This window comes from Microbacterium esteraromaticum (assembly GCF_028747645.1).
Classification (GTDB): Bacteria; Actinomycetota; Actinomycetes; order Actinomycetales; family Microbacteriaceae; genus Microbacterium; species Microbacterium esteraromaticum_C.
In genome coordinates this window covers 2,717,222-2,772,592 of record NZ_CP118100.1, presented here as the reverse complement: position 1 = coordinate 2,772,592, position 55,371 = coordinate 2,717,222, and the positions used below count along the sequence as shown (strand labels likewise).

Here is a 55,371-nt window from a genome sequence, read left to right as displayed (position 1 = left end):
TATACGGACTGACGCCTGCCCGGTGCTGGAAGGTTAAGAGGACCGGTTAGCCGCAAGGCGAAGCTGAGAATTTAAGCCCCAGTAAACGGCGGTGGTAACTATAACCATCCTAAGGTAGCGAAATTCCTTGTCGGGTAAGTTCCGACCTGCACGAATGGCGTAACGACTTCCCAACTGTCTCAACCGCGAACTCGGCGAAATTGCATTACGAGTAAAGATGCTCGTTACGCGCAGCAGGACGGAAAGACCCCGTGACCTTTACTACAGCTTGGTATTGGTGTTCGGTGTGGCTTGTGTAGGATAGGTGGGAGACTGTGAAGCCATGACGCCAGTTATGGTGGAGTCATTGTTGAAATACCACTCTGGTCATATTGGATATCTAACTTCGAACCGTGATCCGGTTCAGGGACAGTGCCTGGTGGGTAGTTTAACTGGGGCGGTTGCCTCCCAAAAAGTAACGGAGGCGCCCAAAGGTTCCCTCAACCTGGTTGGCAATCAGGTGGCGAGTGTAAGTGCACAAGGGAGCTTGACTGTGAGACTGACAGGTCGAGCAGGGACGAAAGTCGGGACTAGTGATCCGGCAGTGGCTTGTGGAAGCGCTGTCGCTCAACGGATAAAAGGTACCTCGGGGATAACAGGCTGATCTTGCCCAAGAGTCCATATCGACGGCATGGTTTGGCACCTCGATGTCGGCTCGTCGCATCCTGGGGCTGGAGTAGGTCCCAAGGGTTGGGCTGTTCGCCCATTAAAGCGGTACGCGAGCTGGGTTTAGAACGTCGTGAGACAGTTCGGTCCCTATCCGCTGCGCGCGTAGGAAGTTTGAGAGGATCTGACCCTAGTACGAGAGGACCGGGTTGGACGAACCTCTGGTGTGCCAGTTGTTCCGCCAGGAGCACCGCTGGTTAGCTACGTTCGGGATGGATAACCGCTGAAAGCATCTAAGCGGGAAGCCGGCCTCAAGATGAGACTTCCATCACCTTCGGGTGGAGAGGCTCCCAGCCAGACTACTGGGTTGATAGGCCAGATGTGGAAGCACGGCAACGTGTGCAGCTGACTGGTACTAATAAGCCGATGACTTGATAACACCAATTCTTTCCAAAGATGAACGCGTCCACTTTGTGGTTCTCGACGTACGGTCGGAACCAAACAACACACCCACGAGTGTGTTGCCGACACATGTCAATAGTGTTACGGCGGCCATAGCGTGAGGGAAACGCCCGGTCACATTCCGAACCCGGAAGCTAAGCCTCACAGCGCCGATGGTACTGCAGGGGGGACCCTGTGGGAGAGTAGGACACCGCCGGACTCCTTTTAAACGAAAGAGCCACCCAACGCTGGGTGGCTCTTTCGCGTTAACACGACAGTTTCGGGCGACGCAGCGCCCGCGATACGGGGTTGACGAACGCCGCGACAACGCGTATCCCGAGAGTATGCGCATCTTCGCGGACCGGCAGGACGCTGGGCGGCAGCTCGCATCCGCGCTCAGCCAAGACGATGCGGTCCTCGGCGGGCGCGTGGCTGCGGACGGTACAGCCGTCGTAGGCCTTCCTCGCGGAGGCGTGCCCGTCGCCGCTGAGGTTGCGCGGCAACTCGATGCGCCGCTCGACGTGCTCATCGTGCGCAAGATCGGGGCGCCAGGGCACGAAGAACTCGCGCTCGGCGCTGTCGGTGAAGAGAACGCGGTCGCGCGCAATGACGATCTCATTCGGGCATCGGGTATCTCGGAGTCGGATCTCGCTCGGCGCGAGCAGACGCAACGCGACGAGGTGCGCCGCCGCGCCGCGATGTTCCGACCCGGCCGCCAGCCTGTCGGGCTTTCTGGGCGCACCGTGATCATTGTCGACGACGGCATCGCCACGGGAGCGACGATGCGCGCGGCCTGTGCTGTTGCGCGGGCGAGAGCGGCAGCGCGAATCGTCGTCGCTGTTCCCGTCGCCGCTCCTGACGTCCTCGACCGCCTGGATGCCGATGCGGTTGTCTGTCTGCACGCACCGCGTGACTTCATGGCGGTGGGCATGCACTACGTCGACTTCCGACAGACCTCGGATGCGGAGGTCATATCGTTGCTGGCGTGATCGCTGCGGGGCCATCACGGACGCCGCAAGGCGGGTACAGGTCATCATGACCCGTACCCGCCTCTCTGTATTCAGGAGTTGGCGTGATTCGATGGCTTATGCATCGATCGCCTCGCGCTGGTCGGCGGACTCGACCGTGATCTTGCGGGGCTTTGCCCGCTCACTGACGGGAATCACCACAGACAGCACGCCGCTGTCGTAGGTCGCGCTGATGCGATCGAGATCGACGCCCTCGCCCAGGGTGAACTGTCGGAAGTAGCTGCCGGATCCTCGTTCCCGGGCGATCCAACGGAGGCCTTCCCCGTTTCCCGCAGTGCGCTGCGCGCGGATGGACAGCTGTGATCCGTCGAGATCGATATCGATGGATCCGGGGTCCGCGCCCGGAATATCGGCGTGCAGCACGTAGCGGTCACCGTCGCGGTAAAGGTCGACGGGCATCGTGCGCGGTGCCGGTGCGGAGTCCAGCACACTCGCAACGAGACGATCCAGCTGACTGATCGGGTCGAGGGTCATGGTCATGATGTTCTCCTTTCGGTCTCGCAGTGCAGATTATCTACACCTTGTGATGTAGATCTATACCGCTGTTGGAAGAAGATTTCAACCCGTGGAGGCAGAGCAATGAACGAACGCGACACGTCCACGCCGTTGTACGGCATCGCCGTGGCGGCTGAGCTGGCGGACCTGGCGGGACCGACATTGCGGCTGTACGAGAAGCACGGCTTGCTGCATCCGTTGCGCAGTGACGGCGGCACGCGGCGCTACAGCGAGGACGACCTGACCCGGTTGCGGCGAGTGACGGCCCTGCGCGAGGCGGGGGTCAATCTCGCCGGGATAGGCAAGGTGCTCGATCTTCAGGACCAAAATGTCGGTCTGCAGGTCGAGAATGACGCACTCAGGGACGAGAATGCGGAGCTGCGGCGCGCGCTGGAAGACGGATCGGTCTGACACAACCGATACCGGGCTGAAGAACGATAAGACGCCCCGTCCAGGCTGCGGTAAACGGGGCGCCTCGTCGTCTCGTGCTGTTAGCCAGCGGTAGCCGGCTGCGTCGTACTCGTGTGATCGTCGGCATCCGATGCCTCGTCGTCTTCGTCGTCGAGGTCCTCGGCGAAGGGGAGGCCGTTGCGCGGTGCGTTGTACAGCTCTTCGTCGAGGATTCCCTCGCGCTTGGCGACGATCGTCGGCACCAGGGCCTGACCGGCGACGTTCGTCGCGGTGCGTCCCATGTCGAGGATCGGGTCGATCGCGAGCAGGAGTCCAACGCCCTCGAGTGGCAGACCCAGGGTCGACAGGGTCAGGGTCAGCATCACGACGGCGCCGGTGGTGCCCGCGGTCGCGGCCGAGCCGAACACCGACACGACCACGATCAGGAGGTACTGCATGATGCTGAGTTCGATGTCGAAGAACTGCGCGACGAAGATCGCGGCGATCGCCGGGTAGATGGCGGCGCAGCCGTCCATCTTGGTCGTCGCGCCCAGCGGCACGGCGAACGACGCGTAGCCGCGGGGCACGCCGAGGTTGCGCTCGGTGACGCGCTCGGTGAGCGGCAGCGTTCCGATCGACGAGCGGCTCACGAAAGCGAGCTGGATCGCCGGCCAGGCTCCCGAGAAGTACTGCTTGATCGAGAGGCCGTGCGCCTTCACCAGGATCGGGTAGACGACGAAGAGGACGATCGCCAGCCCCAGGTAGATGGCGCCGGCGAACCAGGCGAGCGAGGTGAGCTTGTCCCAGCCGTACTTGACCACCGCGGCGCCGATGAGGCCGAAGGTGCCGATCGGAGCGATGCGGATGATCCACCACAGCACGCGCTGGATCACCTTCAGCAGCGACTCGGTGAACGCCAGGAAGGGCTCGGCCTTCTTGCCGGCCTTGAGCGCGGCGATACCGATCACGACGGCGACGACGATCACCTGCAGGATGTTGAAGCTCACGTTCGAGGTGACGATCTGGGCATCGGCGTCGAACGAGCTGCCCACCGACAGGCCGAGGAAGTTCTGCGGGATCAGCCCGAGCAGGAAGTTCCACCAGGTACCGACGGTGTAGGGGTCGCCGGTCTCGAGCCCTTCGCCCGCGCGTGCGCCGGGCTGGATCACGAGCCCGAGCACGATGCCGATCGTCACCGAGATGAAGGCGGTGATCGCGAACCACAGCAGGGTCTGACCCGCCAGTCGCGCCGCGTTCTGCACGCGGCGCAGGTTCGAGATGCTCGCGACGATCGCGGTGAAGATCAGCGGCACGACGGCGGCGCGCAGGATCGTCACGTACGAGCTGCCGATGGTGTCGAGCGTCGTGAACAGGGGCGTCTTGTTCTCGGCGCTGGCACCAGTGGCGACGGCGATGAGCCCGACGGCGATGCCGAGCACGAGTGCGGCGATGATCTGGAACCCGAACGAGGTCAGAAGCTTGCGGACCGGTCCTCGGGTGTCTGGCGCCTTCTGGGCGCGAGTAGTGCTGCTCACGGGGATCTCCATGTCTACGCGCGCACGGTGCGCGCCACGTGGGTTCAACGTTAGAAGCCGATGCATATTCCGAGCGGGGAGATGACGCCAGATGACAACGAGCTGCTGGAATGAATGAAACACTCTTGGCCGCGGTCTCCCAGCTGTGTAATATCTGTTTCAGAATCCGCTCGAACCGTCAGCCGCCGTGCGATCCGGTTCGCCACCCTGGGCGTCAGAGCTGACGTCGGATGAAAGGCCCGAAATGACTTCGACGACGAAGACCCTGGACGACGGTGCGACCCGTGCCGCGTCCTCTCCGCGAAAGACCCTGCGCCTGTGGGAGGTAGTGGCGATATCGGTGGGCTTTATGGGCCCGGTGATGGCGATGTCGCTCAACGGCATCGGCGTAGCGGGCCTCGTCGGCTCCGGTGTGCCGTTCACCTTCCTGGTGTCGTTCGCGGGCACCATGCTCGTGGCGTACGCCTTCATCCGCCTCACCCGCTACATCACCCATGCCGGTTCGGTGTACGCGCTCGCCGGCTCCACGCTCGGCCCACGTGCCGGGTTCTTCGGCGGGTTCGCACTGCTGGGCACCTACCTCTTCTTCGCCGTGTGCATCGCTGGGGCCTGCGCGGTCTTCTTCGAGGCCATGATGGCCGAGCTCGGCATCACGCTGCCCGCTTGGGCGTGGGTGCTGGTCCCGATCGTCGTCTCGGTGTTCGTGCTCGTCCTGAACCTGCGTGAATCGACCGTCACGGCCCGTACGTTGCTCGGCATCGGCTTCGTCGGTATCGCAGCGATGGTCGTGCTGTCGGTCGTGATCATCGCCCGCGTCGCCTCGGGTACCGCGCCCGTGTCGACGGGCGTCGACTTCTCGGTGCTCCTGCCCGGCGAAGCGCCGATCAGTGCGGTGATGACCGCCGCGGTGTTCGGTTTCCTCTCGTGGGCCGGTTTCGAGTCGGGCACCTCGCTCGGTGAGGAGACCCGCAACCCGAAGCGGGTGGTCCCGAAGGCGCTGCTGCTGGCCGTGGTCGTGGCCGGAGCGATCTACGTGCTCGTCATGTTCGCGCAGACGATCGGGTTCGGTACGGATGCCGAGGGCGTCGCGGCGTTCGCCGGGGCGTCGTCGACGCTGACCACGCTCGCCTCGATCTACATCGGGCAATGGTTCGCCGTGCTCATCGCCATCTTCGCCTTCCTTGTCGCCTTCGCGTCGTTGCTCAGCTCGACCGCCGCCGCGGCACGACTGCTGTTCGCCCTCGCCCGCGACGGCTTCGGTCCGCGGGCGTTCGCCGCGACGAACCCGAAGACCGGTGTGCCCGTGCACGCGACGGTGTCCGTGATCGCGTTCACCGTGGTGCTCGCGGTCGGCTTCGGCCTGTTCGGTGCGAGCTCGGTGGACGTCTACTACTGGTTCGCGACCATCGCCACGCTCTGCATGGTCGTCGCCTACGGCATGACCTCGGTCGGCGTCATCAAGCACACCTTCTCGCGGGGGTCGAAGATCCCGAAGTGGGAGGTCATCATCCCCGTGCTCGGAATCGGCTTCCTCGCCTACGTGTACTTCATCCAGATCTCGGGTCAGGTGGCACCGTACTCGTACTTCCCGTGGATCGCGGGAGCATGGTGCGTGATCGGTCTCATCATCGTGCTGGTGCGCCCGTCGCTCGCGGCCCGCATCGGCTCGCGCATCAGCACCGAGGACCTGGACTGATGGCCGCACCTCCTCGCAGCCCCGCCGACCTCCCCAGCCGAACGGAAGACATGCACACCACACCCCAGAGCGATGAACTCATCTTCATCGCGACCACCGATATCGCCGCTCGTACCAAGGGCCGTTCCATGCGGCTCGCGGACTTCGACGAGCGCACCTCTCTGGGCTGGGTCCCCGCGAACCTGGGCATTGGATCGCTCGGGCACATCGTCGATGACATCCCGTACGGATCCAGCGGCGACTTGAGGCTGAAGCCCGATCAGTCATCGCACGCGCGCGTCGACGGCATCCCGGGGCGTCCGCCGCTGAACGTCGTCTTCGCCGATCTGGTGAACACCGACGGCTCGCCGTGGGAGAGCTGCCCTCGGACGTTCCTACGCGACACGGTCGACGAGCTGCGCGAGGTTTTCGGCATCACGACCCGGTGCTCGTTCGAGCACGAGTTCATGGACGTCAGTGCGTCCGGCGACCACCATCCGTTCTCGTTGCAGGCCTTCCGCCGCGCGGAGCCACTCGGATCCGAGCTCATGTCGGTGCTGCACCGCGCCGGACTGGAGCCCGAGACCTGGCTTCCCGAGTACGGTCGCCACCAGTACGAGATCACGGTCGCGCCGACCGACCCTGTGGGTGCGGCCGATCGTGCGATCCTCGTGCGCGACATCGTGTACGACCTGTTCGAGGCGCACGGGCGCGAGGCATCGTTCGCCCCGGTCGTCGCCCCCGGCGAGAGCGGCAACGGCGTGCACGTGCACTTCGGTCTGGACGACGCCGACGGCAACACGCTCGTCTACGACCCGTCGCGCCCGGGCCGGCTCTCGGAGCTCGCCGGCAGCTTCGCTGCCGGGATCATCAAGTACGGCCCCGCGATGGCAGCGCTGTTCGCCCCGCTCGCGACCAGCTATTTGCGACTTGCACCGCACCACTGGTCGACGGCACGCGCGTTCCTGGGCCTGCAGAACCGCGAGGCGCTGCTGCGCATCTGCCCGACGAACGAGATCGACGGCAAGGACCCCAGTCGTCAGCTGCACTTCGAGTTCCGGGGCGGCGACATCGGGGCGAACCCGTGGATCCTGCTCGGCATGATCCTGCGCGCCGGCATGCAGGGACTGCGCGAACGACTTGAGGCGCCCGAGGTCGTCGAGGGCGAGCTGGATCTCGACGGACGTCACGCGCACCTCGCGAAACTGCCCCGCGACCTTGAACAGGCGCTCGAGATGCTGAAGGCCGACGAGGTCGTGTCCGGATGGTTCTCGCCGGCATTCCTCGCCACCTTCGATGCGATCAAACGCGATGAGTTCGCCTCGGTGCAGGCACGCTCGCTCGCCGAACAGTGCGAGGTGTACACCCGTGTCTACTGAGAACACGCCCGCCACCGTCCCACTCCTGGACCACCACTGCCACGGCGTCACCCTGCACAATCTCGACGACTCCGCATTCGAGTCGTTGATCACCGAGTCGGATTGGGACGCCCCGGAGGGGACGACCCACTTCGACACGCAGGTGGGCTTCGCCATCCGCCGCCACTGCGCACCCGTGCTCGGGCTGGACCCGTTCGTGTCGGCCGAGGCGTACCTGGCGCGGCGACGCGAGCTCGGCGGCGATGAGGTGAGCCGCCGGTTGCTGCGCGCCACAGGCATCAGCGACTACTTCATCGAGATCGGGCATCGTGCCGACGAGATCCTCGATCCGACGGAGATGGCGGATGCTGCGGGCGCACGCGCCTTCGAGGTTGTGCGTCTGGAGCGTCTCGCGGAGGAGCTGGTGATCGCCGGCTGTGACGCCGCCGGCTTCCGAGAGGCGTACGACGGCGTTCTCGACGAACGGCTGCGGTCGGCGATCGGCGTGAAGTCGATCGCCGCGTATCGCATCGGTCTCGACTTCGCCCCGGAGCGTCCTTCCTCCGAGGAGGTGGATGAGGCGCTGGCTCGCTGGATCGACACGACGGGTGACGTCGTCCGCCTGGATGACCCGGTGATCATCCGGCACCTGCTGTGGGCCGCGGTCGACAGGGCATGCGCGATCCAGTTCCACATCGGCTACGGCGATGCCGACGTCGACTTGCACCGCTGCGATCCGCTGCTGCTGACCGAGTTCCTCCGCCTCACCCGCCCGACCGGTACGCGGGTGATGCTGCTGCACTGCTATCCGTTCCACCGTGAGGCCGGGTACCTGGCCCAGGTGTTCCCGCATGTCTACTTCGACGTCGGGTTGGCGATCAACTACACCGGATCCCGGTCCGACGAGATCATCGCCGAGACGCTCGAGCTCGCACCGTTCCACAAGATCCTGTTCTCATCCGACGCCTTCGGTGTCGCCGAGCTGTACTACCTCGGGGCTCTGCTGTTCCGTCGGGGCCTGCAGCGCGCGCTCGACGTGTTCGTCGAGCGCGACCAGTGGCCGGCCGGTGAGTGCGCGCGCATAACCGAGCTCGTCGCCTGGCGAAACGCGCGGCGCGCGTACCGGCTCGATGATCGCCTGTTCGCGGTCGAGACCGGCCTGGTCGGGGCGGAGGGCCCGTGAGCCCGAACCGTACGCCCCTGAGCGAGCTGGCGACGCGCTGGGGCGACGCGCTCGATGAGGAACTCCCGGCCGCGCGGGAACTGCGCCGAGAGCTGCACGCGGCACCGTGCGTCTCAGGACAGGAGCACCCCGCGCGGGCACGTCTGCTCGCGGCACTCGACACCAGCATCCCGTTCGAGGAGATCGCGGATGCCGGCGCGGTGGGCCGCGTCGGACCCGTCGAGGGCCCGAGCATCGCGGTGCGGGCGGAGCTCGATGCGCTGCCGGTGACAGAGCAGACCGGGGCGCCGTTCGCAGCATCCGATGGTGCCATGCACGCCTGCGGTCACGACGTCCACCAGGCGGCGGTCGTGGCGCTGTTACGCGCCGCCGCCAGGGTCGAGCTGCCCCTGGGGCTGGTCGGTCTGCTTCAGCCCCGTGAGGAGAGCTACCCCTCGGGTGCGTTGGAGATGGTCGAAGCGGGTGTCATCGACCGGTTCGGGATCGCGCACGTCATCGGTGCGCATGTGCACCCCGGGGTCCGTCGCGGCGCGGTCGCCTCGGGAGGCGGCTTCATCAACGCCGCAGCCGACGAGATCGAGATCCTCGTCAGCGGACGTGGCGGACACGGGGCATACCCGCACGACGCCAACGACGTGGTCGCCGCCGTCGCCCACATCGCGATCGGCATCCCCGAGGTGGTGCGGCGCAGCGTCAGCCCGCTGCGCCCGGCGCTGATCAGCATCGGAACACTCACCGCGGGAGAGGGAGCGGCGAACGTGCTGCCCGCAGAGGCGCGCATCTTCGCGACGATGCGCACGACCGACCCGGAGGACCGCGTCACCCTTTTCGAAGCCGTCCGCGAGATGGCGGAGCGTACGGCGCAGGCCTACGGGACCACCGCGCAGGTGACTCGGATCGACGGCGAGCCCGCCCTGATCAACGACATCTCGCTCGCGTCGGGCACAGATGACTGGCTGGCGCTGCTCGGCGTCGACGGGGCCGAGCCGATGCGTTCCCTCGGCGCGGACGACTTCTCGTACTTCTGCGACGCGGTGCCGTCGCTCATGCTGTTCGTCGGTGTCGAGACAGCCGGGCGCGACCCTCAGCCCGCGCTTCACCACCCCCGCTTCCTGCCCGACGACGACGCGGTCGACCTGGTCGCGCGCGCTCTGATGGCCGGCTATCTCGCCGCAGCCGAGCGCGTGCTCGGCATCGAGCACCACCGCGGCGACCAGGGGGCGCTCGGGTGAGCACAACGGATGCTGCGCGGCTGGCCGCCCGCGATGAATCGGTGATCGCAGGAGTCCAGCGCCTGCGGTTCTTCCCGCTGGTGGCCGAGACGGGCCGTGGATCGGTGCTCGTCGAGCCGGGAGGGCGGGAGCTGATCGACCTCAGCGCGAGCTGGACGGCATCCGGTTTCGGTCATGGTGAGGCGAGCATCGCCGCCGCCATCGCCCACGCCGCGATCGCCCCACCCGGTTCCTCGGTTCTCTCCGGCTCACATCCCGACGCCGTCGCGCTCGCCGAGGAGCTGCTGGACCTCATACCGAGCAGGCTCGGGGCGGCCGACCGGCGGGTCTATCTCGGGCACGCGGGCACGGATGCGAACGACGTCGCCATCCGCGGATGCCGAGCAGCCACGGGGCGGCCGCGCATCCTCGCGTTCGAGAACGGGTATCACGGCGGGCTCGGGACCGCTCAGCGCGTCTCGGGGGTGCACGTATCGGCGGGGGTCGCCGCGGATGCGGCGGTGACATTCCTGCCCTACCCGGATCCGCATCGACCACACACGGGGGATCCGTCGACCGTTCTCGGCGACGTGCTCGACCGCGCGGATCGGGAGCTCGCGCGCGGGGAGACGGCCGCCGTCATCGTCGAGCCGCTGCAGTCCGACGGGGGTCTCATCGTGCCGCCGAAGGGATTTCTCGCCGGCCTCCGGGCGCTGTGCGATCGCCATGGCACGCTGCTGACCGTCGACGAGGTGAAGGTGGGGCTCGGCCGTACCGGCCGCACCCATGCGTTCGAGCATGATGAGGTGGTTCCCGACGTGGTCACCCTCGGAAAGGCACTGGGCGGCGGCCTGCCGCTGTCGGCGACGATCGGCCCCGCTGACGTCCTCGATCATCCGGTCGCCTCGGCGTTGATGACGACGACCGGCAACCCGATCTCATGCGCCGCCGGGCGAGCCGTGCTGCGGATCGTGCGCGAAGGTGCCGCGACGACGAATGCGGCCCAGCGCGGGGCTCAGCTGGCGGGTCTCCTCTCGGACTACGCGCGCAGTCGTCGCCCGGGTGCGGGGCTCATCGATGACGTGCGCGGACGGGGACTCTCTGTGGGAGTCGAGCTCGTGAGCGGCGACCGTGCCGACAGCGATGCCCTCACCGCCAAGACCGTCTACCGTGCCTGGCAACTGGGTGTGATCGCCTACCCGGTGCGTGGCAACGTGATCGAACTGACACCGCCGCTCACCATCTCCGCCGACTCGATCGAGAGGGCCGTCGCGATCCTCACGACGGCGATCGACGATGCAGCGCAGGGCGTCGTCTCCGACCACGAGATCGCGCCCTATCAGGGCTGGTGACCGTCATCACACGGGGTGATCCGTGGTGCCGCTCCGCAGGTCTTCCATCGTCTCCAGCCGTCGCCGGCCGTCTTCCCCGAGACGGTCGGTGACACCCGCGATCACGGTCTCGATCACCGCCATTGCCGGCACGAGTGAGTCAAAAGGTGAGGGGGCCTCGACACCGGCCGGAAGCACAGCGCACGCGACGTCGGCGGCCGGAGAGAGCCAGCGGTCCGTGAACAGCACCACGTCGGCACCGCGCTCGGCGCAACGACGGGCGAACCGCACGATCTCGGCATCGTAGCGCCGGTAGTCGAACACGACGAGCACATCATCGCGGCGCGTGTCGGTGATGGCGGTGAGACGGGTGAACTCGTCGGCTCCGATCGTCTGGGCTCCCGGACGCAACAGGGTCAGGTGCGCGCCCAGATAGTCGGCGAGCAGATGGCTGAAGCGCCCGCCGATGAGGCGCACCCGACGCCGCGGGTCGGAGAGCAGCGCGACGACGCGGTCGAACTCGCTCTCGGGCAGATCGGCGATCGTCGCGGCGATGCTCCCCGAGAACACCCGCGAGGCTCGGGCGAGCTCACCGTCGTCGGAGTTGAGGTCGGCGCGGTCGTACTGTTCGAGCGGGGAGCCCAGGCGTTCTTGGAGCTCTCGCACCAGACGCTTCTGGAACGCGGGAAAGCCACTGAACCCGAGCCGCGTCACGAAGCGCACCACCGTGGGCGGGCTGACGCCTGCGCGCTGGGCGAGTTCTGCGACCGTACCGAGTCCGGCGATCGGATAGTTGGCGAGGATCGCTCTGCCGACCTTGCGCTCGCCCGAACTGAGCACGTCGAGGGATTGACGGATCAGCGTGCCGACCGGGTCGACGCCGGTGTCCTGTACAGCATCCGCCATGGTTGCAGCCCCCCTTTGTGAAACATACGTTACACGTGGGTGCCCACTGGCTCGGGACGCAGGGGGATGCACACGTTCTGGGTGCCGAGTTCGGGGTCGCCCACGCTGATCGCGGCATGCAGCGCGATTGGCCACCCGGTCTCGTCGAACAGCAGTTGGGGCCGTTCGAGCCGTTCGACGTCGATGTTGTCACCGGTGGTCGTGCGCAGGCGACGTAACGAGACGACCGGATGCTCAGCAGGGCGCCAGGTGCGTGCGTCGTCGGACTCGACGAGGGCGAGCGCGCCGAACTGCGGGGTGAGACAGCCGGTACGATCGTCGCCGGGTTGGAAGTCCTTCACGATCGCGTAGAAGCGCTGCCGGTTGGGATCGAAGAAGAGGTACGGGTCTTCGGCCTGCTGCGCGCCCTGCAGAGCGGTGCCCTGCAGGGCGTAGGGGCCGTCGGGCTGCGGGGCGGTCGCGATGACGTTGATGTAGTGCTGCTCGGCATCCCACGTCTTGTACATCATCACGAAGTCGCCGTGCGGTGTCTGCGCGACCGAGGGATTGACGGCCATTTGAAAAGTGCGGATGCCATCGGGGGCGATCAGCGGTGCATCGGGCGCCGCGGCGCGGCCGCTGACCAGCTCTTCGAGAGTGTCGGCGACGATCACGCCGATGCGCTGACCGCTGTGGTATCGCAGCCAGGAGCTGGGCTGGCGCGACAGGGTGGGCTCAGGTGTGTTGCCCGGATTCGTGGCGACGTAGAAGAGGTAGTAGCGGTTACCGAACCGGCGCACATGCGGGTTGTGGGCGGTGAAGCGGTCCCAACGGGTGGGGTCGCCGCTGCCCGTGAGGATCGTGCGCAGCTGCGTGTAGGGGCCGTGCGGGTCGGATGCCCGGGCAACGGCGATCTCGGAGTGCTTCAACCATCCGTCGAAGCCGTCGAAGAGACCCTCGTCGTCGGGGTCGCGCCCGGCAGAGCCATGGGGCCACCGTGAATAGAACAGGTAGTACCCATCGTCGGCCGCGACCGGCGTGCCGCACCAGACGTAGTAGCCGTCGACGGCGAACACACCCCGGACGGCGTCGACAGGGGCGAGGGCGGTCGAGAGATCGAGGGCATCGTTGCTCACAGCCCGAGCGTAGCTGTCACGCCAGCACGAGCAGCTCACCCACCTCGCAGTCGAGCGCATCGCAGATCGCCCGCAACGTCGAATAGCGGATCGCGCGGGCGCGATCGTTCTTGAGCACCGACAGGTTCACCACGCTGACGCCGACGCGAGCGCTCAGCTCGGTCAGCGTCATGCCCCGGGCGGCGAGGAGCTCATCGAGACGGCAGTGGATGCCCGTGGCATCCGCATCTGCCTCGGCGGGGCTCATATCAGCCCGTCCGTCTCATGCCGCAACTGCTCGGCCTCCTGCTGCAGCCGCGCCCCGTATCGGAAGATCGCAGACAGAGCGAAGAGGCCGACGGCGACGGCGAACGGCCAGAGAGGGAGCTGGAACATGAATGGCGGCGTGACATCAGGCATCCACACGAGGGAGCGCGCGGCGGTCGTCGTCCCGATGGTCGTGGTGGTGCTTGCGGCGATTGTCGCCACCAGAGTGATGTTCGCCGCGAGCGCGAAGGTGCGGTGGACCGATGGATGGAAGGGTTCACGCCGGCTGGCGAGCAGAGCGGCCGTGTAGGTGGACCATGCGATCGCAATCGCTGCGACGAATGTGAACAATGTCGCGATAAACAGAGCCAGCCGTGGGGCGAACGGGAGATGAGTGATCGCACCCCTGCAGTAGGAGAGCGCATCGTCGCCGCCCGGTGACCCGTCCGGCAGGAGACCGTCCGCATCACAGGCCGGGCTCAGCAGGGAACTCTGGTGAAGATCCACCCACATGCGCATGTGGTCGCTGAGCCACGTTTGTGGCGCGATGAACTGGTTGATACCACCGAAGATCAGGCCGATCAACGACAACCCGATCGCGATACCGGCGAGGCTACGGGTGATGGTCAGTGCGAGTGTGTCGCTCCCGCGCCGTCTTGCCCACCAGATCCCGATCCCGGCTACGAGGCCAAGGGCGGCGAGCCAGGCTGCCAGCTGCAGCATGCCAGGTAGTAGTTCATCCGATTCCCACATCACACGAGCCCTTCCGTGTCGCTTTGCAGGCGGTGGCCCACCTCGAAGGCGGTCGCCACTAGCGCGAGAGCGAAGGCCCACCCGAGTGGGGCGAGGTTCAGATCGATCGCGAACGCAGGGAAGACGTCGTAGACACCGGGATCTGTGCCCGCCAGGTGGTCGACGATCATCCCGCGACCGATCCCGCCGCACAACTGACCGAACATGCCTCCGGCGGCAACCAGGCACGCGGCGAGTCCGATCGTGGTCGACATTGTCCGGCGGAACGGGCGTGCGCGAACCAGCGAGACGCCGAGCCACCAGGCCACGGCGCACACCCCGATGATCGCCAGCGCGGGAAGAGCCCCCTCGAGCAGTAGCATCCACCGCGCCGCCGCAGGCAACGTCGCGAAGGCGACATCCGCCTGAATGTACTCCGCCGAGCGGATGCCGTCGATGCCCGACAGCGTCGGCGCGGCAGCGTCGTGCACGGGCATCCGCACTGTGACTTCAGCGCCGAACACGTCGAGCGCGCCGCGGATCACCGCGAAGACCGAAACCGCGGCGATGAGCACGGCGCCCGAGGCGACCACGCGCGCGCCGATTCTGTCAGCTGGTGACACCGGTGAATCCACTGTTCGAGTCATGAGCACCCTCCGTGCATAACGCTATTCGTTGTTATCGACTGTCGTTAACATAACGACAGTCGATATGTGCGTCAAGCGTGCGCCCCAGGAGCCTGCGCCGACACCCCCTGTTGTTGCCCACACCCCCACCTGGCGGCGTCGATAGGGCGGGGTGTCGACGGCAACTGGGGGTCTCCGCGGTGAGGGCGGGGTGGGAAGCACGCGGGGTGATATGCCGACGGCGAACACGGGCATACAGCACGCGCGCGCTCGTTACTCTCGATGTACAAGGCCTCAAGCCGCTTCGCCGACGCGCGAAAAGGAGTCACAGCATGTTCGAGAGATTCACCGACCGAGCCCGTCGGGTCGTCGTCCTCGCCCAAGAAGAGGCGAAGATGCTCAACCACAACTACATCGGCACCGAGCACATTCTGCTCGGCCTCATCCACGAGGGTGAGGGCGTCGCGGCAAAGGCACTCGAGAGCCTCGGCATCTCGCTCGACGCCGTGCGCGAGCAGGTGCAAGACATCATCGGCCAGGGCCAGCAGCAGCCGTCCGGCCACATCCCCTTCACGCCGCGCGCCAAGAAGGTGCTCGAGCTGAGCCTGCGCGAAGCGCTGCAGCTCGGCCACAACTACATCGGCACCGAGCACATCCTGCTCGGTCTCATCCGCGAGGGTGAGGGCGTCGCTGCCCAGGTGCTCGTCAAGCTGGGCGCCGACCTCAACAAGGTGCGCCAGCAGGTCATCCAGTTGCTCTCGGGAGCCCCGGGGCGCGAGACCGCTTCGGTCGGCGCGCAGGCCAACGACGGTCCGGCCTCGGCGCAGGGCGGTTCGCAGGTGCTCGACCAGTTCGGGCGCAACCTCACGCAGGCCGCCCGCGACGGCAAGCTCGACCCGGTCATCGGCCGCGAGAAGGAGGCTGAGCGGGTCATGCAGATCCTCTCGCGCCGCTCCAAGAACAACCCCGTCCTGATCGGTGAGCCCGGTGTCGGCAAGACCGCCGTCGTCGAGGGCCTCGCCCAGGCGATCGTCAAGGGCAACGTGCCCGAGACTCTCAAGGACAAGCAGCTCTACTCGCTCGACCTCGGCTCGCTCATCGCCGGGTCCCGCTACCGCGGTGACTTCGAAGAGCGCCTGAAGAAGGTCACCAAGGAGATCCGCACGCGCGGCGACATCATCGTCTTCATCGACGAGATCCACACCCTGGTCGGCGCGGGCGCTGCCGAGGGCGCGATCGACGCCGCCAGCATCCTCAAGCCGCTCCTCGCGCGCGGCGAGCTGCAGACGATCGGCGCGACCACGCTCGACGAGTACCGCAAGCACTTCGAGAAGGATGCTGCGCTGGAGCGCCGTTTCCAGCCGGTGCAGGTGAACGAGCCGACCCTGCCCCACGCGATCAACATCCTCAAGGGACTGCGCGACCGCTACGAGGCGCACCACAAGGTGCAGATCACCGACGGCGCGATCGTCGCCGCCGCGAACCTCGCCGACCGCTACGTGCAGGATCGCTTCCTGCCCGACAAGGCCATCGACCTGATCGACGAGGCCGGTGCGCGTCTGCGCCTGAGCATCCTGTCGTCGCCGCCCGAGCTGCGCGAGTTCGACGAGCGCATCGCCAAGGTGCGTCAGGACAAGGAGGCAGCTTCCGAGGAGCAGGACTTCGAGAAGGCCGCCGCGCTGCGCGACCAGGAGAAGGAGCTGCTCGGTGAGCGGCTGCGCCTGGAGAAGCAGTGGCGTGCCGGCGACGTCGCCACCCAGGCGATCGTCGACGAGGGCCTGATCGCCGAGGTGCTCGCTCAGGCGACCGGCATCCCCGTCTTCAAGCTCACCGAAGAGGAATCCAGCCGACTCGTCTTCATGGAGAAGGCGCTGCACCAGCGCGTCATCGGCCAGGAAGAGGCGATCGCCGCGCTCTCGCGCACGATCCGTCGCCAGCGCGCCGGCCTCAAGGACCCGAAGCGCCCCTCGGGCTCGTTCATCTTCGCCGGCCCCACCGGCGTCGGAAAGACCGAGCTCGCCAAGGCTCTCGCCGAGTTCCTCTTCGACGACGAGGCCGCGCTGATCTCGCTCGACATGAGCGAGTTCGGTGAGAAGCACACCGTCTCGCGTCTGTTCGGTGCCCCTCCCGGATTCGTCGGTTTCGAAGAGGGCGGCCAGCTCACCGAGAAGGTGCGCCGCAAGCCGTTCTCGGTCGTGCTGTTCGACGAGATCGAGAAGGCCCACCCCGACATCTTCAACTCGCTGCTGCAGATCCTCGAAGAGGGTCGCCTGACCGACGGTCAGGGACGCATCGTCGACTTCAAGAACACCGTGATCATCATGACGACGAACCTCGGTTCGTCGGCGATCGCCGGTGGCCCGGTCGGCTTCCAGATCGAAGGCAACTCGCAGACGACCTACGAGCGCATGAAGGGCAAGGTCGACGAAGAACTCAAGCGTCACTTCAAGCCCGAGTTCCTCAACCGCCTCGACGACATCATCGTCTTCCCGCAGCTCAACAAGGACGAACTGCGTCAGATCGTCGGCCTGTTCGTCAAGCGCCTGGGCGACCGCCTGCTCGACCGCGACATGACGGTCGAGCTCTCGGACGCCGCCAAGGACAAGCTCATCGAGATCGGATTCGACCCCTCGCTCGGTGCCCGGCCGCTGCGCCGCGCCATGCAGCGCGAGATCGAGGACCAGCTCTCGGAGCGCATCCTGCACGGTCAGCTCGACACCGGCGACCACGTGAAGGTCGACGTCGTCGACGGCAAGTTCACCTTCGAGCACGCACCGCGTGGCGAGAAGGTGGCCGTGGGGATCAACACCGGTGGCGCCGGTATCTCGGCCACGCCGGACCTCGCCGCCAGCGGCAACGACTGACACGCGTTTCCAGAAAGGGGGCGGATGCTACGGCATCCGCCCCCTTTCTACGTTCCCGCCCAGGAACCGGCGTCGGCGCCCCGGCTCAGGCTTCGAGGGCGCGGAGCATCGTCTCGCGCAGGGCGTCAGGGTCGTCGTTCAGCAGCAGACCTCCCAGGTATGCCGCGTAGACGAGCCGCGCACGCGCGGACGCATCAGCGGGCGGCATCCCGCGCCCGGTCAGGATGCGCTCCAGGAAGGCCAGCCTGGTCGAATGCACGCGCGCGACCACCGGGCCGACACGAGCATCGGCGCTGGCCAGTAGCATCCGCAGTTCGGTGGCATCGTGCGCATGGCCCACGGTGTGCGCGAGGAGTGCTGCCGCGGCATCGGGCGCGGTGGGATCGAGCGCGTCGATCACCTCGCGGGTCGCCCGCTGCTCCCAGCGATCGAGCACGGCGTCGATGAGGGCCGCGCGATCCGCGAAATGCCAGTAGAGGCTGCCCTTGGTGGCTCCGGCGAAAGCGGCGAGGGGTTCGATGGCGAGCTGATCGAACCCCACCCGGCTGCCGAAGTCGATCGCGATGTCGATCCAGTCGTCGCGGCTGCGGCGTGGCCGAGGTGTCGAAGAAGTGGGACGAGCCATGGCGGCATCGTACTGTACGGTGCCGTATAGTCATTTCCATACGGAAGCGTATGGAAGGAAGCGCATGAAGAAGTCCCTTCGCGATCTGATCCGCCCGCCGCACGACCCCCGCCCCCGACGCCCTCTCGCGGTGCTCGCAGCGACCGTGCTGGCATCCCTGGGCCTGTTGCACGTGCTCTGGGCGCTCGGCAACCCCTGGCCCGCGTCCGATGCCGAGGCGTTCGTGACGACCTTCCTCGGCGCGCCGGGTGGGGTGCCGATGCCCGGTCCGCTGATCACCATGCTCGTCGCGCTCGCCCTCCTGGCCGCAGCAGTACTGGTGCTGATGCGCGTCTCGCGCGTTGACGTCGTGCGGGGGATAGGCCACCTCGGCACGCTCGGCATCGGGATCGCCCTCGCGCTGCGCGCCGCCGTCGGGTTCATCGTGTCAGGGCTGCTGCCGCACCTGGTGGTTGAGCCGTACCGGACGCTGGACCTGTGGGTCTACTCGCCGCTGTGCCTCGCTCTCGCAGTCGCCGTCTTCGTCGTGCGTCGGAAATCCCAGACCGAACAGGTGCAGGTCGGCGTGTCATAGCCCGACACGCCGGCCGCGGCCCGTTTCGTCTGTGAGTTCCACACGGCTGGCCGCTCTAGGCTGGAACTGTGAGCGACTACACCGTCCGCGCAGCGCGCAGCACCGACATCGTCGGCATCCACTCGCTGTTGGAGCCGATGGTCGAGAAGCGAATCCTGCTCGGCAAGGACCTCGCGGTGCTCTACGGGGCGGTGCAGGAGTTCGTCGTCGCCGAACACGACGGCCGACTGATCGGCTGCGGAGCCCTGCACGTCATGTGGGAGGACATCGGCGAGGTGCGCACCCTGCTTGTGCACGACGACTATCTGCGCCACGGCGTCGGCCGCACCATCGTCGAGGACCTTGAGCGACGTGCTCGTGACCTGGGCCTGCAGCGTCTGTTCTGTCTCACCTTCGAGACTGCGTTCTTCACCCGCCGCGGCTTCGCCCCGATCGGTGAGCAGGTCGTGGACGCCGATGTGTACTCGCAACTACTGCGCAGTGGCGACGCGGGCGTCGAGGAATTCCTCGACCTGGCGCACGTCAAGCCGAACACGCTCGGCAACACCAGGATGATCAAGCACCTCAACTAGCCTGGGAACATGTCCCGTCCGTCTGCCGCCGTCTACCGCCGCCGGCGACTCCTGGTGATCGTCCTGGCGTTCGTGGCGATCGCGGCCATCTCCGGAGGAGTCTGGCTGGCGCTCGCGCAGCCCTGGTCTTCGGCATCCGACGCTACGGCCGCCTCTGCGACGCCGGAGGCGACCGCCTCGGCGCCGACCGATACGGCGTCCGCGAGTCCGTCGCCGAGTCCGGACGACACCGAGACCCCCGGGGTCGTCGCCTGCGAAGCCGGCGACATCGTGGTCGTCGCCCAGACGGATGCTGACACCTATGGCGCCGGTGAGTTGCCCCAACTGTCGATCAGCCTGACCAACAACGGTGCACGGGACTGCACGATGAACGTCGGGTCGAGTACGCAGAAGTTCGTCGTCACGAGCGGTTCGGACACGTGGTGGCGCTCGACAGACTGCCAGACCGAACCCAGTGACATGATCGTCACGCTCGAAGCGGGGACGACCGTCACGAGTGCGACCCCGGTGGTGTGGGACCGCACCCGTTCATCGGTCGACACCTGCGATGCAGAGCACCGACCGCAGGCGCCCGGAGGCGGTTCGTCGTACCACGTGAGCGTGGAGATCGGCGGATTCGAGGGCGCGAGCACCAAGCAGATCATCCTGCGCTGATCCCCGCGGCGTCGTTGTGCGAAACGCACAGGGAAAGACGCGAAAGCGCTCCGATGTTCGGCTGACATCACCGATATTTTGGGATACCATGGGAACTGGTTCTTCGAACTAGTGCGGTGAAAACCATCCCCAGTGGTTGTCGACTTCAGCGTCCCCAGCGCTTCGACATCACCGCCGCAAGAACCTGGAGGGCCCTCTCGAGTACCCCAGTCCCCAATGGAGGATTCGAGAGGGCCCCGCTTCTTCCCTCTGTGGTTCGGTGCGATCCTTCGCGCTCTCATAGGCTGGATGCATGGCGAAGAAGAGGGCAGGGGCCAAGAAGCGTCCCGCACCGGAGGAGTTCCGTTCCGAGGCACTGGCGCAGGCGCTCGAGAAGCAGGACATGGCGGCCGTCGCCCTCGCACTGCGCAACGGCAACACGGTCGTACCCCTGATCAAGCCCGGCGCTCGCGACAACCCGCTCGACGGTGGCGAGGTGTGGACCTACCGCGACCCGAAGTCCGGTGACGTGGCGCTGCTGCTGTTCAGCGATGCCACGCACAAGCCCGCCAACCTGCCCCCGGGCGTCGGCATCTATTCGCCCGCGTGGCTGAAGTCGTTCCTGACCACGCACAGCGACACCATTACGACCGTGTTCCTCGACATCGCGGGCCCTCACCCGATGCAGGCGCCGCCCGCCGAACTGCTCAAGGCGCTCGACGTCTGAACCGCCGCACGGCGCGGCGCGATCAGAACGGCGGCACGCCGGCGTCGTGGGTCCGCCGACTGGCGCTCGGCGCGCTGCTCTTCGCCCGTGACCGGATATCGCCCAGCGCCGTGCGCAGACTCGACGATCGGTCATCGATCACCTGCTGATACCCCAATCGTGCCGCTTCGCTGCGCCGCTGCGCGGCTTGCGTCACCGGACGGATCTCACCGGCCAGCGACAACTCGCCCACCACGGCCAGCGTGCGGGGCACCGAGAGATGCCGGATCGACCCCGCCACGGCGACGGCGATCGCAAGGTCTGCTGCCGGTTCGGTGAATCGCACACCGCCGACGGTCGAGACGTACACGTCGAGCTTCGAGGTCTCGATGCCGGCGCGGCGTTCGAGGATCGCCAGCACCATCGCCACGCGCGACGAGTCGAGACCGTGCACCACTCGGCGCGGGTTCGGCGCGTTCGAGGTGATCGTCAGCGCCTGCACCTCGACGGGCAGTGCACGCCGACCCTCCATGGCGATCGCGACGCAGGTGCCCGGCTCGGCGTCGCCCTGCGAGAGGAACAGGCCACTCGGGTCGGGCACCTCGGCGATGCCGACACCGGTCATCTCAAAACACCCGACCTCATCGGTCGGCCCGAACCGGTTCTTCAGAGCGCGCACGAACCGCAGCGCCGTCTGCCGATCGCCCTCGAAATGACACACGACGTCGACAAGATGCTCCAGTACGCGCGGCCCTGCGACCTGGCCGTCTTTCGTCACGTGCCCGACGATGATCACCGGCAGCCCGCGGTCTTTCGCAACGCGGATCAGCGTCGCGGCGACCTCGCGTACCTGGCTCGGCTGCCCGGCCGCGCCGTCGATCAGACCGGATGTCACGGTCTGCACCGAGTCGACGATCACGAGCTCGGGCCGCACCTCGTCGATGTGGCCGAGGATCGTCGCCAGGTCGGTCTCGCTGGCCAGGTAGAGGTCGTCGTGCAGGGCTCCGGTGCGCTCGGCGCGCAGTCGCACCTGCGCGGGGGACTCCTCGGCGCTGGCATACAGCACCCGCCGGCCCGCCTTCGCCGTCGAGGCCGCGACCTCAAGCAGCAGAGTGGACTTGCCGACACCGGGTTCGCCGCTGAGCAGGATCGCTGCACCCGGCACGATGCCACCGCCCAGCACCCGGTCGAACTCGCCGACTCCGCTGGTGCGCCGTGGAGCATCGGTCGTGGTGATCTGGGTGATCGGTCGCGCTGCCCGGTGCGCGGGCGGGGCGACGGCATCCGTCTGCCGCACGAATCCGACCTTGGTGCCCTGCTCTTGCACCGTGCCCCATTGCTGGCACTCGCCGCACCGGCCGACCCATTTCGCGGTCGTCCACCCGCATTCGGTGCAGACGAAGGCGGGCGGAGCGGGTCGACGGGTGGCCATCACGCCAGGCTACCGGCGCCCACCGACGTCGAGCGGCCCTGCTCAGCCGCCGATCGCGTTCATCCCGCGGACGGGCTGCAGGAACGACGGGTCGTTGATCGCGTGCCCGGGCAGTTTCGCCCAGATGCAGCGGCGCAGCACGTCGTCGATGACGTCGTCCTGTGCGTCGCCCCGCAGGGAGGGAAGCAGATCGAACTCGTGCATCGAGAACAGACAGTTGCGCAATTGGCCGTCGGCGGTAAGCCGCAGCCGGTCGCAGGCACCGCAGAACGGTGCGGTCACCGAGGCGATCACGCCGACCGTCGCGCCATCGGCGGTGCCCGGCCCGTGCAGGCGCCAGCGTTCGGCCGGTGCACCGCCGCGACCCGGCACGGCTTCGAGACGCCACTGCGCGCCGAGCGCGGCCAGGATCTCATCGCGCGTGACCATCGCTTCACGGCTCCACGTATGACCGACATCGAGCGGCATCTGCTCGATGAAGCGCAGCTCGGCCTCGTGATCAAGCGCGAAGCGCACCAGGTCAACCATCTCGTCGTCGTTGACGCCGCGCATCGCGACGGTGTTCAGCTTGAGCGGGCGCAGCCCGGATTCCGCCGCCGCCGTGATCCCGGTCAGGACGTCATCGAGGCGGTCGCGACGGGTCAACGCCGTGAACGGGTCTCGCCGCAGTGTGTCGAGCGAGATGTTCAGTCGCGACAGGCCCGCGCCGATCAGGTCGTCGAGCATCGACGCCAGTGCGATGCCGTTCGTCGTCATCGCCACCTGCACCGGGCCATACGGCGACTCCAGTCTTGCCAGCCGACGCACCACATCGACCACGTCCCGCCGCAGCAGCGGCTCGCCCCCGGTCAGCCGGAATGTCGTGATGCCGGCATCCGCCGCCACGCGCGCGACGCGCACGATCTCGTCGGCAGAGAGGATCGAGGCCTTGGCCAGCCACTCCATGCCCTGCTCGGGCATGCAGTACGTGCAGCGCAACGAACAGCGGTCGGTCAGCGAGATGCGCAGATCTCGGTGCACGCGACCGTGCGTGTCGAGCAGGGGTAGCGCCGCCATCGGTCCTCTCTTCGATATGGCGACAGTAGTCCGTGCGCCGCGTAAGGGCCAGGGGAGGTGCCGCGCGCGGCTCGGAGCGTCAGTGCGCGGTCGTCTCTGCGACGGCCGCGGCGAAGGCGGATGCCGGTGACCCGAGCACCTCGTCGAGCGGGCCCCGTTGGGTGATGCGGCCGTTCTCGAGGATCAGCAGTTCATCGGCGAGAGCCTGGGCGTCGGCCAGCGTATGAGAGACGACGATCGTCGTCGTACCGCGCAACTGCTCGCGCACGACACCGCGCAGCTCGGCGGCGGCCTGCACATCGAGCGATGAGAACGGTTCGTCGAGCAGCAGCAGGCGCGGGCGCGCCGCCAGCGCCCTGGCCAGTGCGACGCGTTGCCGCTGACCTCCCGACAGGTGCTCCGGGCGGTGCCGTCCGTGCTCGGGCAGGCCGATCCACGGCATCCACTCCTCGGCGACGGTGACCGAACCGGCGCGCGACGCCCCCGTCGACCGGGCCGCGAACGCGATGTTCTCGACGGCGGTCATGTGCGGGAAGAGCAGGGCGTCCTGCCCGAGCAGGCCGATGGCCCGCCGAGACGGCGCCGTGTGCCGGCGACGGTCGGCCAGGCGCACCCCGTCGATCGACACCTGGCCGGCATTGAGGCGCGTGAGGCCGGCGATGGCCTCGAGCAGGGTCGTCTTGCCTGCGCCGCTCGGCCCCATCACCGCCAGCACGCCGCCGGGGCCGACCGTCAGTCTCGCGTCGACGTCGGCGTGCGCCACGACGATGTGCGCGTCGAGGGCCCCGCGCGACCCGGTCACCGCAGCGTCCCCGGACGCCAGGCGCGCACGAGCAGCAGCACGACCACCGCGGTCGCCAGCAGCAGCAGCGACAGTGCCACCGCCGTCTCACGGCCGGTGCCCGCCCCGTTGAACGCGGTGTAGATCGCCAGGGGCATCGTCTGCGTCACCCCCGGGGCGTTGCCGGCGAAGAGCGCGGTAGCGCCGAACTCACCGATCGCGCGAGCGAAGCACAGGATCACCCCGACGAGGATTCCCGGTGCGGCCAACGGCAAGGTCACACGCCACAGCACGCGCCACGGGCCGGCCCCGAGCGTCGCAGCGGCGCGTTCATAGCGGCCACCGACACCGCGCAGCGTGCCCTCGACGGCGAGCACGAGGAACGGCAGCGCGACGAACGCCTGCGCGAGTACGACCGCGGCGAACGAGAACGGCAGCGTCAGATCGAACCAGGCCGACAGCACCTGTCCGAGTGGACTGGTGCGTCCGAACAGGAACAGCAGCGCCACGCCGCCCACCATCGGCGGCAGAACGAGCGGTACCGCGACCACCGCACGCAGCAGCGCAGAGACGCGCGGCCCCGACCGGGCGATCAGCAGGGCGAGCGGCAGCCCCAGGATCAGGCACAGCGACGTGGCAGCCAGCCCGCTCAGCAGTGACAGCCGCAGGGCGTCGAGCGCGGCCGGCGACGTGACATCATGCCACAGCGTCGACCATGACGCCCGCGTGGTCAACGCGACCAACGGGAGCACCAGCAGACCGATTCCGAGCGCCGCAGGTGCCATGAGCAGGAACGGCGTGCCAGTGCCGGTATCCGCGCGGGGCCCGGCGGTGCGGGGGGCCCGTGCTGCGTTCGCGCTCATGGCGCACCGAATCCGCGGGTCTGCAGCAGCTGCTGGGCTTCGTCGCCCAGCACGAAGGCGGCGAACGCGACGCCGGCCGCGTTCGCCCCATCGAGCGCGACGACGGGGTAGCGGTTCACGACATCGCCCGCGCCGACCGGAACGAAGCTCTCGACCGCGGCATCTCCGAGCACATCCGTGGCGTACACCACCCCGGCATCCGCCTCGCCGGCCGCGACCTTCTGCAGCACCGCGGTGACGTTCTGCTCCAAGCTGGCGGGGGCCACCGACACTCCGGCATCGTCGAGGAGTCGTGTCGCCGCGACTCCGCACGGCACCTCCGGGGCGCACAGCACCGTGACCGCACGCGAGAGATCGGCCAGGGCGGTCACGCCGGCCGGGTTGCCGACCGGCACGGCCACGACAAGCGTGTTCGTCGCGAACACCACGGGGTCACTCGCCAGCCCGGCGTCGACGACCACCTGCATGCTGTTCTCATCGGCCGCCGCGAAGACATCGGCATCCGCGCCCTCCTGCACCTGCACCGCCAGCGTGCTCGAACCGTCGTAGACGGCCACGACGTCAACGCGCGGGTGGCGGGTCTCGAACGCGGTCGCGATCTCGTCGAAGACGGTGCGCAACGACGCCGCCGCGAACACGGTCACCGTGCCGGTGAGCGCATCGCCGGCCGTCGGCGGCGCGGCGTCGAGAGGCGCGGTGTCGGATGCCGGAGCGCAGCCCGCCAGCAGCAGAGCGGCCAGCACGGTGATGCCCACCGGCGCGCGGCCCGTCACACGCGCCCGCCGCAGCGGCTCGGGAAGGCGGCGGCAGGGCATGCCCCGAGCATAGGGAGCGCGTGCGCGCAGATCCAGGTCTTGCGCACTGGCGCGGTGCGGCGCCGGACCGTAGCCTCGGAACATGGCGCTGCCCCCTCTCGTCGAACCCGTCGACGCTCTGAGCAGTGCCGAGGCCGTGCGCACCGCCCGCCATCAGGTGCTCACCGGGCTCGGCGAACTCGGCCAGCGCCGACTGCGGGCCGCGCACGTCGCCGTCGTCGGCGCAGGTGGGCTGGGCGGAGCCGTCGTGCTCGCGCTCGCCGCCGCCGGCATCGGCACTCTCACGGTCATCGACGATGACATGGTCGAGCTGTCGAACCTGCAGCGCCAGGTCATGCATCGACACGCCGACCTCGGAGCCGCCAAGGTCGACAGCGCGGTGCGGACCGCGGCGGACCTCTGCCCCGAGACGGTCGTGCATCCCGTGCGCACACGGCTCACCCACGACAACGGCGCGGCACTGCTGGCCGGAGCGGATGTGGTGGTCGACGGCACCGACACCTTCGCCTCGCGCTGGGACGTCGCCGACGCCACCGAGACGCTGGGCGTGCCGCTGGTGTGGGGAGCCATTCAGCAGTTCACCGCGCAGGTGACGGTCTTCTGGGCCTCTCCGCCACCGGGAACGCCGCCGGTCGTCCTCAGCGACCTGCATCCGCGCGGCGACCTCAGCGAGGTGCTCGCCTGTGCCGACGTCGGGGTGTTCGGTGCGCTGTGTCTTCAGATCGGCGCGGTGCAGGCGATGGAGGCCATCAAGCTCATCGCCGGCATCGGTGATCCGCTGATCGGACGCGTGGCGGTGATCGACGCATTGCGGGCGACCTCGCGTGAGGTACCGCTGCGCGCTGCGCAACCGCCAGCGGGAGCGGCATCATGACCTACCGCGCTGTGGAGGAACAGCTTGCGCTCGTGCTGGCGGCCGTGCGGCAGCATCCGCCGCAGCGCGTCGCCGTCGACCAGGCGCACGGATTCACGCTGGCGGTCGATGCGCGCGCCGCCAGCGCCGTGCCCGCCTTCGACAACTCGGCCATGGACGGCTTCGCCGTGCGCCGGGACGACGTCGTCGCGGCCGCACCCGACTACCCCGTCACGCTCCGCGTCGTCGCCGACGTTCCCGCCGGAAGCGCGCACGATCCGGAGCTGCGCGCCGGGGAATGCGCACGGATCATGACCGGCGCCGCGGTGCCCAGCAGCGCCGATGCCATCGTGCCGTTCGAGGACACCGTCGGCGGGCTCACCGACTCGCAGCGGCACGCCACGGTACTGCGAGCGCCGGTGGCCGGAGCGTACATCAGATCGATCGCCGATGACATCGCCGCGGGCGACGTCGCGCTCGCCGCGGGCGCCCACCTGGGTGCCCGACAACTCGGGGCGTTGGCGGGCGCCGGTGTGGCCACGGTCGAGGTGTCGCCGCGCCCGCGCCTGGCCATCGTCTCGACGGGCTCCGAACTCGTCGCGCCGGGGCGACCGCTCCACCGCGGCCAGATCCCCGAGTCGAACGGCATTCTGCTCGCCGCGCTCGCCGCCGAGGCCGGGGCAGAGGTCGCACTGCGCAGAGTGATCTCTGACGACGACCACGGCGGTGTGGCCGATGTGATCGCCGACGCACAGCGGCACGGCGTCGACGCCGTGGTCTTCTCGGGCGGAGTCAGCGCCGGTGCATACGAGATCGTCAAGCAGAGCCTCGCGCACCGGATGGAGTTCACCAGCGTGGGCATGCAGCCCGGCAAGCCACAGGGGTTCGGCACGACCGAGCAGGGGATGCTGCTGTTCGGCCTGCCCGGCAATCCCGTCAGCGCAGCGGTGTCGTTCGAGGTGTTCGTGCGCCCCGCGTTGTTGCACATGCAGCGCCGCACCGCTCTGCACCGCCCGCGCCTGCGTCTGCCCGCCGGTGCCGACTGGCGCACCCCGCCCGGGCGGCGGCAGTACCTGCCCGCGGTCATCGACCGCACCGACCCCGCACGGCCCGTCGTGCGGCCGGCGAGCGCGGGCGGATCCGGGTCGCATCTCAGCGTGGGCCTCGGTGCCGCCGAGGTGTACGCGATCGTGCCCGCCGACACCGAGCGCGTCCGCGCCGGCGACCTCATCGACGTCATGGAGCTGCGATGACCTTCACCCATCTCGACGCACACGGCCACGCCCGCATGGTCGACGTCACCGACAAGACCCCCACCGCGCGTTCGGCGACGGCGCGGGGCTTCGTGCGCTGTGCCGCGCACACCGTCGATCTGCTGCGCGATGGCGCGGTCCCCAAGGGCGACGTGCTCGCCGTGGCCCGCATCGCCGGCATCCAGGCCGCCAAGCGCACCCCCGAGCTGCTGCCGCTCGCGCACGTGATCGGCGTGCACGGTGCGGTGGTCGACCTGGCGGTCGATGACGACGGCGTGTCGATCGAGGCCACCGTGCGCACCGCCGACCGCACCGGCGTCGAGATGGAGGCGCTCACCGCCGTCACGGTCGCCGCGCTCGCCGTCGTCGACATGATCAAGGGGCTCGACCGCTCGGCATCGATCGAGCACGTGCGCATCACCGCCAAGGAGGGTGGGCGCAGCGGCGCCTGGAGCCGACCCGACGACGAGACCCGTGCCGTGGACGAGGGGGCGTGACAGCATGACCATCGTGCGTCTGTTCGCCGCCGCGCAGGACGCGGTCGGACACGACTCGCTGCCGACGGATGCGCGCACACTCGGCGAGCTGAAGGAGCGTCTGGTGGCCGACCACCCGGCGCTGCGAGACCTGCTGCCGCGCTGCGCCGTGCTCGTCGACGGCGCGCGGGTGGGGGAGTCACACCGGCTCGACGGGGCGCGGATGGTCGACGTGCTGCCGCCGTTCGCCGGAGGCTGAGCGCGCTACCCGCCGAGCCCCTTCCACGCCGACGTGCCGTCGGCCTCGATCTGCCTCTTCCACACCGGCAGGTCGCGCTTGATCGCCTCGATCACCTCGCGGCACACGACGAACGCCTCATGGCGATGGGCCGAGGCCACGGCGATCACCACGGCGGCGTCGCCGACGACCAGACGACCCGTGCGGTGGCTGACGGCGACGAGGGCATCCGTGCCCTTCGCTGCATCCGTCGCGATGCGCGCCAGCGTCTGTTCGGCATCGGGGTGCGCGCTGTACTCCAGCGCGACGACGAGATCGGTGGCATCCGGGTCATGGTCCCGCACCCGGCCGACGAAGGTGGTGACGGCACCGGCTGTCGTGCTCTCGACGGCGGCGATGTGCTCGTCGAGCGACAGCGGCGTCTCTGACATTCGGGCGAGGCGGACGGTCATCGGTGGTCCTCGCCGTCGAGTTGATCGAGCACGTGCTGCGCGATCGAGAGGACTATCGGCATGCCCTCGGCGACCGCCTTCGGCGATCCCGGCAGGTTGACGATGAACGTTCGACGCGAGACCCCCGCGATCCCGCGGGACAGCATCGCGGTCGGTGTCACCGCGGTGCCCGCGTGGCGCAGCTGTTCGGCGACACCGGGCAGCATCCGCTCGATCACCCGTGACGTGCCCTCGGGGGTCTCATCACGCGGGGCAACGCCGGTGCCACCCGTGGTCACCACCAATCGGATGCCCGTGGCCAGGAACCCGCGCAGGGCCTGCTCGACGGCATCCGCCCCATCGGAGACGACGCAGGCGTCGGCGCAGTCGAAACCAGCCTCACGGAGCGCGGCGACGGCGACCGGCCCCGCCGTGTCGTCGCGGATGCCCGCGGCCGAGCGGTCCGAGACGGTGAGGACGGCCGCAGTCGACATGCGGCCAGCCTAGCGATCCGCGCACTCGGCGCGGCCGTGATTATTCACGGCCAGTGGCGAGGGAGCAGCCAGGGCCGTCTGGGATGATGGGATGATGGCCAACGGGGGGCTCGCATACGGGCCGATTTCGAGCTATTCGCGGGTGCGCATTCTGCACCTGCTCTTCGTCGCCGCCTCCGAACAGGGGCGTCCGGAACGCACGATCGGCGAGCTGTGCGAGGCCACGGGGCTGCACGCGAACACGGTGCGCGAGCACCTGCAGCGCCTGATGGAGGGCGGTTACGTCATTCAATCGATCGAGCGCCGCACCACCCGCGGACGCCCGCGAACGCTGTACACCGCGGTGACCGGACTGCCCGAGGCGTCGAGCCCCGTCGCCCGCGAGAAGGTCGCCGAAGCCGCCCGGCGCGGTGATCTGCTGCGTCGGATGCTGGCCGAGGGTGACTCTGAGCTGGGGCGCGAGGCAACCTACCAGCTCGACGCCCTCACCGAGCACCTCGAAGAGAGCGGCTTCGAGCCGATCATCGACGAAGAACAGCTGACGGTCGAACTCACACCGTGCCCGCACGCCGCCGGTGCGCCCGAGCACCGGCCGATGCTGTGCCAGGTGCATCTGGGGCTCATGCAGGGCGTGCTCGCCCAGGCGGGCGGACCGCTCAAGGCGGAGTGTGTGCAGGCGCCGCAGCGTCCTGAGGAGTGCACCGTGCAGCTGAGGCTCAGCGCTCAGGCCGCGGCGGCCTGAGCGCTACTCGTAGAGCGAGGCGACGGGCTCCATGACGATGCCCTGCGCCTCGAAGGCGCGGCGGCGCTCCTCGATACGGCGGTGCATCTCGGTCTGTGCGTCCGCCACGAGCGCGGCGGGCAGCTCGACCGAGGTCGGGGCGGGGTCGCCGTTGCCGGCGGCGATGTACGCGTCGAGCTCTGGGCCCGACGTCCACGAACTGATCAGCGCATAGCGCGGGGAATCGCCCTGATGCCAGACCGCGTGCCAGAAACGCTGGGTGTCGACGATGATGCGCGACCCGGCCGATAGCGGCAGGCGGATCTCGGTGGCCGGGTCGAAGCGGTCCGAGCGCAGGATCAACAGCGAGTCGGCGTCGTCGGTGAGGTTGAGCCAGCTGCGCACGACCCAGCCGGTGCCCTCGGCGTTCAGCCGGTTGTTGTCATCCTGATGCAGGTTGTAGATCGCGTCGGCGTAGGTGTTCGGCTGCAGCTCGATCACCCGGCAGCGGCCGACGTTCGCACCGGGCTCGAGGGCCATGCGCTGCAGCGTCGGGGCCTTCGCGACCTGCGGGGCGATCCACACGCCGTCCTTGTCGGTGCGTGGCGGGGTGTGGTTCCAGAACCCGTTGCACTCGAGATCGCCGGAATAGCTGGCCAGTGGGGCGAAGCGGGTGATGCCCGACGACCGCCACCCCGTATATTCCAGACCCTGCCACTCGGTGGGGTCGATCGACAGCTCGAGGCGGTCGAGCACCACCAGTCCTGTCGCGTCCAAGGCGGGCGAGGTGAGGAATCCCATCGCGTTCTCCGTTCCGGCATCCGATCCGCCCTCCATCGTAGGCCGACGGCGCGGCCAAGGTTCGCGATGCAGTAGCATTTCACATGTCACTACTGACTCGAGGTGGAGAGAGGTGAACATGCGCGTCATCGTGATCGGTGCCGGCGCCATCGGCGCGGCATGCGCCCTGGCGCTCACGGAGGCCGGCGCCGACGTCATCGTGATCGACCGCACCGGCGTGGCCGGCGAGACCTCCAGCAGGTGCGAGGGCAACATCCTGGTCTCCGACAAGGGTCCCGGCCCCGAGGCACTGATGGCCATCGAGGCGAACCGTGCCTGGCGGGCCCTCGCCGAGCGCCTCGACGCCGACCGGCTGCCCGGCCAGCCGGCGACCGAGTTCGAGGCGAAGGGCGGCGTGGTCGTCGCATTCGCCGGTGGGGCAGAGGCACTCGGGAGCTTCGCCGAGGCGCAGCGCGGTATCGGCATCCGGGCCGAGGTGCTCGACCGGAGTGCGCTGCGGGCCGCCGAACCGCACCTTGCCCCGGATCTCGCCGTCGGCGTGCACTACGCCGACGACGCGCAAGTGCAACCCAGTCTCGCAACCCAGGCGATGCTGGCGCGTGCGCGGCATCTCGGCGCGCACCTGCGGATCACCGAGGTCACCGGCGCCGTCATGCACGCCGGGCGCGCGCACGGCGTGCTCACCACCGAGGGTCGCATCGACGCGGACGCGGTAGTGAACTGCGCCGGACCTTGGGCGGGCGAGGTCGCCGCGCTCTTCGGCGCCGACCTCGACATCAGGCCGCGACGCGGGACGATCCTCGTGACGACGCCGATGCCGCAGCGCGTCTTCCACAAGGTGTACGACGCCGACTACGTCGGAGCCGTCGGGTCGGCCGACGCGGCTCTGCAGACCTCCACCGTCGTCGAGTCCACTCCGGCGGGTACGGTGCTGATCGGTTCGAGTCGCGAACGGGTCGGTTTCTCCGGCGCGGGACTGCTGGCCCCGCTGGCCGAGATCGCCGCGAAGGCATCACGGCTGTTCCCGTTCCTGCGCGACACGATGCTGCTGCGCACGTACTACGGGTTCCGACCGTACACGCCCGATCATCTGCCGGCGATCGGAGCCGACGCGCAGGTGTCGGGTCTGTTCCACGCGGCGGGACACGAGGGGGCGGGCATCGGTCTCGCCCCGACCACCGGCGCCCTGATCGCTCATGCCGTGCTCGGTGTGGCGGCGCCGTTGGATCCCGCTCCGTTCCTGCCCTCGCGGAGCGCACTGCGAGGAGCGGCCGCATGAGCACCGGCATCCGATCTGAACGCCCGGGGAAGGACGCGCGATGAGCATCAGCATCCGAGTCGACGGAGTCGAACTGTCGGGGCGCGACGGCCAGACGATCGCCGGTGTGCTGCTCGGCAACGGACAGCGCACGTGGCGCGACGCGCACGACGGCCGGCGCGGCATCTTCTGCGGGATCGGTGTGTGCCAGGACTGTGTGCTCACCGTCAACGGTGTCGAGGGCGTGCGTGCCTGCCAGCGCACGGCGGTGGACGGCGACGTGATCGAACGAGAGGGCAGGGCATGAATCGTGTCGTCGTGATCGGTGCCGGGCCCGCGGGCCTCGCGGCGGCCGCATCCGCCGCCACGGCCGGCGCGGACGTCGTGCTGGTCGATGAGGGCGAGCGCGTCGGCGGTCAGTTCTGGCGGCATCATCCTGATCTCACCGACCCCCGTCTGCAGCACCAGCTCGGTCGGTTCGGTCGTCTGCGCGAGTCTCTCTCGACGGTGCGGATGGTGTCGTCTGCGAGTGTCTGGCGCGTCGAGGTCGATCCGCTGCGCGTGCATGTGCTCGTCGGGCCGGCGGATGCCACGGGCCGCGCAGCGGAGACCCTGACGGCGGATTCCGTCGTCGTCGCCACCGGCGCGCACGACCGCGTGCTGCCCGTGCCGGGTTGGACGCTGCCCGGTGTGACGTCCGCCGGTGCCATCCAGGCGCTGGCGAAACGTGACGCACTGGCGCCGGGGGAGAGCACCGTCGTCGCCGGCGCCGGTCCGTTCCTGTTGCCGGTCGCGCAGAGCGTCGCGCTGCAGGGCGGGCGGGTCGCCGAGGTCGTCGAGGCGGTGGGGTTCGGAGCGATCCTGCGGGGCTGGGGAACGAAGGCCTGGCAGCTCACCGCCGCAGCCGGCAAAGCCGGCGAACTCAGCGGCTATGTGGCATCCCTCGCCCGTCATCGCACGCCGTACCGGTTCGGAAGCGCGGTCACGCGCATTCATGGGACGGATGCTGTCGAAGCCGTCACCGTGCAGCGCATCGACACGCAGTGGCGGCCGATCGCGGGCACCGAGCGCACGGTCGAGTGCGACTCGGTGGGTCTCGGCCACGGCTTCACGCCCCGTCTGGAGACGGCGATCCAGTTCGGCTGCGCGATCAGCCCGGATCGTTTCGTCACCGTCGATGCCGAGCAGCGCACGACCGTGCCCGGTGTCTTCGCGGCCGGTGAGATCACCGGTATCGGCGGAGCGGATGCGGCGCTCGCCGAGGGGGAGATCGCGGGGCTCGCGGCCGCGGGCGCCGCATCGGACGATCCGCGTCTGAAAGGTGCGGCCGCGGTCCGTCGGCGCATGCACGCGTTCGCCGCGCGGCTCGAGGTGCACGGCATCCGCGCCGGGTGGACGGCTTGGCTCGACGACGACACGATCATCTGCCGCTGCGAGTCGGTGCGCCGGAACGTCATCGACGAGTACGTCGCAACATCGTCACGCGGCATGCGGCTCGCGACGCGTGCCGGGCTCGGCGCCTGCCAGGGCCGCACCTGCGGCCGCAGCGTCGACGACATCACCGGAGCGGCGGGAAGCACCGTCGGCGCGGGATTCGAACATCGCCCCGTGCTGTCGTCCGTGCGGATCGGTGAACTCGCCGGCCTGTCGAACGGCGCCGGCACCCTCGACACAGAACCGTCAGGAGGAAACTGATGCGCGCACGCCGCACCATCCAGGCCGTCGACTCCCACACCGAGGGCATGCCGACACGGGTCGTCACCGGCGGGGTCGGGCGTATTCCCGGCGCGACGATGAACGACCGGCGTCTGTACGCGATGGAGCATCTCGACGGGTTGCGCGGGTTTCTCATGAATGAGCCCCGTGGACATGCCGCGATGTCGGGCGTGCTGCTGCAGCCGCCCGCCCGCGACGACGCCGACTGGGGGATCGTCTTCATCGAGGCGTCAGGTTTTCTGCCGATGTGCGGTCACGGCACGATCGGTGCGGCCACGGTGCTCGTCGAGACCGGCATGGTCGAGGTGACCGAGCCGGTCACCGAGATCCGACTGGACGTCCCGGCCGGACTGGTCATCGCGCGTGTGCGCGTCGAGAACGGACGCGCGGTCGATGTGACCATCGAGAACGTGCCGAGCTTCGTCGACCGACTCGATGAGCGCCTCACGGTGCCCGGCATCGGAGAGATCACCTACTCGGTCGCCTTCGGCGGCAACTACTACGCCCTGGTCGACCTCGACGAGGTGGGGTTGCGGTTCGACCGTGCCCAGCAGGACGAGATCCTGCAGGCCGGACTGAAGATCATGGACGCCATCAACACCCAGGAACCCCCGGTGCACCCGGTGCTGGAGGGCGCGGATCACGTGCATCACGTCGAGTTCATCGCCCCGGGGTCGGATGCCGTCCGCTCGCGTCATGCCATGGCGATCCACCCCGGGTGGTTCGACCGTTCGCCCTGCGGCACCGGCACGAGCGCGCGCATGGCCGAACTGCATGCCCGTGGCGAGCTGGCACCGGGCGCGCCGTTCGTGAACGAATCGTTCATCGGCACCGCGTTCACCGGCCGGATCGTCGGCGAGACCACGGTCGGCGACCGTGCCGCGATCGTGCCCACCATCACCGGACGCGCCTGGGTCACCGGGCTCGGCCAGTATCTGCTCGACGAGAACGATCCGTTCCCCGAGGGGTTCGTGTTCTGAGACATGACGGAGGAATCCATGACTGAGACCGGTATCGAACAGGTCGCCGCGGCTGCGGCCGCCGCCGCCCGCCCGTTTGCCCGCACCACTCCTCGTGAGCGCGGCGGCGCGCTCGTCGCGGTGGCGGATGCCCTCGACGCGGCCGGCCCGGAACTCATCGCCATCGCGATGCGCGAGACGGGCCTGGCGCAGGCCCGCCTCACCGGCGAGCTGCGCCGCACCTCCTGGCAGCTGCGGCTGTTCGCCGACACGGTCGTCGACGGCGGGTATCTCGACGTGCGCATCGATGAGGCCGACCCGGACTACGTGATCGGCCCGCGGCCCGACGTGCGGCGCATGCGGGAACCGCTCGGCCCGGTGCTGAACTTCGCCGCCTCGAACTTCCCGTTCGCGTTCTCCGTCGCCGGGGGAGACACGGCGGCCGCGCTCGCCGCGGGATGCCCCGTCGTGGTCAAGGCGCACTCCGGGCATCCGGAGCTCTCCCGCCGCACCGCAGAGGTCGTCGCCGACGCACTGCGCGGGGCTGGGATGCCCGACGGGGTGTTCCAGCTGATCGCGGGGCAAGAGAACGGCGTCGCGCTGCTTCGGGATGAGCGCATCCGTGCCGGCGCGTTCACGGGGTCGACGGGTGTCGGAAGGATGCTCGCTGACATCGCCGCCTCGCGTACTGTGCCGATACCGTTCTACGGCGAGCTCGGCAGCGTCAACCCCGTGTACGCCACCTACGCCGATGATGAGCTGCTGCAGGCCTTCGTCGCCTCGGTGTCGGGGTCGGCCGGGCAGCTGTGCACCAAGCCGGGCTTCCTGTTCGTGCCCGAGGGGGCCGATCTGAGTGCGGTGACCGAGTCAGCGGCATCCGTCGACGAGCACCGCCTGCTCAACCCGGGCATCGGCCGCACGTTCGCGCAGCGGCGGGCGGATGTGCTCGAAGCCGACGGCGTGACCGTGCTCTCGGCGGGCGAGACCCGCACCGACGACGACGGACAGGCCTACGCGACCCCGACCGTCGTGACCGTCGACGTCGATGCTCTCGTCGCCGCCGGCGATGCGCTACTGGAGGAGTCATTCGGCCCGCTGTCGGTGATTGTGCGCTACTCCGACCTGTCGACGCTGCCCGCACTGCATGCCGGACTGTTCCCCGGCAACCTCACCTCGACCGTGCACGCCCGTGCGGGCGAGCTCGAGGACGGCTCGCTGTCGGCCCTCGTAGACGCGCTCGTCGAGACCAGCGGTCGCGTGCTGTTCGGCGGCTGGCCCACCGGTGTGTCGGTGACGCCGGCGATGCAGCACGGCGGCCCCTATCCGGCGACCACCACCGACGCCACCAGCGTCGGCACGGCCGCTATCGGGCGATTCCTGCGTGGCGTCGCCTATCAGAACGCCCCGCAGGCGCTGCTGCCGGCGCCGCTGCGCGACGATAATCCGTGGGGTGTGCCGCAGCAGCGCAGCGCCGCCGGACTGTCGACGACCTGGGGATCGTTCGCCGGCTGAGTCCCGGCGGCCGCGCGTGCGGGCTCCGCGCGTGCTCCTGAGCGAGATCCCCACGTCGTCCTTCGCCGAGACCCCCACGTCGCGTCGAGACCCCGTGCTGCAGGCGTCTGCAGCACGGGGTCTCGGCGATAGGTCGGGGTGTCGGCGGTCCGATCGGGTGATCCGAGCAGGGGGAGCCGATCAGGCCGAGAGGTCTGCCGGGGCGCCGGCACGAATCACCGCGACGCGCGAGTCCTGACGCCACAGCGCAGACGGGTCGGTGAGGGGATCGGATGCCAGCAGCACCGCGTCTCCGTATGCCCCGGCACCGAGGTGACCGAGCGCCGGATCGCCGATGAGCTCAGCGTTGACGGTCGTCATCGAACGCAGGGTGTCTGCGGCGGAGCCGGCCTCGACCTGCAGGCGGATGCCCGCGAGCTGGTCGTCTTCGAGGTCGCCCATGAGGTCGGTTCCGAAGCCGACGCGCACACCGGCGGCATGGGCCAGTCGCACGGCGTGCTGCCCCTTGGCGAGCACCTCGGAGTTCTTCTGCAACGAGATGGCGTTGAGCCCGATGTCGGCGCCACGGCGGTCCATGGCGTCGTAGGCGGCGAGGGTGGGTACGAGGAAGGCTCCCGCCTGCGCCATCAGCTCGGCGGTCTGCTCGTCGATGAGGTTGCCGTGCTCGATCGATCGGACACCGGCGGTGATCGCGTGCTGGACGGCCTCGGACGAGTAGGCGTGCGCGCAGACGTAGCTGCCGCGCCGGGTGGCCTCGTCGACCACCGCACGCAGTTCGTCCTCGGAGTACTGCGGGATGCGGATGGGATCGGTGAGCGAGAACACACCGCCCGAGGCCATCACCTTGATCGCGTGCGCGCCGGTGCGCAGACGCTCGCGCACGGCGACGCGCAGGTTGTCGACCCCGTCGACGACCTCGCACATGTGGCCGTGCGAGAAGCAGACGTCGATGTGCGCCGATCGTGGGTCGCCGTGGCCGCCGGTCTGACTGAGGGCGGGGCCGGTGAAGTGATAGCGCGGTGACGGGAACAGCTCGGCGTCGATCGCCTGCGCCAGTCCGATGTCGCCGCCTGCGACATCGCGGACCGTGGTGAAGCCGCGCTGCAGTGCGCGGGTGAGGCGCCGGGCACCGTTGATCGCGGTGTAGCTGAGGGGGCCGCGCTCGTTCTCGAGGCCGTCCATGCTCGTGGCGTAGGCGTGGAAGTGGGCGTCGATGAGGCCGGGGATGAGCCACTGCCCGGTGGCATCGATGCGTGTCGCATCCGGGGTACCGGTCTCAGAGATGCGGCCGTCGACGATGTGCACATCGCGGAGTGTGAAGCCGTCGCCGTGCCAGACGTGGGCGCCGAAGATCGAGAGGGATGCTGCGGGCATGGGTGCTCCTGTCGTGAGTGTCGACCGTGGGGGTCGGCCTTGGCGGTCAGCGCAGGCTGAAGCCGGAGGGAAGGGGATCGTCGGCGTCGAGTTCGAAGCGGCACGAGCCGATGCGGGAGGCGTTTCCGCGCACTTCGGGGATGACACCGTTCGGAGTGCGTTCGGCGATGCGGGCGTGGAACCGTGTGCCGATGATCGAGTCGTGGGTCAGGGTCTCGCCCTCGCGCAGCTCGCCGGTGGCAGCCAGCAGCGCCACGCGCGAGGCGGTGCCGGAGCCGCACGGGCTGCGGTCGACCTCGCCGTCGGCGAAGACGGTGACGTTGCGCTGGTGGGGGCCGTGCTCGGTGCGCCCGAGATCGTCGAACAGGATGGTGCCGTACACGCCCGAGAGGCGGGAATCGGAGAGCTGCGCGGCGGGATGCTCGTTGAGCGCCCATTTGATCTCACGGCCGATGGCGATGAGGTCGGTCGTGTGCGCCGGGGTGACGTCGAGCCCGACCGCTGCGGCGGGGAGGGTCGCGTAGACCGCGCCGCCGAAGACGAGGTCTACCTCGACGTCTCCACGGGAGGTCGTCAGTGCGATCCCGCGGGTCAGGACTCGCGACTCGACGTTGCGGAAGACGATGTCGTCGATGCGTCCGCCGGTCTGCCGGACGAGCGCCTGCACGCGCCCGCTGGGCACGTCGATCGTCACGGCGGTGACGCCGTCGGGGTCGGAGGCCACCCGCCCGGTGCGCACGGCCCAGGCTCCCAGTGCGATGGTTCCGTGGCCGCACGCCGTTGAGAAGCCGTCCTTGTGCCAGAACAGCACACCGAAGTCGGCGCCGTCGTCATCGGGCGGGGTGATGAAGCCTCCGTACATGTCGTCGTGGCCACGGGGCTCCAGGCACAGGAAACGGCGCACCTGATCGGCGTCGCCGTCGATCGCCGCGATGCGGCGCTCGGCGACGGTGGTGCCGTGCGTCGGTACGTCTTCGACGATGCGGAACGGCTCGCCGGCGGTGTGCCAGTCGTCGGTGGTCCAGTGCATGGTGGAGCTCCTGTGCAAGTGGAGGGCGTTCAGACGGCCAGGCGGGCGACCGCGAGGTCCTGCCAGCCCATGCCGCATGTCTTGATGACGCGCGGGCGGTCGGTGGCCGGTGCGACGGCGCCGGTGAACAGCTCGTGCATCGTGACCAGGTCGTCGTGATGCAGCATCCCGGCGTCGACGGCGACGATCACGTCGCCCGCCTCGCTTCGCGCGACGCGGCGGCTCTCGACGATCACCTGCGCGCGGGCCATCAGCGCGGGAGCGAGTTCGGCGCGGTCGGGTTCGTGCGACCCGATCGCGATGACCGTGGCGTCGTCGCGGACGAGGTCGGCGTCGAACAGGGGCGTCGGTGCCGACGTGGCGCACACGATGAGGTCGGCGGTGGCGATGTCGTCGAGTGTGCCGGCGCGCATGTCGGCGCTCGGTGCGTACGCGCGGGAGGCATCGACGGCGGATGCTGCGCGTGCGTCGTCGCGGCCGACGATGCGTACCGATCTCAGCGGCCGTATGGTCGCGAGCGCCTCGACGTGTCGGATCGCCTGGGGGCCGGTGCCGATGATGACGGCGTCGGCGGCATCGGCCGTCGCGACGACGTCGGCGCAGGCGGCCGAGACGGCGGGGGTGCGCAGGCTGGTCAGGGCGGTGCCGTCGATGATGGCGGTGGGCGCGAGGGTGGTGCCGTCGACGAGGATGTAGAGGGCCTGGATGCGCTCCAGTCCTCGGGCAGGATTGCCGGGGGCAACCGTGGCGAACTTCTGGCCGACGGCGCCGCCCGCGGCTGCGGGCATGAGCAGCAGTTGGCCGTTCGGCACGTCGAGGATCTGCCGGGCGAGGTCATCCTCCGGGTCGAAACCGTCGCGCAGCGTCTGCTGGATCGCGGCGACCGCGTCGGCCATGCTGACGCGGTCTTCGAGCAGGCGGGCGCTCACCAGGGAGAGATCGGCGATGACATCGGGCATGCCCTCAAATCTAGGCGAGATGCAGTGGTATGTCACGTTCTATCGCCGCGGATCCGTGTGGACAACGGGGGTGCCGCACGGGTCGGCGGCGCAGTAGCGTGGGCGGCGAGAGCCGAATCGAGAGGGGTCATGGACGTTCTCATCGTTGGCGCGGGCATCGCGGGGCCGACGCTCGCTTACTGGTTGAAGCGCTTCGGGTTCGTTCCGACGCTCGTCGAGCGCGCTCCGCGGCTGCGAGAAGGCGGCTACGTGGTCGACTTCTGGGGTGCGGGCTACGATGTCGCCGAGCGGATGGGCATCGTGCCGCGGCTGCTGGCGGAGGGGTACCGTTTTCGGGAGTTGCGGGAGGTGGATGCCCGGGGCCGGCGCATCTCGCATCTCGACCCGATCCGGTTGATCGACGCGGCGCGCGGACGGTACGTCACGATCGGACGCTCCGATCTGTCGCGGGCGGTTTTCGACGCCCTGAACGGCGACGTCGAGACGATCTTCGATGACACGGTGGAGACGCTCGACGATGACGGTGATCGCGTGCACGTGCGGTTCAACGGCGGTGCGACGCGGAGCTTCGATCTCGTGATCGGTGCGGACGGATTGCATTCGAGGGTGCGCGCGCTCACCTTCGGGCCGGAGAGTGACTACGAACGGTACCTCGGGATCGTGGTTGCCGCGTTCGACGTCGATGGCTATCTGCCGCGGGATGAGCTCGTCGCGGTCACGCACACCGAGGTGGGTGCGCAGATGCTGCGGATTGCGTTGCGCGATGGTTCGACGATGTTCTGCTTCATGTTCCGGCACGACGGCGATCTGCCCGGCGAGGTCGATGCTCAGCAGGAACTGCTGCGGTCTCGCCTCGGCGGCATGCGCGGAGAAGCCCGGGCGGTATTGGATCGGATGCCACAGGCGCGAACGTTCTACATGGATCGCGCGAGCCAGATCAGGATGCCGTCCTGGTCGCGCGGTCGGATCGGGCTGATCGGCGACGCCGCCGCGTGTCCATCGCTGCTCGCCGGGCAGGGCGCCGCTCTGGCGATGGTGGAGGCGTACGTGCTGGCCGTCGAGCTGCGCCGGGCCGGCCTTCACGCGTCTCCGGGGGAGCGCGGTGATGCGTTCGCGGCGATGCAGGCGAGTCTTGCCGGACTGGTGCGCAAGAAGCAGGATGCCGCGCTCGGGCTGGGGGCCGCGTTCGCGCCGCGCAATCGGATGCAGCTGTACACGCGCAACACGGTGCTCGGCCTGATGGGGATCCCCTTCGTGGCCGATCTCGTGATGGGAAGAAGTCTGCGGGACCCCATCGAACTGCCCGTCGCGCCGCTCTGAGGCGTCGATTTCGCGTTGGGGATGTGATGTCGTAAGCTGGTCGACGGTGACGTGTCCGAGCGGCCGAAGGTGCAACACTCGAAATGTTGTGTAGGTAACCCCTACCGTGGGTTCAAATCCCACCGTCACCGCCACTTGTCCTGAGTCGCGACATAGTTTACGAACTAGTCGCGGCTCAGGACTTTCTTGTTGTCTGGGGTGTTGACGTGTGACGTGGGTGGGTTATAGGCCAAAAGGAGTGGATGGCGTCGGGTGTGTCATCCGCGTCCTGCCCATCCGGTTCGTGCCCAGAGGCCTTCGGTGGCGTCTAGGCCGGTGTCGTAGAGGGATGGGCCGCCGATGTCTTCGGCTTGGTCTTCCTGGTCGTGCTGGTTGGGCTCAGGGGCTGGTGCTGGTGTGAGGGTGAGGGTGAGGGTGAGTGCTTGCTCGAGCGGTATCTGCCGCAGGGTGAGGAGCCATTCGATGGCGCGGCGGCGGTGGACCTCGCTCATTCCGCGGTGGCGGCGCAGGAGCTCGCGGATGGGGCTGTTGTATCCGCCTTCCAGTGGGCTGGTGGTGCGGGGGTTGCCGTAGGTGATCCAGGTGAACAAGACCCCGTCTCGGGTGACTTTTCGGATCAGGAGCCAGGCTTTGCGGAGCCGGTCGTGGGTGAAGCCCCACTGGCCGTTGCGGAACATGGTCCGCTCGCGGGTGAGGTGTCCGAACGTCTGCCACCACTGCTCAAGCTGCAGCTGCCAGGCGATCGCGGCGTCTTCGTCGTCGATGTTGCTGAGGTTCATCACGAGTTCGCGCAACGCTTTGCCTGCGGCGGTGCGGGGGTTGCGGGTCAGGTGCCGGGTGGTGTTCATCTGCAGGTGGAAGATGCACCGCTGATGCTTCGTCTCCGGCCAGCACGCCCGCAGTGCCGAGGGAAGCCCGGAGCCGCCGTCGGAGACGATCACCCCGGGCGCGGGGACCTGCTCCAGCAGTGCGGTCCAGGCGGCGGTGGTCTCGCGGCCGCACCATTGCCAGGCCAGCAGGTCGCCCTTGTCGCTGATCGCGATCAGCAGGCACCAGGACCCGATCCAGACTCCATCGACGAGCACCGCATGGTGGATGGTCTCAGCCGGTTCGCGGTACGGCTGGATGTCCCAGCACCAGGCGGTGTCTCGACGAAACGAGCGTCCGGTCCGGGTGCCGTCGATCTCGGCCTGGGTCTGCTTGCCCGTCAGCCAGACCACGAACCGACGCAGCTGCTCACGACGGGTCACATCCGGGCGCCGGCGTACTGCAGATGCCCCGCAGCTCTTGCACCGCCAGCGTTGCGTTCCCGAGCGGTGGCGGCCGTTCTTCACCAGCTGTGAACCGCATAGCACGCACGTCGTCGAATTCGAGGGAAGGGTCACGACTAAGCGTCGCCGACCATGATGATCCCCGAATCACCCCGGAAACACGCGCCTAGATCAAGAACCCATCCACTCCTTTTGGCCTATAGCCCACGTGGGTTGTAGGCCAACAGAATGGCAACAAGCGCTGACTCCACCGTTCCGAGATCGCAGCCTGGACACACAGAAACAGGTGTTATCGTGAGGAAAGTTCCTCTCCATGTATGGGGCATGGTGAGGTGATCGGAGACGGAGATCGACATGGCTTCTGAAGCCCTCGGTAGCGCCTATGTTCTCTCGAAGACTGGAGCATCCCAGCTGGCGGAGATGGCTGCTGATGGTAGCGCCCCTGTGGCGTCGCCTGGGTTCTCATCGCGCCTTCACTCTCCGGCATTAGCAGATGGGCGCCTTTCGGCGCTCGAGCGTCTCGTAAGCGCGCATACCACGACCGGACGTTGAGCACATCTGGGGCGTCTCGTATCCCATACGACGTCTTCGCCCTCGCCGACATACAGCAAGAGAAGTACCAGGCGCTCGCTGATCGGGTCAACGAGCGGATGTCGCAGTTCAGGTGCGAGCGCTCCCCACACCTCCAGAGCTTCGCCCGCACCAGCGTTCGTAAGTATGAAGCGCACGGGCACAGCCGTACGTACGTGATGATCACGGCAACCGATGACACCATCGACGTCGCTGGTTTCTTCACCGTGGGGATGACTGCGCTGAACTTCAGTCAGGCGAGTTCGACGGCGCGCAAGAAGCTGATGGGAAACATCAGCCTTGAGCAGACCGGCGCGTACAGCATCGCTGAGTTGGCTCGTTCGGACGACTTCTCCTCGGAGCAACTTCCCGGGTCGATGATCCTGGATGAGGCGAAAGAGGTCGTCAAGCGGGCCCGCAACTATGTGGCGGGTCGGTTCCTAGTTGTCGATGCCCGCCAGGAAGTGTTCGAACGCCTCTACCAGCCAGCTGGGTTTCGGCAGATCGACGTCGCCACGCCTCCGCGCGACATGCAGGATGTGGAGTTCATCACCGCATGCGCCGTCATCAAAGACTGGTGATCACCGCGCTACGCGCCTGATCGAGCGCCGTCGCGACGCCGTCGAGGTCGTCGTCGAAAAGGCCCGCGTACGTGTCGAGCGTCATGCTCGTAGACGCATGCCCGAGCATCCGTTGCACTGCTGTCACCTTCGCGCCTGAGCTGGTCGCCAGCGACGCGGCCGCGTGCCGGAGGTCGTGCGGGGTGACGCGTGGCATCCGCGCCGGCTCATTGCGGCCATCATCAAGACGAACACTCATACGGGCGCGGACTACACCCATGGATGGGGCAACCCCAATGCGTACGCGATTGCGGTGAAGGGCGTCCAAGAGCCAATCCCCCGTGCGGAAATTTGCTACTCCGGTTCCTGCTCGGGATTCATCTGCGGCAATGTGCCCGATCAATGTGGACAGTGAGACCGATGCTCTCATTTCGCACGCTGCTCACTTCCTACGCGCGTCCACGAGGGGCGTCGTCGATGTCGCCGTGCGTGAGTACATCGAGCGTCACCGCGAGGAGATTCAGAAGGCTGCACTCGAGGCGTTGCGCACGCTCGACGGCTCCACGAAGAGTGCCGTCCAGTTGCTGACGGACGCAAGTGACGACGAACTCGATGAGCTTGGCGGTTTCAGGGGCTGAGCCGCTGCCGGTGGCCGCTTTTAGCCTGAAGTTCTATGAACTCTGTGCGTCCGACGAAGCGATGCCTGGATGATCTTGGTCTGAGATTTCCACCGCTGGACGTGCCACTAAGCGAAGCCGCGCACGATCTGATCGTCAAGGCGCAGCGGCTGCCGGATGAGTTCGCTTCCGGTGGCGCAGAACGCGTGCCGACACGAAGGAGCAAGAGCAGCTCGTCTACTCGGCGGTGCTTCCGCCGGAGTCGCTGGCGGCGATGCTCGACGATTCATCAGGCGGGTATCTATAGCACTCAACGAGACGCACCAGCAGCAACACAGGAACCCCCTCCTCGTGAGGGGTTCCTTGTCTGGGCCCGCCCGCGCTGGCGCGGTCAGACCACGCGCAGTTCTCCGGCGGTGACGGCCACGGGCAGACGGTTCTCGGGCGGCGGGAACACGCACACGTAGTGGTCTGAGAACGCGCATGGCGGCAGGTGGGCGCGGTTGAGGTCGACGACGACGCGGCCAGCGGCGTCGGGACGCTCGAGGCGCAGGAAGCGGAACGGGTAGCTTGCGGTGCCGCTGGTGGCGTCGGCGAGCGGAGCGAACAAACCGCCGTCGTCGAGCTGTCTGACCAGGAGCGTCAGCGGGGTGCCGTCGTGCTCGAAGGTGACAGCGCCGTCGTAGACCGTCTCAGCGCGATGTCCGTCGACGGCTTCGGTCGAGGCGCCCACCGCGGTTGCGGTGAACAGCCCCGTCGCGCTCCATGACGGATCGAACGCGGCCCTCTCGATGGCGGAGATGCCCCGGCGCCTCGGCGCTTCGGGATCCCACACGCGCAGCGCGACAGCACCATCGCGGGCGAAGCCGCCCAGCATCCGCTCGCCCACCCGGACCTTCTCGCCCGGTGCCAGACGCAGGCCGGTGGCTGAGGCGGTGCCGACGGCCGCTTCGCCGTCTGTGCTCCATCGTCCGTCCACATCGTCGAACTCCTGCTCGTGGGGCGTGAGCCAGTGCGTCGCGGCCAGTGAAGCGGTCCCGAACGGGCTCCAGGTGAGGTGATCGCGGTCGGCGATCCACTGTCGGTGTGCTGCGGTCATGGCGGGCAGTCCTTCGCGTCGATGCGGTTCTGTGTCAGATTGTCACATCTTGTTACACAATCGAAACTGAAATATGAATAGCATCCTCCTATGGATAGCGAAGAAGCTCCAGACATCGACGCACTGACGCGAACGCTCGATGTGCATTCCCTGCGCATCCTGGTCGCCATCGACCAGGAGGGGTCGATCAGCGCTGCCGCTCGCTCGCTGGGCTTCACCCAGCCGACCATCACCCAGCACGTGCAGCGGCTCGAGGCGCGCCTCGGCGCCACCCTGATCGCCCGCACCGCCCGCTCGGCCGCACTCACCCCCGTCGGCGCGATCCTCGCGCAGCACGCTCCCCGCATCGACGCCAGCCTGACGGCCGCGGCCACCGAACTCGCCCGCGCGCTGGGACGCCGAGCGGGCACGGTGCGCCTGACCGGCCCCGTCGAGAGCATCGGCCCGGTGATCGCGCCCACCGCGGCCCGGCTCGCGGCGGACAGCCCCGGCGTCGAGGTCTCGGTCACCGAAGCCGCCGATACCGTCGATGCACTCGACCGTGTGCGCAGCGGCCGCGCCGACATCGCCGTCACGGTCGACGTCGCCGCCTCCAGCTCGCGGCGCCAGGCGGCGCCACGGCGTCAGGGCGCGCGCTCGACGTTCCTGTTCGCCGAAGAGATCGTCGCCGTCACGGTCGCCGACGCGGATGCCCCGGGCGGGCGGATCGATCCGCTCGTGCTCGCCGAACTGCCCTGGATCGGCGGGCGCGGCACCAGCAGCGACGTCATCGCGCAGGCCATCGGACGCACGCCGGCTCGCGGCGACATCACCACGAGCCGGCCGGATGCCGCCCTGGCATTGGCCGCCAACGGCCTCGGCGTCGCCTTCCTCGCGGAGTCCGACCTGGCGGGGATCGCCCTCGAACCCGGAGTGCGGGCACTGGGCCTCTCGCCCGCGTTCACCCGACGCACGTGGGCGACGACGCTCGTCGAAGCGTCCGGTATCCCGCCCGTCGCGGCCGCCGTCCGCACCCTCGCCGTCCACCGTCCGACCTTCGCCGACGTCGAGGCCAGCCTCGACGCGCGTCGGCGCAGTGAGAGCCACCGGGCTCGATTCCGTACCACCGCACCACTACCCGAGGAGATACCCGCCATGCCGTTCCCGCTCACAAACCGCCTGGCGAAGGCGGCCACCGTCGCCGCCACAGGCGCGCTGCTGCTGACCGCGTGCTCCACTCCGGCGCCGCAACAGACCACCGGCGCCGACACCGGCGCCGAGATCGACCACATCACGGTCGCGCTGCCCGGCTCGCTGTCGAGCCTCTACGTCGGCCAGGAGGCCGGCATCCTGAACTACTACATCGCCTCCATCGCACAGGAGGGCCTCGTCTCGATCGACGCGCAGGGGCGTGTGCAGCCCGGGCTCGCCGAGTCGTGGGAGCAGACTGACGACGTCACGTACGTGTACACGCTCCGCGACGACGCCGTCTTCCAGGACGGCAGCCCCGTCACGGCGGACGACGTCGTGTTCAGCCTGGAACGCGCACGCGATGAGACGAGCTCGCCGGGTCTGGCCTATTACCTCATGAACGTCGAGAGCATCGCGAAGACGGGCGACAACGAGGTCACCATCACCCTCACCGAGCCCGACGCGGCGTTCGCGTCGAACATGAGCACCGGTGGCGCCGCGTTCATCACCTCGAAGGCGTTCTGGGAAGAGCACGACGGCAAGGTCGGAACCGCCGACTCGCTGCTGCTGGGATCCGGGCCCTACGAGGTGACCGAGTTCTCGCCGGACTCCCACGTGACCTTCGAACGCGTCGACTCGTGGTGGGGAGAACTGCCCAAGGTCAAGGAGATCACGGTCAACTTCGTCTCGGACGAGTCGACGCGTCTGCTCGCGGCGCAGTCCGGCGATGTCGACGTCGCATTCAATGTGCCGCTCGCGCAGTCCCAGCAGTGGGAGAAGCTCGATACCATGCGCGTCGAGTACGTCAACGACCTGTCGTACGTCGGCTTGTACTTCAACATCGGCGTCGCCCCGTTCGATGACCCGAAGGTGCGTGAGGCCTTTGCGCACGCGGTCGATCGCGACGCGTACGTCGAGAAGCTGCTGCGCGGGCACGGTGAGGCCGCGACGGCGATCATGACACCCGAGTCACTGGGCCAGGTCCACGACGCCGATGATGCCAGGGACGCCCTGGCGGGGATCCCGCAGTGGGAGTTCGATCTGGACGCCGCCAAGGCCGCGCTCGCGGCATCGTCGGTGCCCGAGGGCTTCGAGACCGAGCTGCTCACGCCGAACACCGGGCCGCAGCTCGGCACCGCCGCACAGGCGCTGGCCCAGAACCTCGCCGAGATCGGCGTCACGGTCAACGTGCGCGAGGTTCCGATCGAGGAGTGGCTCGCCAGCCTCGATGCCTCGTCCGACCACGGTGTGAACCTCATGTGGTACTTCTCGACGCTCGGCGACCCGGCCGAGGTGCCCAGCTACCTGCTCGGCGCCGGCAACCCCGCCGGCTACGACAACCCCGCCATCGTCGACCTGCTCGCGCAGGCCGGTGCCGAGTCGGATCCCGCCGCGCGCGCCGACCTGCTGATCGAGGCCGAGGCGCTGCAGGCCGCTGATGCGATCAACGTTCCGCTGTGGTGGGGCCAGTCGGCGACCGCGTTCGCCAAGGATCTCGGGATGAACGACTACAGCGCGTTCGCCTTCATCTCGTCGTGGCCGACTCAGCTGTACCGGGCAGGACAGTGAGCCAGCCGCTTCTCATCCGAGCACGCGCACGGCGGTTCCGATCAGTCGGTCGACTGCTCGCCGTGCGCGTGCTCGGCGTGCTCGCCGTGCTGCTGGTGCTGTCGATGGTCATCTTCGCGCTCATGCACCTGGCGCCCGGCGACATCGTCAAGAACCTGCTCGGCAACCGTCCGTCCTCGCCCGAGGCCGTCGCCGCGATCCGCGAGCAGTACAACCTCGATGACCCGATGTGGCTGCAGTACCTCAAGTGGCTCGGTGGCCTGCTCACCGGCGACCTCGGGCAGTCGATCCGGCTGCAGATCCCCGTGGCCGATGCCATCGCTCAGCGCGTCGGCATCACGCTCGCCCTCTGCGCGCTCGCCTTCGTGATCGCCCTGGCAGTGGCCGTGCCGCTCGGGGTGCGCAGCGCGGCCCACGCGGGAAGCTGGCTGGATCGCACCGCGAACACGCTCGCGGTGGTCGGCCTCAGCGCCCCCACCTTCGCCGTCGGCCTGCTGTTGCTGTACCTATTCGCCTATTACGTGCGGCTGTTCCCTGTGTACGGCGCGGGTTCCGGCGGGCTCGACACACTGTGGCACCTGGTGCTCCCGGCGATCACCCTCGCACTCGGGTTGGGGGCGATCATCGTCAAGCTGACGCGCACCGCCATGATCCGCGAACTCGAGTCCGACTACGTCACCTCCGCCCGCGCCCGCGGCATCCCCGAGGCGCAGGTGATGCGCATCGCCCTGCGCAACGCGGCCATCCCGATCGTCACCGGTGCGAGCCTGGTGCTCACCTTTCTCGTCGGCGGCACGGTTCTGGCCGAGACTACCTACGCGCTACCCGGACTGGGAACCCTGCTGCAGGATTCGGTGCTGTTCAAGGACATCGCCGTCGTGCAGTCGCTCACCCTGCTGGTCGCCGTCGTGATCGCGGTGATCGCGCTGCTCGCCGACCTGATCTACCTGCTGCTCGACCCCCGCATCCGTCGAGGAGGGACGCCCGCATGACAACGACACTCGACCTGAGCGGCATCCGCGCCCGCAAGCGACGGAGGTATCCGTCCGCCACCGTCTCGTTCGCGTTCGCGATCCTCGCCGTCACCGCCTTCGCCGCGGCATTCGGTGGCTTGCTGTACCCCGACGCGATGCGCCAGGACATCCTCTCGGGCCTGCTGCCCGCTGGAACCCCCGGGTATCCGCTCGGCACCGACGAACTCGGACGCGACGTCTGGGCGATGACGGTCGCGGGCGCCGCGTCGGCACTGATCGGCCCGATCTGCGTGGCCGTGGGCTCGATGCTGCTCGGCATCTTTCTCGGCACGATCGCCGGGTTCGAGCGCGGCTGGCTCGACGTCGTCATCAGCCGCTGGACCGACCTGCTGCTCGCCCTGCCGGTGCTGCTCGCCGCGATCGTCGTCTCGGGCGTCTTCGGCGGCGGCTACTGGATCACCGTCGCCCTGCTGATCCTGCTGTTCTCGCCATCGGACATCAGAATCGTGCGCGCCGGCGTGCTCGAGCAGACGGCACGGCCCTACATCGAGGCCGCCCGGATGCTCTCCCTCTCGCGATGGCGCATCATGTTCCGCCACATCCTGCCCAATGTCTCCACTCTGGTCCTCACCAACGCCATGCTCAATGTCGCCTTCGCGCTCGTCGCCTTCTCCTCACTGTCCTTCCTCGGGGTGGGGGTGCCGCCGGGGATCGCCGATTGGGGGCGACAGCTCACCGACAACCGCGCGATCATGTTCGACAACCCCGCCGCCGTCATCGTGCCCGCGCTGCTGATCATCCTCGTCGCGTCTGCCGTCAATCTCGTCGGGGACTGGGCGGGCCAGCGGCTCTCACAGGTCGGAGACGCGCTGTGAGCGGGGTGGAGATCGTCGCACTCACCGTCACCGGCCACAACGGCACGGCCGTGCAGCCGATCGACGCCGTCATCGAACCGGGGCGCACGCTCGCGATCATCGGCGAGTCGGGGTCGGGCAAGACCCTCACCGCGAAGTCCCTGGTCGGGCTGCTTCCCCGCGGCTTCCGCGCCGAGGGAACGGTGCGCATCGGCGACCGGCACGTTTCTCTGGACGCGGCACAGCAGCAGTGGCGGTCGGTGAGAGGGGGGACGGTCACGCTCCTGCTGCAGGACCCGTTCACGAGCCTCTCGCCGGTGCACACCTGCGGCGATCAGATCGGTTGGACCCTGGATGCCGTCGCGGGGCGTCGCCTGCCCCGCGCCGAACGAGAGCGCATCGTCGCCGAGCGCCTCGCCGAAGTGAAGCTGCCCGAGCACGTGGCCCGCGCCTTCCCCCACCAGCTGTCGGGCGGCATGCGCCAGAGAGTGGCGATCGCCGCCGCGCTCGCCGCCAGCCCGCAGCTGATCATCGCCGACGAGCCCACCACGGCGCTGGACGCGTCGAACCAGGCCGAGATCCTCGACCTGCTGCGCGCCGTGCAGAGGTCCCGAAACCTGTGCGTCATCCTCATCTCGCACGATCTGGGGCTGGTGCGCGGTCGAACGGACGATGTGCTGGTGATGCGGCAGGGCGAGGTCGTCGAGCGCGGTGCGACCGCGACCGTGCTGGCCGATCCTCAGCATCCATACACGCGTGCGCTCATCGACGCCGACCCGAGCATGTCCGCCGCGGCATCCGCGCCCGCGCCGACGGCGCGCGCCGACGGCGGCGAGCCGCTGCTGCGGGCAACCGACGTGGTCAAGCACTTCGGCGACCGGCGTGTGCTCGACGGTGTCGGAATCGAGATCGCCCCCGGCCAGATCGTCGGTGTGGTCGGCGAGTCCGGGTCGGGCAAATCGACGTTCGCGCGCTGCATCGCGGGTCTCGAAACCGAGGACTCCGGGTCGATCGTCTTCGACGGCGCACCTCTCGCCCCCGGGCGGCGGTCGCGCACACCCGACCAGATGCAGATCGTGTTCCAGGACCCGTACTCGTCGCTGAACCCGATGATGACGATCGGACAGATCCTGCGAGAGGCACTGCGTGTGGCCGGGAGAGCACCGACCGAGGTCGGTGCGCTGCTGCAGACCGTGGGACTGCCCGCCGATTTCGCACGGAAACGCCCGGCCGAGCTGTCGGGCGGTCAGCGTCAGCGCATCGCCATCGCCCGCGCTCTGGCGCCGCGGCCGCGTCTTCTCATCTGCGACGAGTCGGTTTCGGCGCTCGACGTGTCGGTGCAGGCGCAGATCCTCGCGCTGCTGCGCTCGCTGCGCGACGATCTGGGCATCGCGATCCTGTTCATCTCGCACGATCTCGCCGTCGTGCGCATGCTCGCCGATACGGCGACGGTGCTCTGGGCGGGACGAGTCGTCGAATCCGGGCCGTGCGCCCAGGTGCTCACCGAACCCCGCCATGAGTACACCCGGCTCCTGGTCGCCGCGGCGACGCAGGAGAACACCGCATCCACCCCCATGAAGAAGGACTGAAATGCCCACAGCACTCCGCGCCTGCGCCGTCGCACCGATCGACGTGGCCGCCGAGCTCGTCGACCTCGTGGATCCCGACCGCCTGGAGCGCTGGCGGCACGCGCCCGCCGCGTACCGGCCGTGCGCCTGGATCGTCCGCGACGAGGCCGGGACGATCCAGGCCGCCGCGCTCACCAGCGGCCGTCCCGCCACTTCGGCGATCAAGATCCGTGATGTGTGGTGGACGGACGACGACGCCGCACGCGCGCTGATCGAGGGCGTCTGCGCGCAGAGCGCGACGGACGGCGACGTCGCCGTCAAATGGGAGGTGCCGGCGGGGGAGGGGCTCCCCGCGTTCACCGACGAGCTGGGCTTCATCGCGATGCGTCGCCCGTGGGCGGCGGTCGGCACCGAGCAGTTCGACGGGTACGTCCGCTGGCTCGTGCCGACGACGCATCAGGAACGGGGCTACTACGCCCAGACCACGCTGTTCACGTGTGGCGCCGTCGCCGCGCTGATCGCTGCCGAAGGAAGCGCCGCCGGCGGCTTCGCGGCCGAACAGTCCCACCGGGACGTCGAGGTCGGCTTCTGGCGCCGCGCGAGCAACTATCCGGCATGCGAGCCGATCGGTCTCGCGGTCGCGCTGCACGAGCACCTGCGGGATGCCCGCATCGAGGTCGCTCTCGACACCGACGGCCCGGCACTGCTGGAGGGCTTCGAAGGATTCGATCACTCCTTCCGCGCCGAGCTGCAGGCGGACTCGCTGCGGCAAGCGGGGGAGAGCGGCATTCCCGTGCGCCGCGACAGGGTGGCCATCGCCGAGATCGTCGAACGCGTCGAGGGCGGTGAACAGGCGCTGCTGCTGATCGACGAAGAGCCGATGCACGGCGAGACGGGCCCGCACTGGATCGTCGCGCATGCGCGCGTCGGCGACGCGCTGGTCGTGGAGGACCCCTGGATCAACATCGACACGGGGGAGACCTGGGTGGATACGCATGAGCTCCCCGTGCGCCCCGACGATCTCGACCGTCTGGTGCGCTGGAGCGACGAGGCCTACCGGGGCGTCGTCTTCGCCAAGGCGGTTTAGTCGTCGGAGTGCGCGTGGATCGCCCATCGGGGGAACGGGTCGCCGAATGTGGTCCACGTCCGTGCGTCTGAGAGGAGCTCGTCATCATCGAGCAACGCGGAGTCCAACCCGGCAGTGAGGCGGGGGATGTCCATGTCGATGCCGATGAAGCCCAGGTCCTGTCCGAGGGCGAGGGGAGGAGTGGGCGAGTCGTTGTCGCGAACCAGTGGCGCGAGCGAGATCATCTGGCCGACCTGATCCCAACTGCCGACGATGCCGGGTCGCGTCGCCAGCCGGCAGAAGCCCGCCGAACGGAGGATCGCTCCGTAGCGTCCTTCGCCGAGATCCTCTTCGAGTAGCCGGTTCAAGCGTTCTGGATGGAACGGGCGCAGTCGTTCGTAGCGAAACGCGCTGACCCTGGCATCCTGCATGTGGGGGTCGTGTTCGTCGTTGAGCAGATGCACCCATCCCGGTTGATGGGTCGACTCGGAGTATGCGGGGAATCCGGCAGGCGCGCCCGCGCGATCGAGTCCGATGCGCGCCGCCGGTGCAAGGTGGCTGAGCACCGCGAGCAGCATTGACAGATCTCGGGTGGCGACGGCCTCCCAGTCGAACACCAGTACCGTGCTCGCGTGCTCGATGTGCTGAACGAGACGCAGGGCTCGTGCGACGAAGACGGTGACGTCTGCATCGGATGCCGTGATGTAGTCGTCTGCCATGAGGTCTTGCGTGAACGTCTTGGCGTCGACGACGCACACGAGCTCGACCAGTGTCGTCGTCGCATCACCCGCGAGCGCTCCGATGGCCGCCTCGACGCGAGAGTCGGCGGGGATCTCTGCGACCAGCCGCCCTGCGTCGGGTGTCGCGTGGGCGACGTCAAGCACATCCTCGATCGAGGATGTGCGGCCCCGTGTCGTCGCAGAGACGTGCGTGCACCGCTGTTCGCGTGCTCGACGCCTGGCGACGGTGGCTCTGCTCTGATCGCGGTGGCCGGTGATCAGTGTGATCTCGATGGGTGACAAGGGAGGCTCGCTTCTGGCTCGACTGCGGTAATGTCTATTGAGAATGATAACGGTTCTCAATAGTGAGGTGGATATGAAGGTTCGCGCATCGATCAAGTCGCTCAAGAATCAGCCCGGCGCACAGGTAGTGCGGCGCAGGGGGCGGGTGTACGTGATCAACAAGCTCAATCCCCGTTTCAAGGGGCGCCAAGGCTGACCGCCTGCCGCCGTCAGTACCGCGGCGTTGCTGCGTCTAGCGCGCTCCGGCGCGCACGACACCGTTCTCGTACGCCCACACGACGACCTGGGCGCGATCGTGCGCGCCGAGTTTCGCCATGATGCGGTTCACATGCGTCTTGGCGGTGTGCGGCGAGATCACCAGATCGGCGGCGATCTCGGCGTTCGACATGCCGCGAGCGACCAGCCGCAGGATCTCGTGCTCGCGCGGTGTGAGCGGCTCATCGAGCACCTGCTGCTCGCCGGGTTCGTGCGTGACGGGCCCGGCGAGGTAGCGCGAGATCAGGCTGCGGGTGGCGGCTGGTGAGAGCAGCGCCTCGCCCGCATGGACGGTGCGCACCGCGTCGGCGATCTCGTCGGGGTCGGCGCCCTTGCCGAGAAAGCCGCTCGCTCCGGCTCGGAGTGCGGCGGCGACGTTCTCCTCGTCTTCGAACGTGGTGAGCATGAGCACCCGCGTCGAACACAAGTCGGGCTCGGCGCAGATGGCACTGGTCGCGGCGATGCCGTCGACACCGGGCATCCGCACGTCCATCAGCACCACGTCGGGACGCATGCTGCGTGCCATCCTGATCGCGGTGCCGCCCTCGGCGGCCTCACCGACCACATCGAGGTCGGCCGCCGCCCCGAGGATCTGCGCCACCGCGCCGCGGATCAACGGCTGGTCGTCCACCACGAGCACCCGGATCATGCGCGCACCTGCGCAGCCAGCGGAACGCGCACACTCAACGCGTGCTCGTCGCCAACCCGACCGGCCTCGAGCACCCCGCCTGCCTCCTCCACGCGCTCGCGCATGCCGAGCAGGCCGTAGCTCGCGCCCACGGAGGTGTGTGTCGGGGCTGTGGGGCCCACCCGGTTCCGCACCTCGACGCGCACCTGCTCAGGAGTGACCGTGATGCCCAGCCGCGCGTCGCCATCGCCGTGCTTCATCGCGTTCGTGAGCCCCTCCTGCACCACCCGATACGCCAGCACGTCGACCGGTGCGGGCAACGCCGCGACATCACCGTCAACGCGCACGTCGACCTCGAGACCCGCCGTGGCGAAGTCGCCGACGAGCTCATCGAGCGATGCCAGTCCGACGACCGTCTGCTCGCGCAGCGAGCCGAGCAGGGCGCCGATGTCGGTCAGCACGGCCCGCGAAGCGGAACGGATCGTCGACAGTGCCTCCTGTGCGGCCTGAGGGTTGCTCTCCAGCGTGCTGCTGGCCACGCCGGCGCTCAGGCTCATCACCGAGATGCGGTGCGCCACCGAATCGTGCAGGTCCCGCGCGATGCGCAGTCGGTCCTCGGCGACGGCACGCGCGGCCTCGGCCTCTCGGGTCTGCTCCGCCCGCAGGGCCCGCAGCGTGAGCTCGTCGGTGTACGCGCGCCTCGTGCGCGCGGCATCCGCCAGCGCCATCGCGATGCCGCACACCAGGCCGGACTGTGCCAGTGCCGCACCGAACGAGACATCCTGCCCCACCGATACGGCGACGGCGAGCACGACTGCGCAGCCGGCCGTCAGCATCCATCCGCGCCATCGCGGCACCACCGACGCCGCCGAGAACAGGGCGAACGCGGGAGCGACGATCGTCCCCGCACCCGAG

General features: G+C 68.5%; 55 protein-coding genes, 1 tRNA gene, 2 rRNA genes and 1 pseudogene (2 of these 59 only partly in view). 34 read left to right on the top strand and 25 right to left on the bottom strand.

Going from position 1 to position 55,371, the window contains the following annotated elements; genetic code table 11:
- The 3 genes from PTQ19_RS13400 to PTQ19_RS13390 all read left to right on the top strand — a co-directional run.
- Window positions 1-1,084 (top strand): 23S ribosomal RNA (locus PTQ19_RS13400); it begins 2,022 nt to the left of the window's first position.
- Between the two features lie 105 nt (window positions 1,085-1,189).
- Window positions 1,190-1,306, top strand: a 5S ribosomal RNA gene (rrf, locus tag PTQ19_RS13395).
- Window positions 1,307-1,430: 124 nt separating this feature from the next.
- Window positions 1,431-2,075 carry a phosphoribosyltransferase gene (locus PTQ19_RS13390; protein WP_274367686.1) on the top strand — a complete coding sequence of 215 codons (645 nt, stop codon included), beginning with the start codon at window positions 1,431-1,433 and terminating at the stop codon, window positions 2,073-2,075.
- A 96-nt stretch (window positions 2,076-2,171) separates the two neighbouring features.
- Here the strand turns inward: PTQ19_RS13390 and PTQ19_RS13385 are convergent, their stop codons facing one another.
- Window positions 2,172-2,594 (bottom strand): Hsp20/alpha crystallin family protein, encoded by a 423-nt coding sequence (locus PTQ19_RS13385; RefSeq protein ID WP_274367685.1) that lies wholly within the window; start codon window positions 2,592-2,594, stop codon window positions 2,172-2,174.
- A 99-nt stretch (window positions 2,595-2,693) separates the two neighbouring features.
- On the opposite strand from PTQ19_RS13385, the gene PTQ19_RS13380 reads away from it, so the two are divergent.
- The gene (locus PTQ19_RS13380; RefSeq protein WP_274367684.1) at window positions 2,694-3,020 is read left to right on the top strand and encodes a MerR family transcriptional regulator; all 327 of its coding nucleotides are present in this window, start codon (window positions 2,694-2,696) and stop codon (window positions 3,018-3,020) included.
- 80 nt (window positions 3,021-3,100) lie between these two features.
- Here the strand turns inward: PTQ19_RS13380 and PTQ19_RS13375 are convergent, their stop codons facing one another.
- A complete protein-coding gene (locus PTQ19_RS13375; RefSeq protein ID WP_425313121.1) occupies window positions 3,101-4,534 on the bottom strand; it encodes a dicarboxylate/amino acid:cation symporter in 1,434 nt (477 codons plus the stop codon).
- A 244-nt stretch (window positions 4,535-4,778) separates the two neighbouring features.
- Here PTQ19_RS13375 and PTQ19_RS13370 point away from each other — a divergent pair, with 244 nt between their 5' ends.
- From PTQ19_RS13370 to PTQ19_RS13350, 5 genes are read left to right on the top strand one after another with little or no spacing between them, the layout of a single operon-like run.
- Window positions 4,779-6,230 (top strand): APC family permease, encoded by a 1,452-nt coding sequence (locus tag PTQ19_RS13370; RefSeq protein WP_274367683.1) that lies wholly within the window; start codon window positions 4,779-4,781, stop codon window positions 6,228-6,230.
- Complete coding sequence (locus tag PTQ19_RS13365) at window positions 6,230-7,588, top strand: glutamine synthetase family protein (protein ID WP_274367682.1); 1,359 nt, start codon at window positions 6,230-6,232, stop codon at window positions 7,586-7,588. Before PTQ19_RS13370 ends, PTQ19_RS13365 begins: the two co-directional genes overlap by 1 nt.
- Window positions 7,578-8,750, top strand: a complete 1,173-nt coding sequence (locus PTQ19_RS13360) for an amidohydrolase family protein (protein WP_274367681.1) — start codon at window positions 7,578-7,580, stop codon at window positions 8,748-8,750. The genes PTQ19_RS13365 and PTQ19_RS13360 overlap by 11 nt, the downstream gene beginning before the upstream one ends.
- On the top strand, window positions 8,747-9,982 hold the full coding sequence (locus PTQ19_RS13355) for a M20 metallopeptidase family protein (RefSeq protein WP_274367680.1): 1,236 nt from the start codon (window positions 8,747-8,749) through the stop codon (window positions 9,980-9,982). The genes PTQ19_RS13360 and PTQ19_RS13355 overlap by 4 nt, the downstream gene beginning before the upstream one ends.
- Window positions 9,979-11,313 (top strand): aspartate aminotransferase family protein, encoded by a 1,335-nt coding sequence (locus tag PTQ19_RS13350; RefSeq protein ID WP_274367679.1) that lies wholly within the window; start codon window positions 9,979-9,981, stop codon window positions 11,311-11,313. The genes PTQ19_RS13355 and PTQ19_RS13350 overlap by 4 nt, the downstream gene beginning before the upstream one ends.
- Window positions 11,314-11,319: 6 nt before the next feature.
- Here PTQ19_RS13350 and PTQ19_RS13345 read toward each other — a convergent pair whose 3' ends face one another.
- Genes PTQ19_RS13345 through PTQ19_RS13325 form a run of 5 tightly spaced genes read right to left on the bottom strand, consistent with a single transcriptional unit; the run spans window position 11,320 to window position 14,914 of the window.
- A complete protein-coding gene (locus PTQ19_RS13345; protein ID WP_274367678.1) occupies window positions 11,320-12,198 on the bottom strand; it encodes a MurR/RpiR family transcriptional regulator in 879 nt (292 codons plus the stop codon).
- Window positions 12,199-12,227: 29 nt separating this feature from the next.
- A complete protein-coding gene (locus tag PTQ19_RS13340) occupies window positions 12,228-13,313 on the bottom strand; it encodes a glycoside hydrolase family protein (RefSeq protein WP_274367677.1) in 1,086 nt (361 codons plus the stop codon).
- Window positions 13,314-13,329: 16 nt separating this feature from the next.
- The gene (locus PTQ19_RS13335) at window positions 13,330-13,560 is read right to left on the bottom strand and encodes a helix-turn-helix domain-containing protein (RefSeq protein ID WP_274367676.1); all 231 of its coding nucleotides are present in this window, start codon (window positions 13,558-13,560) and stop codon (window positions 13,330-13,332) included.
- Window positions 13,557-14,282: a hypothetical protein gene (locus tag PTQ19_RS13330; protein WP_274367675.1), complete on the bottom strand. Its 726-nt coding sequence runs from the start codon at window positions 14,280-14,282 to the stop codon at window positions 13,557-13,559. Before PTQ19_RS13330 ends, PTQ19_RS13335 begins: the two co-directional genes overlap by 4 nt.
- Window positions 14,283-14,311: 29 nt before the next feature.
- The gene (locus tag PTQ19_RS13325) at window positions 14,312-14,914 is read right to left on the bottom strand and encodes a hypothetical protein (RefSeq protein ID WP_274367674.1); all 603 of its coding nucleotides are present in this window, start codon (window positions 14,912-14,914) and stop codon (window positions 14,312-14,314) included.
- 335 nt (window positions 14,915-15,249) lie between these two features.
- Here PTQ19_RS13325 and PTQ19_RS13320 point away from each other — a divergent pair, with 335 nt between their 5' ends.
- Complete coding sequence (locus tag PTQ19_RS13320) at window positions 15,250-17,781, top strand: ATP-dependent Clp protease ATP-binding subunit (RefSeq protein WP_179409919.1); 2,532 nt, start codon at window positions 15,250-15,252, stop codon at window positions 17,779-17,781.
- Window positions 17,782-17,866: 85 nt separating this feature from the next.
- Here the strand turns inward: PTQ19_RS13320 and PTQ19_RS13315 are convergent, their stop codons facing one another.
- On the bottom strand, window positions 17,867-18,406 hold the full coding sequence (locus tag PTQ19_RS13315) for a TetR/AcrR family transcriptional regulator (RefSeq protein ID WP_274367673.1): 540 nt from the start codon (window positions 18,404-18,406) through the stop codon (window positions 17,867-17,869).
- Window positions 18,407-18,470: 64 nt separating this feature from the next.
- Here PTQ19_RS13315 and PTQ19_RS13310 point away from each other — a divergent pair, with 64 nt between their 5' ends.
- The 4 genes from PTQ19_RS13310 to PTQ19_RS13295 all read left to right on the top strand — a co-directional run bounded on the left by PTQ19_RS13310 (window position 18,471) and on the right by PTQ19_RS13295 (window position 20,912).
- Window positions 18,471-18,980: a DUF3995 domain-containing protein gene (locus tag PTQ19_RS13310; protein WP_274367672.1), complete on the top strand. Its 510-nt coding sequence runs from the start codon at window positions 18,471-18,473 to the stop codon at window positions 18,978-18,980.
- Window positions 18,981-19,048: 68 nt separating this feature from the next.
- On the top strand, window positions 19,049-19,552 hold the full coding sequence (locus PTQ19_RS13305; RefSeq protein WP_206551362.1) for an amino-acid N-acetyltransferase: 504 nt from the start codon (window positions 19,049-19,051) through the stop codon (window positions 19,550-19,552).
- A gap of 9 nt (window positions 19,553-19,561) precedes the next feature.
- Window positions 19,562-20,206, top strand: coding sequence for a hypothetical protein (locus tag PTQ19_RS13300; RefSeq protein ID WP_274367671.1), 645 nt, complete (start codon window positions 19,562-19,564; stop codon window positions 20,204-20,206).
- A gap of 292 nt (window positions 20,207-20,498) precedes the next feature.
- Complete coding sequence (locus tag PTQ19_RS13295) at window positions 20,499-20,912, top strand: dehydrogenase (protein ID WP_179409924.1); 414 nt, start codon at window positions 20,499-20,501, stop codon at window positions 20,910-20,912.
- A 22-nt stretch (window positions 20,913-20,934) separates the two neighbouring features.
- Here the strand turns inward: PTQ19_RS13295 and radA are convergent, their stop codons facing one another.
- From radA to modA, 5 genes are all read right to left on the bottom strand, one after another.
- Entirely contained in the window at window positions 20,935-22,323 is a 1,389-nt protein-coding gene (gene radA / locus PTQ19_RS13290) for a DNA repair protein RadA (protein ID WP_274367670.1), read from the bottom strand.
- 42 nt (window positions 22,324-22,365) lie between these two features.
- A complete protein-coding gene (moaA, locus tag PTQ19_RS13285) occupies window positions 22,366-23,379 on the bottom strand; it encodes a GTP 3',8-cyclase MoaA (protein ID WP_274367669.1) in 1,014 nt (337 codons plus the stop codon).
- A 79-nt stretch (window positions 23,380-23,458) separates the two neighbouring features.
- Window positions 23,459-24,181 (bottom strand): ATP-binding cassette domain-containing protein, encoded by a 723-nt coding sequence (locus PTQ19_RS13280; RefSeq protein WP_274367668.1) that lies wholly within the window; start codon window positions 24,179-24,181, stop codon window positions 23,459-23,461.
- Complete coding sequence (locus tag PTQ19_RS13275) at window positions 24,178-24,945, bottom strand: ABC transporter permease (RefSeq protein ID WP_274369078.1); 768 nt, start codon at window positions 24,943-24,945, stop codon at window positions 24,178-24,180. The genes PTQ19_RS13280 and PTQ19_RS13275 overlap by 4 nt, the downstream gene beginning before the upstream one ends.
- Before the next feature lie 74 nt (window positions 24,946-25,019).
- Window positions 25,020-25,838: a molybdate ABC transporter substrate-binding protein gene (modA, locus tag PTQ19_RS13270; protein ID WP_274367667.1), complete on the bottom strand. Its 819-nt coding sequence runs from the start codon at window positions 25,836-25,838 to the stop codon at window positions 25,020-25,022.
- Between the two features lie 82 nt (window positions 25,839-25,920).
- Here modA and PTQ19_RS13265 point away from each other — a divergent pair, with 82 nt between their 5' ends.
- From PTQ19_RS13265 to PTQ19_RS13250, 4 genes are read left to right on the top strand one after another with little or no spacing between them, the layout of a single operon-like run.
- A complete protein-coding gene (locus PTQ19_RS13265; protein WP_274367666.1) occupies window positions 25,921-26,712 on the top strand; it encodes a HesA/MoeB/ThiF family protein in 792 nt (263 codons plus the stop codon).
- Complete coding sequence (glp, locus tag PTQ19_RS13260) at window positions 26,709-27,944, top strand: gephyrin-like molybdotransferase Glp (protein WP_274367665.1); 1,236 nt, start codon at window positions 26,709-26,711, stop codon at window positions 27,942-27,944. The genes PTQ19_RS13265 and glp overlap by 4 nt, the downstream gene beginning before the upstream one ends.
- Complete coding sequence (gene moaC / locus PTQ19_RS13255) at window positions 27,941-28,441, top strand: cyclic pyranopterin monophosphate synthase MoaC (protein WP_274367664.1); 501 nt, start codon at window positions 27,941-27,943, stop codon at window positions 28,439-28,441. The genes glp and moaC overlap by 4 nt, the downstream gene beginning before the upstream one ends.
- A 4-nt stretch (window positions 28,442-28,445) precedes the next feature.
- Window positions 28,446-28,679, top strand: a complete 234-nt coding sequence (locus tag PTQ19_RS13250) for a MoaD/ThiS family protein (protein WP_274367663.1) — start codon at window positions 28,446-28,448, stop codon at window positions 28,677-28,679.
- 5 nt (window positions 28,680-28,684) lie between these two features.
- Here the strand turns inward: PTQ19_RS13250 and PTQ19_RS13245 are convergent, their stop codons facing one another.
- The gene (locus tag PTQ19_RS13245) at window positions 28,685-29,110 is read right to left on the bottom strand and encodes a molybdenum cofactor biosynthesis protein MoaE (protein ID WP_274367662.1); all 426 of its coding nucleotides are present in this window, start codon (window positions 29,108-29,110) and stop codon (window positions 28,685-28,687) included.
- A complete protein-coding gene (locus PTQ19_RS13240) occupies window positions 29,107-29,583 on the bottom strand; it encodes a MogA/MoaB family molybdenum cofactor biosynthesis protein (RefSeq protein ID WP_274367661.1) in 477 nt (158 codons plus the stop codon). The genes PTQ19_RS13245 and PTQ19_RS13240 overlap by 4 nt, the downstream gene beginning before the upstream one ends.
- A 91-nt stretch (window positions 29,584-29,674) precedes the next feature.
- Between PTQ19_RS13240 and PTQ19_RS13235 the strand changes: the two genes are divergently transcribed.
- Window positions 29,675-30,325, top strand: a complete 651-nt coding sequence (locus tag PTQ19_RS13235; RefSeq protein ID WP_274367660.1) for an ArsR family transcriptional regulator — start codon at window positions 29,675-29,677, stop codon at window positions 30,323-30,325.
- Between the two features lie 3 nt (window positions 30,326-30,328).
- Here PTQ19_RS13235 and PTQ19_RS13230 read toward each other — a convergent pair whose 3' ends face one another.
- The gene (locus PTQ19_RS13230; RefSeq protein WP_274367659.1) at window positions 30,329-31,105 is read right to left on the bottom strand and encodes a hypothetical protein; all 777 of its coding nucleotides are present in this window, start codon (window positions 31,103-31,105) and stop codon (window positions 30,329-30,331) included.
- Between the two features lie 118 nt (window positions 31,106-31,223).
- On the opposite strand from PTQ19_RS13230, the gene PTQ19_RS13225 reads away from it, so the two are divergent.
- Genes PTQ19_RS13225 through PTQ19_RS13205 form a run of 5 tightly spaced genes read left to right on the top strand, consistent with a single transcriptional unit; the run spans window position 31,224 to window position 36,550 of the window.
- Window positions 31,224-32,384, top strand: coding sequence for an NAD(P)/FAD-dependent oxidoreductase (locus PTQ19_RS13225; protein WP_274369077.1), 1,161 nt, complete (start codon window positions 31,224-31,226; stop codon window positions 32,382-32,384).
- 40 nt (window positions 32,385-32,424) lie between these two features.
- A complete protein-coding gene (locus PTQ19_RS13220) occupies window positions 32,425-32,670 on the top strand; it encodes a (2Fe-2S)-binding protein (protein ID WP_206821792.1) in 246 nt (81 codons plus the stop codon).
- Entirely contained in the window at window positions 32,667-34,058 is a 1,392-nt protein-coding gene (locus PTQ19_RS13215; RefSeq protein WP_274367658.1) for an FAD-dependent oxidoreductase, read from the top strand. The genes PTQ19_RS13220 and PTQ19_RS13215 overlap by 4 nt, the downstream gene beginning before the upstream one ends.
- On the top strand, window positions 34,058-35,059 hold the full coding sequence (locus tag PTQ19_RS13210) for a proline racemase family protein (protein WP_274367657.1): 1,002 nt from the start codon (window positions 34,058-34,060) through the stop codon (window positions 35,057-35,059). Before PTQ19_RS13215 ends, PTQ19_RS13210 begins: the two co-directional genes overlap by 1 nt.
- An 18-nt stretch (window positions 35,060-35,077) precedes the next feature.
- A complete protein-coding gene (locus PTQ19_RS13205) occupies window positions 35,078-36,550 on the top strand; it encodes an aldehyde dehydrogenase (NADP(+)) (RefSeq protein WP_274367656.1) in 1,473 nt (490 codons plus the stop codon).
- Between the two features lie 180 nt (window positions 36,551-36,730).
- On the opposite strand, the gene PTQ19_RS13200 is transcribed toward PTQ19_RS13205, so the two are convergent.
- The 3 genes from PTQ19_RS13200 to PTQ19_RS13190 are packed head-to-tail and all read right to left on the bottom strand — an operon-like array spanning window position 36,731 to window position 39,913.
- Window positions 36,731-37,924 (bottom strand): metal-dependent hydrolase family protein, encoded by a 1,194-nt coding sequence (locus PTQ19_RS13200; RefSeq protein ID WP_179409944.1) that lies wholly within the window; start codon window positions 37,922-37,924, stop codon window positions 36,731-36,733.
- A 46-nt stretch (window positions 37,925-37,970) separates the two neighbouring features.
- A complete protein-coding gene (locus PTQ19_RS13195; RefSeq protein WP_274367655.1) occupies window positions 37,971-38,954 on the bottom strand; it encodes a proline racemase family protein in 984 nt (327 codons plus the stop codon).
- Between the two features lie 29 nt (window positions 38,955-38,983).
- Window positions 38,984-39,913 carry an ornithine cyclodeaminase family protein gene (locus PTQ19_RS13190; RefSeq protein ID WP_274367654.1) on the bottom strand — a complete coding sequence of 310 codons (930 nt, stop codon included), beginning with the start codon at window positions 39,911-39,913 and terminating at the stop codon, window positions 38,984-38,986.
- Window positions 39,914-40,042: 129 nt separating this feature from the next.
- Here PTQ19_RS13190 and PTQ19_RS13185 point away from each other — a divergent pair, with 129 nt between their 5' ends.
- Both PTQ19_RS13185 and PTQ19_RS13180 read left to right on the top strand, forming a co-directional pair.
- A complete protein-coding gene (locus tag PTQ19_RS13185) occupies window positions 40,043-41,233 on the top strand; it encodes an FAD-binding domain (RefSeq protein ID WP_274367653.1) in 1,191 nt (396 codons plus the stop codon).
- A gap of 45 nt (window positions 41,234-41,278) precedes the next feature.
- A tRNA-Ser gene (locus PTQ19_RS13180) sits at window positions 41,279-41,367 on the top strand.
- Between the two features lie 123 nt (window positions 41,368-41,490).
- Here the strand turns inward: PTQ19_RS13180 and PTQ19_RS13175 are convergent.
- Entirely contained in the window at window positions 41,491-42,588 is a 1,098-nt protein-coding gene (locus PTQ19_RS13175; protein ID WP_274369076.1) for an IS1249 family transposase, read from the bottom strand.
- Window positions 42,589-43,052: 464 nt separating this feature from the next.
- Here PTQ19_RS13175 and PTQ19_RS13170 point away from each other — a divergent pair, with 464 nt between their 5' ends.
- Window positions 43,053-43,655: a hypothetical protein gene (locus tag PTQ19_RS13170; protein WP_274367652.1), complete on the top strand. Its 603-nt coding sequence runs from the start codon at window positions 43,053-43,055 to the stop codon at window positions 43,653-43,655.
- Here PTQ19_RS13170 and PTQ19_RS13165 read toward each other — a convergent pair.
- Window positions 43,642-43,851: pseudogene (locus tag PTQ19_RS13165) on the bottom strand (tyrosine-type recombinase/integrase); the annotation flags it as partial. The gene PTQ19_RS13170 and the pseudogene PTQ19_RS13165 sit on opposite strands and share 14 nt — an antisense overlap.
- A gap of 268 nt (window positions 43,852-44,119) precedes the next feature.
- Between PTQ19_RS13165 and PTQ19_RS13160 the strand changes: the two are divergent.
- Complete coding sequence (locus tag PTQ19_RS13160) at window positions 44,120-44,272, top strand: hypothetical protein (RefSeq protein ID WP_274367651.1); 153 nt, start codon at window positions 44,120-44,122, stop codon at window positions 44,270-44,272.
- A 370-nt stretch (window positions 44,273-44,642) separates the two neighbouring features.
- Here PTQ19_RS13160 and PTQ19_RS13155 read toward each other — a convergent pair whose 3' ends face one another.
- Complete coding sequence (locus PTQ19_RS13155) at window positions 44,643-45,350, bottom strand: DUF1684 domain-containing protein (protein WP_274367650.1); 708 nt, start codon at window positions 45,348-45,350, stop codon at window positions 44,643-44,645.
- Between the two features lie 90 nt (window positions 45,351-45,440).
- Between PTQ19_RS13155 and PTQ19_RS13150 the strand changes: the two genes are divergently transcribed.
- From PTQ19_RS13150 to PTQ19_RS13130, 5 genes are read left to right on the top strand one after another with little or no spacing between them, the layout of a single operon-like run.
- Window positions 45,441-48,089, top strand: coding sequence for an ABC transporter substrate-binding protein (locus PTQ19_RS13150; protein ID WP_274367649.1), 2,649 nt, complete (start codon window positions 45,441-45,443; stop codon window positions 48,087-48,089).
- On the top strand, window positions 48,086-49,081 hold the full coding sequence (locus PTQ19_RS13145; RefSeq protein ID WP_274367648.1) for an ABC transporter permease: 996 nt from the start codon (window positions 48,086-48,088) through the stop codon (window positions 49,079-49,081). The genes PTQ19_RS13150 and PTQ19_RS13145 overlap by 4 nt, the downstream gene beginning before the upstream one ends.
- The gene (locus PTQ19_RS13140) at window positions 49,078-49,938 is read left to right on the top strand and encodes an ABC transporter permease (RefSeq protein ID WP_274367647.1); all 861 of its coding nucleotides are present in this window, start codon (window positions 49,078-49,080) and stop codon (window positions 49,936-49,938) included. The genes PTQ19_RS13145 and PTQ19_RS13140 overlap by 4 nt, the downstream gene beginning before the upstream one ends.
- On the top strand, window positions 49,935-51,506 hold the full coding sequence (locus PTQ19_RS13135; RefSeq protein WP_274367646.1) for a dipeptide ABC transporter ATP-binding protein: 1,572 nt from the start codon (window positions 49,935-49,937) through the stop codon (window positions 51,504-51,506). The genes PTQ19_RS13140 and PTQ19_RS13135 overlap by 4 nt, the downstream gene beginning before the upstream one ends.
- A 1-nt stretch (window position 51,507) precedes the next feature.
- The gene (locus PTQ19_RS13130; protein ID WP_274367645.1) at window positions 51,508-52,572 is read left to right on the top strand and encodes a peptidase C39 family protein; all 1,065 of its coding nucleotides are present in this window, start codon (window positions 51,508-51,510) and stop codon (window positions 52,570-52,572) included.
- On the opposite strand, the gene PTQ19_RS13125 is transcribed toward PTQ19_RS13130, so the two are convergent.
- Window positions 52,569-53,573 carry a GTP-binding protein gene (locus tag PTQ19_RS13125; RefSeq protein WP_274367644.1) on the bottom strand — a complete coding sequence of 335 codons (1,005 nt, stop codon included), beginning with the start codon at window positions 53,571-53,573 and terminating at the stop codon, window positions 52,569-52,571. The two genes, PTQ19_RS13130 and PTQ19_RS13125, sit on opposite strands and share 4 nt — an antisense overlap.
- Window positions 53,574-53,646: 73 nt before the next feature.
- Here PTQ19_RS13125 and ykgO point away from each other — a divergent pair, with 73 nt between their 5' ends.
- Window positions 53,647-53,769 (top strand): type B 50S ribosomal protein L36, encoded by a 123-nt coding sequence (ykgO, locus tag PTQ19_RS13120; RefSeq protein WP_023951906.1) that lies wholly within the window; start codon window positions 53,647-53,649, stop codon window positions 53,767-53,769.
- Between the two features lie 36 nt (window positions 53,770-53,805).
- Here the strand turns inward: ykgO and PTQ19_RS13115 are convergent, their stop codons facing one another.
- Both PTQ19_RS13115 and PTQ19_RS13110 read right to left on the bottom strand, forming a co-directional pair.
- Complete coding sequence (locus PTQ19_RS13115) at window positions 53,806-54,477, bottom strand: response regulator (protein WP_274367643.1); 672 nt, start codon at window positions 54,475-54,477, stop codon at window positions 53,806-53,808.
- Window positions 54,474-55,371, bottom strand: the 3' portion of a protein-coding gene (locus tag PTQ19_RS13110) for a sensor histidine kinase (protein ID WP_274367642.1). It continues 233 nt past the right edge of the window; only the last 898 of its 1,131 coding nucleotides appear in the window; its start codon lies off the right edge, out of view — the gene reads right to left on this strand; it ends in the stop codon at window positions 54,474-54,476. The genes PTQ19_RS13115 and PTQ19_RS13110 overlap by 4 nt, the downstream gene beginning before the upstream one ends.

Bases quoted from the DNA above. Each gene is read 5' to 3' on its own strand.
- PTQ19_RS13390 (WP_274367686.1), top strand. From the start codon at position 1,431: ATGCGCATCTTCGCGGACCGGCAGGACGCTGGGCGGCAGCTCGCATCC.
- PTQ19_RS13385 (WP_274367685.1), bottom strand. From the start codon at position 2,594: ATGACCATGACCCTCGACCCGATCAGTCAGCTGGATCGTCTCGTTGCG.
- PTQ19_RS13380 (WP_274367684.1), top strand. From the start codon at position 2,694: ATGAACGAACGCGACACGTCCACGCCGTTGTACGGCATCGCCGTGGCG.
- PTQ19_RS13370 (WP_274367683.1), top strand. From the start codon at position 4,779: ATGACTTCGACGACGAAGACCCTGGACGACGGTGCGACCCGTGCCGCG.
- PTQ19_RS13365 (WP_274367682.1), top strand. From the start codon at position 6,230: ATGGCCGCACCTCCTCGCAGCCCCGCCGACCTCCCCAGCCGAACGGAA.
- PTQ19_RS13345 (WP_274367678.1), bottom strand. From the start codon at position 12,198: ATGGCGGATGCTGTACAGGACACCGGCGTCGACCCGGTCGGCACGCTG.
- PTQ19_RS13335 (WP_274367676.1), bottom strand. From the start codon at position 13,560: ATGAGCCCCGCCGAGGCAGATGCGGATGCCACGGGCATCCACTGCCGT.
- PTQ19_RS13330 (WP_274367675.1), bottom strand. From the start codon at position 14,282: ATGCTGCAGCTGGCAGCCTGGCTCGCCGCCCTTGGCCTCGTAGCCGGG.
- PTQ19_RS13320 (WP_179409919.1), top strand. From the start codon at position 15,250: ATGTTCGAGAGATTCACCGACCGAGCCCGTCGGGTCGTCGTCCTCGCC.
- PTQ19_RS13315 (WP_274367673.1), bottom strand. From the start codon at position 18,406: ATGGCTCGTCCCACTTCTTCGACACCTCGGCCACGCCGCAGCCGCGAC.
- PTQ19_RS13310 (WP_274367672.1), top strand. From the start codon at position 18,471: ATGAAGAAGTCCCTTCGCGATCTGATCCGCCCGCCGCACGACCCCCGC.
- PTQ19_RS13300 (WP_274367671.1), top strand. From the start codon at position 19,562: ATGTCCCGTCCGTCTGCCGCCGTCTACCGCCGCCGGCGACTCCTGGTG.
- PTQ19_RS13295 (WP_179409924.1), top strand. From the start codon at position 20,499: ATGGCGAAGAAGAGGGCAGGGGCCAAGAAGCGTCCCGCACCGGAGGAG.
- radA (WP_274367670.1), bottom strand. From the start codon at position 22,323: ATGGCCACCCGTCGACCCGCTCCGCCCGCCTTCGTCTGCACCGAATGC.
- moaA (WP_274367669.1), bottom strand. From the start codon at position 23,379: ATGGCGGCGCTACCCCTGCTCGACACGCACGGTCGCGTGCACCGAGAT.
- PTQ19_RS13275 (WP_274369078.1), bottom strand. From the start codon at position 24,945: ATGGCACCTGCGGCGCTCGGAATCGGTCTGCTGGTGCTCCCGTTGGTC.
- modA (WP_274367667.1), bottom strand. From the start codon at position 25,838: ATGCCCTGCCGCCGCCTTCCCGAGCCGCTGCGGCGGGCGCGTGTGACG.
- PTQ19_RS13265 (WP_274367666.1), top strand. From the start codon at position 25,921: ATGGCGCTGCCCCCTCTCGTCGAACCCGTCGACGCTCTGAGCAGTGCC.
- glp (WP_274367665.1), top strand. From the start codon at position 26,709: ATGACCTACCGCGCTGTGGAGGAACAGCTTGCGCTCGTGCTGGCGGCC.
- moaC (WP_274367664.1), top strand. From the start codon at position 27,941: ATGACCTTCACCCATCTCGACGCACACGGCCACGCCCGCATGGTCGAC.
- PTQ19_RS13250 (WP_274367663.1), top strand. From the start codon at position 28,446: ATGACCATCGTGCGTCTGTTCGCCGCCGCGCAGGACGCGGTCGGACAC.
- PTQ19_RS13245 (WP_274367662.1), bottom strand. From the start codon at position 29,110: ATGACCGTCCGCCTCGCCCGAATGTCAGAGACGCCGCTGTCGCTCGAC.
- PTQ19_RS13240 (WP_274367661.1), bottom strand. From the start codon at position 29,583: ATGTCGACTGCGGCCGTCCTCACCGTCTCGGACCGCTCGGCCGCGGGC.
- PTQ19_RS13235 (WP_274367660.1), top strand. From the start codon at position 29,675: ATGATGGCCAACGGGGGGCTCGCATACGGGCCGATTTCGAGCTATTCG.
- PTQ19_RS13230 (WP_274367659.1), bottom strand. From the start codon at position 31,105: ATGGGATTCCTCACCTCGCCCGCCTTGGACGCGACAGGACTGGTGGTG.
- PTQ19_RS13225 (WP_274369077.1), top strand. From the start codon at position 31,224: ATGCGCGTCATCGTGATCGGTGCCGGCGCCATCGGCGCGGCATGCGCC.
- PTQ19_RS13220 (WP_206821792.1), top strand. From the start codon at position 32,425: ATGAGCATCAGCATCCGAGTCGACGGAGTCGAACTGTCGGGGCGCGAC.
- PTQ19_RS13215 (WP_274367658.1), top strand. From the start codon at position 32,667: ATGAATCGTGTCGTCGTGATCGGTGCCGGGCCCGCGGGCCTCGCGGCG.
- PTQ19_RS13210 (WP_274367657.1), top strand. From the start codon at position 34,058: ATGCGCGCACGCCGCACCATCCAGGCCGTCGACTCCCACACCGAGGGC.
- PTQ19_RS13205 (WP_274367656.1), top strand. From the start codon at position 35,078: ATGACTGAGACCGGTATCGAACAGGTCGCCGCGGCTGCGGCCGCCGCC.
- PTQ19_RS13200 (WP_179409944.1), bottom strand. From the start codon at position 37,924: ATGCCCGCAGCATCCCTCTCGATCTTCGGCGCCCACGTCTGGCACGGC.
- PTQ19_RS13195 (WP_274367655.1), bottom strand. From the start codon at position 38,954: ATGCACTGGACCACCGACGACTGGCACACCGCCGGCGAGCCGTTCCGC.
- PTQ19_RS13190 (WP_274367654.1), bottom strand. From the start codon at position 39,913: ATGCCCGATGTCATCGCCGATCTCTCCCTGGTGAGCGCCCGCCTGCTC.
- PTQ19_RS13185 (WP_274367653.1), top strand. From the start codon at position 40,043: ATGGACGTTCTCATCGTTGGCGCGGGCATCGCGGGGCCGACGCTCGCT.
- PTQ19_RS13155 (WP_274367650.1), bottom strand. From the start codon at position 45,350: ATGACCGCAGCACACCGACAGTGGATCGCCGACCGCGATCACCTCACC.
- PTQ19_RS13150 (WP_274367649.1), top strand. From the start codon at position 45,441: ATGGATAGCGAAGAAGCTCCAGACATCGACGCACTGACGCGAACGCTC.
- PTQ19_RS13140 (WP_274367647.1), top strand. From the start codon at position 49,078: ATGACAACGACACTCGACCTGAGCGGCATCCGCGCCCGCAAGCGACGG.
- PTQ19_RS13130 (WP_274367645.1), top strand. From the start codon at position 51,508: ATGCCCACAGCACTCCGCGCCTGCGCCGTCGCACCGATCGACGTGGCC.
- ykgO (WP_023951906.1), top strand. From the start codon at position 53,647: ATGAAGGTTCGCGCATCGATCAAGTCGCTCAAGAATCAGCCCGGCGCA.
- PTQ19_RS13115 (WP_274367643.1), bottom strand. From the start codon at position 54,477: ATGATCCGGGTGCTCGTGGTGGACGACCAGCCGTTGATCCGCGGCGCG.